A 54,507-nucleotide genomic window follows, 5' to 3' on the forward strand; every position below is an offset into this window, starting at 1 on the left:
CCAGCCACAGGCGCCACAGGGCGATCGAGGCGGTCAGGATGGCCGGCTGGGTCTTGTCGGTCTGGTTGAGTTGTTCTTCCGGGCCTTCCTGGACCAGCTTCCACAGGTCGTAGCCCAGGGCCTCGGACGCTTCCTTGAAGGTCTCGACGATTACCGGTTTTTCGGCGCCCAGCTCTTTGAGCATGCCCAGCGACTGGGAACCTTGACCAGGAAAGACGAATGCGAGGGATGCAGACATTGAACAAGCCCTTATGATCTTGTCGTCGGATAGGGTGCGCCGGGCCGTGGGCCGGGCGCGCAATCTGAAAGCTTGGATGGATACACAGACCAAGCGGTCACATTTAAGCACTTCATCGGCGATATGCCTAAGGTCTTTGTTTGCCTGTGCCGGCCCTTTCGCGGGTAAACCCGCTCCCACAGGATTGCCACAGGCCTGAAGGTTGCAGGGTACCTGTGGGAGCGGATTTATCCGCGAAGAGGTCGGCACAGGCTACGGCAGCAAGTCCTCCAGACGCCCATGCAGGCGCTGCGGCAGGTTCTCCTGGATCTCGATCAGCGCCCGCTGGATCGCGCTCTGCAAGCCCTGCACGCCCGCCGAGCCATGGCTCTTGATGACGATGCCCTGCAACCCCAGGAAGCTTGCGCCATTGTGTCGCGCCGGCGCCAGGTCGGCCTGCAGGCGCTTGAGCAACGGCATGGCCATGGCCCCCGCCGCCCGCGCCAGCAGCCCGCCACGGAACAACGCCTCGATGCGCGCACCGATCATGGTCGCCAGGCCCTCGCTGGACTTGAGCAGGATATTGCCGACGAAACCGTCGCACACCACCACGTCCGCCTCGCCACGGTACAGCCCGTCGCCCTCGACGAAGCCGATGTAGTTCAGGCCCCGAGCGTTCTGCAGCAGACTGGCGGCCAACTTGACCTGCTGGTTGCCCTTGATGTCCTCGGTGCCGATATTGAGCAGCGCCACCCGCGGCCGGTGCACGCCCAGGGCCTGGGCAGCCACCGAGCCCATCACGGCGAACTGGTAGAGGTTTTCCGCGCTGCAATCGACATTGGCGCCGAGGTCGAGTAGCTGACAATAGCCGGCCTGGGTCGGAATCGCCGCCACCATCGCCGGGCGATCGATGCCGGGCAGGGTCTTGAGCACCAGGCGCGACAGGGCCATGAGCGCACCGGTATTGCCGGCGCTCACGCAGGCCTGGGCCTTGCCATCACGCACCAGTTCGAGGGCGACGCGCATCGACGAGTCCGGCTTGCCCCGCAACGCCTGCGATGGCCGCTCGTCCATGCCGATCACTTCGCTGGCCGCGACAATCTGCAGGCGCGCGCGATCCGCAGCCGCAAGGCCGCTGACGAGATCTTCAAGGAGGGAGGGTTGACCGACGAGGGTCAGGTGCAGCGAGGGGGTAGCCGAAAGGCAGGCAATGCTAGCCTGGACAATGTTGCGGGGACCGAAGTCCCCGCCCATTGCGTCGATCGCGATGATCTGAGCGGACAAGGATTACTCGTCGGCGCCCTTGTCGATCACTTTGCGACCACGGTATACGCCTTCTGGCGATACGTGGTGACGCAGGTGTACTTCACCGGTGCTCTTCTCTACCGACAGAGCTTCTGCCGACAGGGCGTCGTGCGAACGGCGCATGTCACGGGCAGAGCGGGATTTTTTGTTCTGCTGAACAGCCATAATTGATTAACTCCTAAACGTTTGGGTCACGCTTTAACTGCGCCAATACACTGAACGGGTTGGACCGCGATACCTCGTCCTTGCTCGGCTCGGGCTCATCGAGTCCCGCCGGCTGCTGGCATTCTTCCGGATGATGAGCAGGCACGATCGGCAGGGCGAGCAACAGCTCTTCCTCGACCAACGCCTGCAGATCCAAAGGATCTTCGCCCAGTTCCAGCACGTCATAGCCTTTCGGCAACGACTGGGTGTTCGCACCCTCCTTCACCACGGCGTATGTGCATTCGCTGTGGATCGGCAGGGTGACCAGCTCAAGACAACGCTGGCAAACCATCTTGACTTCGACGTCCAGCGCGCTGTGGATAACCACCACGTGCTGTTCATCTCGTTCAAAATCGAACTTCGCCTGCACCGTACCGACATTGTCGGAAAGCGGGTCGCAGAGTCTTTCCAAATCAGCGAGTTGCAGCGAACCTTCGAGGGTTACGCCACGATCAGCCAATTTGCGCGGGTCAACGTGAGGTGGAATCGGGTCATTCAACATAGGCGCAGCATTCTAGGGATGCACCCCCTCCCTGTCAAAGGAAATTAGGTGTCATCTCGCATGTTAGAATTCGGGGTAATTGCCCAGGAGTCTACCATGCTTCCCTTGTTACTGGCTTCCAGCTCTGCGTACCGCCGCGAACTGCTCACCCGCCTGCGCCTCCCCTTCACCTGGGCGAGCCCCGACCTTGACGAACGGCGCCTCGATGGCGAGCCCGCCGTCGAGCTGGTCCGTCGCCTGGCCCGACAGAAGGCCGAGGCCCTGGCCGCCAGCCACCCCGACCACCTGATCATCGGCTCCGACCAGGTGGCGGTACTGGGCGAGCAGATCCTCGGCAAGCCCCACACCTTCGAACGCGCCTGCGAGCAATTGCTGGAGGCCAGCGGGCAGCAGGTCACCTTCCTCACCGGACTGGCGCTGCTGAACAGCGCCACCGGCCACTGCCAGGTCGATTGCGTGCCGTTTACCGTGACGATGCGCGAGCTGGACCGGGAGCGCGTGGAGCGCTACGTGACGACCGAGCAGCCGCTGGACTGCGCCGGCAGCTTCAAGGCGGAGGGATTGGGGGTCAGCCTGTTCCAGAGCACCCATGGCTGTGATGCCACGAGCCTGATCGGACTGCCTCTGATTAGACTGGTGGACATGCTGCACAAGGAGGGTGTGCAGGTGCCTTGAACATGCAATCGCGGGGCAAGCCCGCTCCCACGAGACCGATGAGCGCCCCGTGGGAGCGGGCTTGCCCCGCGATGAATGCCACGCCGATTCAGCTCAGCGCAGCGAAGGCCCCTGGAACCCCATGTACAGCGCCAGACGCTCAGCCACGCTGGCACCAATGCGCTTGGAGAAGCGATCGAATGGCGACTCCTGCACGGTGAAGTCCACCAGCTCCTTCTCGCCCACAATGTCGCGGGCGACATAGCTGGCACTGCCCAGCCCATCCACCAGCCCCAGCGCCTTGGCCTGCTCGCCGGACCAGATCAGCCCGCTGAACAGCTCCGGATGCTCCTTGTCCTTCAACCGCTCACCCCGCCCCTGCTTGACCATGGCGATGAACTGGCGATGCGTGGTATCCAGCACGCCCTGCCAGAACGCGGTCTCCTCGGGCTTCTGCGGCGAGAACGGATCAAGGAACGCCTTGTGCTCGCCGGCGGTGTAGGTGCGACGCTCCACCCCCAGTTTGTCCATGGTCCCGACGAAGCCATAGCCGGCCGCGGTGACACCGATGGAGCCGACCAGACTGGCCTTGTCGGCATAGATCTCGTCGGCGGCGCTGGCGATGTAGTAGGCGCCGGACGCGCCCAGGTCACTGATGACCGCATACAGCTTGATGGCCGGATACTCGGCGCGCAGACGACGGATCTCGTCATACACATAGCCCGACTGCACCGGACTGCCGCCCGGGCTGTTGATGCGCATGACCACGGCCTTGGTCTTCGGATCCTTGAACGCCTCGCGCAGGCTCTTGACGATATTGTCGGCGCTGGCCGGCTCCTGGTCGGCGATCACCCCGCGCACCTCGACCAGCGCGGTGTGGTTGCCGCTGCGCGAGGCCGCCTTGTCCACATCCATCAACGGCGTGAACAGGAACAGGATGCCGAACAGGTAAACGAAGGTCAGCAGCTTGAAGAAGATCCCCCAGCGCCGCGCCCGGCGTTGCTCCTGGACGCCGGCCAGCAAGGTCTTCTCCAGCAGCTTCCAGCTCTTGCGCTCCTCGCCGGTTTCGTCCGGCTCGGGCGCCTTCCATTCGTCAGTCATGCTCACCTACCTTGGAAATTGATCTGCGCAGGCTCGGCCAGCCATTCGCGCAACTGGGAAAAATGCTCGATGCACACCTGCGGCCCGTATTCGGCCAGGGCCTGCAGCGGCATGGCGCCGTAGCCCACGGCAACCGAATGCATGCCGGCATTGCTGGCCATCTGCAGGTCGAACGCCGAATCTCCGACCATCAGCGCCCGCCCGGGTTCGACCCGACAATGGGCGAGAATCTCTTCGAGCATCAGCGGATGCGGCTTGCCACGGGTTTCGTCGGCAGCCCGGGTGATGTCGAAATAGCCTTCCCAGCCATTGGCCTTGAGCACGCGATCCAGGCCGCGCCGCGCCTTGCCCGTGGCCACCGCCAGACGATACCCCTCGGCACGGAACGCTTCCAGCGACTCGACCACGCCGCCGAACAACGGCGACGGCTGCTGGTCCAGCGCCATGTACACGTCGGCGTAGTGCTGACGGAATGCCTCGACCTGCGGCACATCGAGGTGCGGGTACAGGGTGGCGATCGCCTCCCCCAGCGCCAGGCCGATGATGCCCTTGACCGCCTCGTCGCTGCTGGCGGCCTCGCCGGCACGCCCGGCGGCCACGTTCATCGCCTCGACGATGCGCCCGATGGAATCGGCCAGGGTGCCGTCCCAATCGAAAATCAGCAGGTCATAACATTTATTCATGGATCAGGACGCCAGCCGCTCGATGGTCTTGGCCCACATCTCGTCCACCGGCGCCTCGAGCTTGAGCTCGCCACCGTCGGGCAGCGGCACGGTCAGCTGGTAGGCATGCAGGAACAGACGCTTGCCGCCCAGCTCGCGGATCTCGCGAGTGAAGTCTTCATCGCCGTACTTGCTGTCGCCGGCGATCATGTGCCCGGCATGCAGGGTATGCACACGGATCTGGTGGGTACGCCCGGTGATCGGCCGCGCCTCGACGATGGTGGCGAACTCGCCGAAACGGCGCAGCACGCGGAACATCGTCAGCGCGTCCTTGCCCTCGTCGTTGACCTCGACCATGCGCTCGCCGGAACGCAGGTTGCTCTTCTGCAGCGGCGCATTGACCTGCTTCTTGGAGGTCGGCCAGTGGCCGCGCACCAGCGCCATGTAGCGTTTGTCGACGCCATCGCCGCGCAGGGCGGCGTGCAGGTGGCGCAGCATGCTGCGCTTCTTGGCGATCATCAGCAGGCCCGAGGTGTCGCGGTCCAGGCGATGCACCAGCTCCAACTCCTTGGCGTCCGGGCGCAGCTGGCGCAGCGCCTCGATCACGCCGAAGCTCAGGCCGCTGCCGCCGTGCACGGCGATGCCGGCCGGCTTGTTCATCACGATCAGCGCCTTGTCCTCATAGACAATCGCGGCCTCCAGGCGCTGCAGCAGCCCCTGGGCCACCGGCGCCGGCTCGTCGCGCTCGGGCAGGCGCACCGGCGGCACGCGCACGATATCGCCGGCCTGCAGCTTGTACTCGGGTTTGATCCGACCCTTGTTGACCCGCACCTCACCCTTGCGCAGGATGCGGTAGACCAGGGTCTTGGGCACGCCCTTGAGGGCCGTGATGAGGAAATTGTCGATGCGCTGGCCGGCAAGCTCCGGCGGGACTTCGATCAGCTGAACGCCGGAAGTCGGGGGGGTATTGGTCGTCATGGCGGGATCATAACAATTTTTTATGGAATTGAAGCACTTAATCATTGCTGCTATAGTCGCGAACGCCGCCAAAAGCGGCAGGCCAGCGGCACCAGGCTCTACGCCGGCCCTGACCATCGCAATTCCCGAGGACGCGAGGCCGTCCTACGGAGCGTTCGCCAGTTTAACTAAATGCCTGGAATCGCCACCAGCGCTGTGTAGAGAAGACCGAAAAAAAACGACAAGTGCGGTGTTTCACCTGCTTACCCGATTCTTTTCGCCGTACCTCTGCCCGCCACCGTCGTTTCCGCGCATTCGGGCGAATGCTTCGGAAATACCTGCCTTGGATATGTTATGGCGCCAGCCCGGAACCGGGCTGGCGAAAAATGCAACCCGTTGCGGATTCAGCGCGCGGCAGCACCGAATTTTCAAGGGATACGTGCAGGGTGGAGACGTACAGCCCTCGGACCGTGTGGCACCGAACCCGCACCAGCGCCCCACTCAACGGGCGATGAGCGGACAAGGTCCTGAACAGACGCCCTCGTGGCGTCCACGGACGACCGGTTGATTCCTCCTCCTGACTGAGTGCACCAGGCCCGCTCGATTGATTCGGATAACCTTCGAAAAGCTCGACAGGTCTTTTGGCACCGCAAAACAGGACGCGTCGTCGCGACAACGGCAGGCTGGGCAACCGGCTGGTGCCGAACGTCGCCAGACACGGGGGTGGCCCGCCACCCTTTGCGCACCTTGGCACCGACCCTGAGAAGTCGTGTGTGCCGCACGCCGTTTCCGGCAGCCCGGAAACCGACGGTACAACATGAAAAGAATGCTGATTAACGCAACTCAGCCCGAAGAGTTGCGTGTAGCCCTGGTGGACGGCCAACGTCTCTACGACCTGGACATCGAGTCCGGCGCCCGCGAGCAGAAAAAGGCCAACATCTACAAAGGCAAGATCACCCGGATCGAGCCCAGCCTCGAAGCCGCCTTCGTCGACTTCGGCTCCGAACGTCACGGCTTCCTGCCGCTGAAGGAAATCTCCCGCGAATACTTCAAGAAAGCCCCTGAAGGCCGGGTCAACATCAAGGAAGTCCTGAGCGAAGGCCAGGAAGTCATCGTCCAGGTCGAGAAGGAAGAGCGCGGCAACAAAGGCGCCGCCCTGACCACCTTCATCAGCCTGGCCGGCCGCTACCTGGTACTGATGCCCAACAACCCGCGCGCCGGTGGCATCTCCCGCCGCATCGAAGGCGAAGAGCGCAACGAATTGCGCGAAGCACTGAACGGCCTGACCGTTCCGGGCGACATGGGCCTGATCGTGCGCACCGCGGGCCTGGGCCGCAGCAGCGAAGAAATGCAGTGGGACCTCGACTACCTGCTGCAGCTGTGGACCGCCATCAAGGAAGCCTCGCAAGACCGCGCCGCGCCGTTCCTGATCTACCAGGAAAGCAACGTCATCATCCGCGCCATCCGCGACTACCTGCGCCAGGACATCGGTGAAGTGCTGATCGACAGCATCGACGCCCAGGAAGAAGCCCTGACCTTCATCCGCCAGGTGATGCCGCAGTACGCCAGCAAGGTCAAGCTGTACGAAGACAGCGTGCCGCTGTTCAACCGCTTCCAGATCGAAAGCCAGATCGAAACCGCCTTCCAGCGCGTGGTCGACCTGCCGTCCGGCGGCTCCATCGTCATCGACCCGACCGAAGCCCTGGTGTCCATCGACATCAACTCGGCGCGCGCCACCAAAGGCAGCGACATCGAAGAGACCGCCCTGCAGACCAACCTGGAAGCGGCCGAAGAGATCGCCCGCCAGCTGCGCCTGCGTGACATCGGCGGCCTGATCGTCATCGACTTCATCGACATGACCCCGGCCAAGAACCAGCGTGCCGTCGAAGAGCGCGTGCGTGAGTGCCTCGAAGCCGACCGTGCCCGCGTGCAGGTAGGCCGTATCTCGCGCTTCGGCCTGCTGGAAATGTCCCGTCAGCGCCTGCGTCCATCGCTGGGCGAAAGCAGCGGCATCGTCTGCCCGCGCTGCTCCGGCACCGGCATCATCCGTGACGTCGAGTCGCTGTCGCTGGCAATCCTGCGCCTGATCGAAGAAGAAGCACTGAAGGACCGCACCGCCGAAGTACGCGCCCAGGTGCCGATCCCGGTCGCCGCCTTCCTGCTCAACGAGAAACGCAACTCGATCACCAAGATCGAACTGCGCACTCGCGCACGCATCATCATCCTGCCGAACGATCACCTGGAAACCCCGCACTTCGAAGTCCAGCGCCTGCGCGACGACAACCCGGACGTGCTGAACAACCAGTCCAGCTACGAGATCGCCTCGGCCGAGACCGAAGAAGCGCCGCAGCCGACCGCCACCCGCACCCTGGTACGCCAGGAAGCCGCGGTCAAGACCGCGCCGGCCCGCGCCAACGCCCCGGTGCCAGCCGCCGCTGAAGAGCAGCCGGCACCTGCCACGCCGGTCGCCGCCCCTGCCGCCGCCGAACCGAGCCTGTTCAAGGGCCTGGTGAAGTCGCTGGTCAGCCTGTTCGCCGGCAAGGAAGAACCTGCCGCCGCACCGGCCGCCGCCACCGAGAAGCCAGCCACCGAACGCTCGCCACGCAATGAAGAGCGTCGCAACGGTCGCCAGCAGAGCCGCAACCGCAACGGCCGCCGCGAAGAAGACCGCAAGCCACGCGAAGAGCGCGGCGAGCGCGCCCCGCGTGAAGAGCGTCAGCCTCGCGAAGAGCGTGCCCCGCGTGAAGAACGCGCGCCACGTGAAGAGCGTCAACCGCGCCAGCCGCGTGAAGACCGCCGCGGCAACCGCGAAGAGCGCGTGCGCGAACTGCGCGAGCCGCTGGACGCCGCACCGGTCGCCCGCGAAGAACGCGCCCCGCGTGAAGAGCGCGCTCCACGCGAAGAGCGTGCACCGCGTGAAGAACGCGCTCCTCGCGAAGAGCGCGCTCCTCGCGAAGAGCGCGCACCGCGTGAAGAACGTGCTCCTCGCGAAGAGCGCGCACCGCGTGAAGAACGTGCTCCTCGCGAAGAGCGCGCACCGCGTGAAGAACGCGCCCCTCGTGAAGAGCGTGCACCGCGTGAAGAACGTGCCCCTCGCGAAGAGCGTGCGCCACGTGAGGAACGCGCCCCACGCGAAGAGCGCCAGCTGCGCCCTGAGGTGCAGGCCGCCGAACAGGCCGTGGAGCTCGCCGAGGAGCAACTGCCGAACGAAGAGCTGCTGCAGGACGAGCAGGAAGGCGCCGATGGCGAGCGTCCACGCCGCCGCTCGCGTGGCCAGCGTCGTCGCAGCAACCGTCGTGAGCGCCAGCGCAACGCCAATGGCGAGCTGATCGAAGGCGGCGACGAAGACGCCGGCGAAGAGCAGCCACAACAGCACCAGGCCACCGAGCTGGGTGCCGAACTGGCCGCCGGCACTGCCGTCATCGCTGCCGTTGCCACCAGCAACATCAGCGCCGACGCCGAGGCCGAAGCCAACCAGCAGGCCGAGCGCGCCAGCGCCGCTGTCGCCGAGACCCAGGTGGAAATCACCGAAGTCGTGGCCGAGCAGGTCGCCATCGCCCCGGTGGTCGAGCAGCCTGTCAGCGAGCCAGTGGTCGCCGCCGAGCCGAGCATCGAGCCTGTCGTCGAAGTGGCGCCGCAGCCTGTGGTCGAAGAAGCCGCCGCCGAGCAGCCGGCCGCCGTTGTCGAGGCAGCTGTCGAGCCTGCAGCGGTCCTGGAAGCCCCTGTGGTGGAAGCGGGCGAGATCGAGAAGGCACCGGTTGCCGAAGTGGTCGAAGCCCAGGCGCCAGTCGCCGAGCAACCTGCTCCGGTGGCCGAAGCCGTCGAAGCCCAGCCTGAAGTGGTCGAAGCCCCGGTGGCCGAGCCTGCGCCAGCCGTGGTTGCCGAAGAAGCGCCGGCCGAGCCGTCCACCATCATGCTGCCGAACGGCCGTGCGCCGAACGACCCGCGTGAAGTGCGTCGCCGCAAGCGTGAAGCCGAAGCAGCCGCTGCTGCCCTGGCCGCCGCCGCCCCGGCCGAAGCCCTGGAAACCGCTGACGAGCACAAGCCTCATCACGGTTGATAGCCTCGGCTGAATGAAAAAGCCCCGCCAGTGCGAACTGGCGGGGCTTTTTCTTTGCCGGGTGGATGGCACCGGCTTCGCCGGTGATCGCGGGGCAAGCCCGCTCCTACAAGGGCAACACCCTACCTGTAGGAGCGGGCTTGCCCCGCGATAGGGCTGGCACAGGCCAACCCATCAGTACAGGTTCGGCTCCATCTCCAGCTCCACCCCGAAGCGCTCGAGGATATCCGCCTGGATCCGCCGAGCCAGCGCATGCAACTGCGCCCCGCTCGCCTGGCCGTAGTTCACCAGCACCAGCGACTGCAAGCGGTGCACCCCGGCATCGCCATCGCGATAGCCTTTCCACCCCGCCTGCTCGATCAGCCAGCCAGCCGCCAACTTCACCTGGCCATCAGCCTGGGGATAGGCCACCACGCCGGGATGCCCGGCACGGATACGCTCGACCAACGCAGCGGACACCACCGGATTCTTGAAGAAGCTCCCGGCGTTGCCCAGCTCAGCCGGATCCGGCAGCTTTTCCCGACGAATACTGCAGATCGCGTCGCTGATTGCCTGCGCGGTCGGCTGCTCGACGCCCTGCTCCGCCAGGCGCTGACGCACCGGGCCGTAGTCCAGGTGTGCCTGCAACGTGCGATTCAAGGCAAAGCGCACCCGCACAATCAGCCAGCGCCCGGGGTTGCGCTTGAACAGGCTGTCGCGATAGCCGAACGCGCACTCTTCCAGCGAGAAGTCCCGCAGCTCGCCGGTCTCGCGGTCGAGCGCGGTCAAGCCGGCGAACACATCCTTGATCTCCACGCCATAGGCACCGACGTTCTGCATCGGCGCGGCGCCCACGGTGCCGGGGATCAGGCTGAGGTTTTCCAACCCGCACAAGCCCTGCCCAAGGCTCCACTGCACGAACGGGTGCCAAGGCTCGCCGGCCTCGGCCTCCACCACCACCCGCTCACCATCGTCGCTGAGCAGGCGTCGGCCACGACTGGCCATATGCAGCACCAGGGCCTCGACATCGCGGGACAGCAGCAGGTTGCTGCCACCGCCGATCACCAGCACCGGTACCTGCCGCTCGGCGGCCTGGGCCAGGGCCTGGCGGACTTCGTCGTCGTCATGCACCTGGGTGAAGTAGCGGGCACTGACATCGATACCGAAGGTGTTGTAGGGCTTGAGCGACACGCGCTCCTGCCAGTGCGCCGTCATAACCGCCCCTTGATTTCCACGACCAGCTCGCGGCAGGCCGCCTCGATCAGGTCCAGGACCTGCTCGAAGCCTTCGGCACCGCCGTAGTAAGGGTCCGGCACTTCGTCCAGGGCCGCGCCATAGCGGCGCAGGAACAGGTCGAGCTCGCCCTTGGCGTTGTGCGGGCGCAGGGCCTGCAGGTTGCCCAGGTTGCTCTTGTCCATGGCCAGGACCAGGTCGTAGTCGGCGAAGTGCGCCGCCTTGACCTGCTGGGCACGCTGGCGCGACAGGTCGTAGCCACGGGCCAGGGCCGCCTTGCAGGTGCGACTGTCGGGCGCCTTGCCGACATGCCAGTCGCCGGTGCCGGCGGAGGCCACCTGCACCACCTCACCCAGGCCTGCGGCCTCGAGCTGGTGGCGCAGCACGCCTTCGGCGGTCGGCGAGCGGCAGATATTGCCGAGGCAGACGAACAGGACGCGCATCAGGCCTCCAGCAAGCGCCTTACGCGCTCCAGGTCTTCAGGGGTGTCCACACCCACCGCCGGCGCCTCGATGGCGTCGGCGACATGGATGCGCACGCCGTGCCACAGGGCGCGCAACTGCTCCAGCGATTCGGTCTGCTCCAGCCAGCACGGGCCCCAGGCGACGAAGTCCTGGAGGAAGCCCACGCGGTAGGCGTACATGCCGATATGGCGGCGATAGGGCACGCCCTCCGGCAACTGCTCACGATCCTTGGCAAAGGCATCCCGCGCCCAGGGCAGCGGCGCGCGGCTGAAGGTCAGGGCCAGGCCATGCTTGTCGCTGACCACCTTGACCGCATTGGGGTTGAAAATGGTTTCCGGGGCGTGGATCGGCTCGGCCAGGGTGGCGATGCCGGCTTCCGGGTGTGCGGCGAGGTTGGCCGCCACCTGGTCGATGATCACCGGCGGAATCAGCGGCTCGTCGCCCTGCACGTTGACCACGATGGCATCGGCGGCCAGGCCCAGCTGGGCGGCCACCTCGGCCAGGCGATCGGTGCCCGACTCATGGTCGGCGCGGGTCAGCAGCACCTCGGCGCCAAACGCCCGGCAGGCCTCGACGATGCTGGCATCGTCGGTGGCGATGACCACGCGGCTGGCGCCGCTCTTGCGCGCCTGCTCCCACACATGCTGGACCATCGGCTTGCCGGCGATCGGCAGCAATGGCTTGCCCGGCAGGCGCGTGGAGCGCAGCCGGGCGGGAATCACCACGGTGAAGTCCAGGCTCATTTGTCCAGGCGCTCTTCGTCGGTCAGGGTGCGCGCCTCGCTTTCCAGCATCACCGGGATGCCGTCGCGGATCGGATAGGCCAGGCCCGCGCCTTTGCTGATCAGCTCGGTCTTGTCGGCGCTGAGCTTGAGCGGGCCCTTGGTGATCGGGCAGGCCAGGATATCGAGCAGTTTGGTGTCCATGGAGGTGTCCTTGCGACGGAAAATGAAAAAAGGCTCAGGGGCGGCCGGGCAGCAGGCGGTCGAGCTGGGCGTCGAACCAGTCGCTGAAGGCGGGTGTCGGCACGGCGTCGACCGCCAGGTACCACCAGTCGTCGGCGGCGAAGGGCCGGCATTTCACCGCATCCTTCTCGGTCATCACCAGTGGCAGCGGTGGGCTGAACGACAGCACTTCACGGCTGTAGGGCGCATGGTCGGCGAAAGGGTGCGGCACCGGCTGCCAGTGTAGCCCCAGCAGGGTGTTGAAGAAACGTTGCGGATTGCCGATGCCGGCCACAGCGTGCAGCGCCTGGCCAGGCGGGAACAGGTCAAGGTCGCGGCGCTCGCCGCTGCGCAGGTTGATCAGCGCCGAAGGTTGCAGGCGGAAGGCGAAGCCGTCGCCGCGGTCGGTCTCAGCGCCGTTGAACAGCACCGCGTCCGCCTCGCCCAGGCGCTCGGCCGGCTCGCGCAACGGGCCGGCCGGCAGGCAGCGACGATTGCCAAGGCCCCGGGCAGCATCGATCAGCACCAGCTCCAGGTCGCGGGCCAGGCGGTAATGCTGCATGCCGTCGTCGCACAGGATCAGGTCCGGCGCGTCGCTGGCCAGCAAGGCCTGTACGGCGCGGGAACGATCGGGGTCGATCACCAGCGGCACACCGGTGCGCTGCACGATCAGCAAGGGCTCGTCACCGGCCTGCTCCGCAGGCTGGTCAGCCTGGACACGCCAAGGATGTTGCGGCGGCTTGGCGCCATAGCCACGGCTGACCACGCCGACCTTGAGCCCCTGCCGGCGGCAGTGCTCGATCAGCCAGAGGATCATCGGTGTCTTGCCGGTACCGCCGACGGTGATGTTGCCCACCACGATCACCGGTACCGGGGCACGGTAGCTGGGGCTTTCGCCACTGAGGAAGCGCGCGCGCTTGCGTATCACCACGCGGCGGTACAGCGCCTCCAGCGGGCGCAACAGGGCAAGCGCCGGGTGCCCGGTGTACCAGGCGGCGAGCAGACGGTCGGCGAAGGCCATCAGGGCTTGCCCTGCGCGGCCTCGACGGTGGTCATGCGCAACTTGCTGAAGCCGAGCTTGCCGGCCGCGTCCATTGCGGTGATCACAGCCTGGTGCGGGGTCTTGCCGTCGGCGCTGATGGCCAGCGGCAGGGTGATGTCACCGCCGGACTCCTTCTCGATCGCCTCGGTCAGGGTGTCCAGGTCGCTCTTGGGCAGCAGGTGGTTGTTCACCGAGTACACGCCGTCGGCGCTGATGGAAATCTCCACCAGCTTGCCCTGATCGGCCGGCGGCTGCTCGGCGCTGCTGGCCTCGGGCAGTTCGACGCGCAGCTGGGTCTCGCGGGTGAAGGTGGTGGTGACCACGAAGAACAGCAGCAGCACGAACACCACGTCGATCAACGACGCCAGGTTGATGTCGACGTTCTCGCGCTGGCGATTGCGCCGGAACTTCACGCCTTGCCTCCGGCCACTTCCACTTCGCGGTCACCCTGCAGCACTTCCACCAACTTGATCGCCTCCTGCTCCATGCCCACCACCAGCTCATCGATGCGGCGCAGCAGGAAGCGGTGGAAGAACACCGCCGGGATACCGACCATCAGGCCGGCCGCGGTGGTGACCAGGGCCTTGGAGATCCCCCCGGCCAGGACGGCGGCGTTGGCGGTCATCTGCGAGCCCATGAAGGCGCTGAAGATGTCGATCATGCCCAGCACGGTGCCCAGCAGGCCCAGCAGCGGGGCCATGGCGGCGATGGTGCCGAGGGTGCTGATGTAGCGTTCCAGCTCGTGGATGACCCGCGAGGCGGCCTCCTCGATGCACTCCTTCATGATCTCGCGGCCGTGGCGCGAGTTGGCCAGGCCCGCGGCGAGGATCTCGCCCAGCGGCGAGTCGGCGCGCAGGGCCTTGAGCTTGTCACTGGTGAGTTGCTTGTCCTTGATCCACATCCACACCTGGCCCAGCAGGTGCGGCGGGGTGACACGGCTGGCGCGCAGGGTCCACAGGCGCTCGACGACGATCGCCATGGCGGCGATGGAGCTCAGGATGATCGGCAGCATCATCCAGCCACCGGACTTGACCAATTCCCACACAGTTAGCATCCCCTCGGAAAAAGGCCGCCACTCTACCATAGGACCGCCTGGGGCTCATCTGCCGGAGGTCAGGGAAACGTTCGGTCCGGGTAATCGCGGGGCAAGCCCGCTCCCACGCCAACGCGAAACCATCGTGTGAGCGGATCTGCGTGGGAGCGGGCTTGCCCCGCGATGGCGTCGGCTCAGCCCTCGTCAACCTCACGCCAGAACCGCCGCTCCCTGCGCACACCCTCCACCCCACCCCGACTCCCCAGCACCAACCGCAACGCCCCCTCCACCGCCGTGTCACGCACCGCCACCCCATGCCGCCGATAGCGCTCGATCACCTGCCCATGGGGATGCCCGAAACCATTGTGCCGCCCTCGGGAAATCAGTACCCCGCGCGGCGCCGTGGCCTGGACGAACGGCTCGCTGGACGACGTGCGGCTGCCATGGTGCGGCGCCTGCAACCAGTCCACCCGAGGATCATCGGTCGCGGCCAGCCACGCACGCTCCGCGCCGGCCTCCATGTCCCCGGCCAGCAGCAGGCGCTCCCCATTGGCCTGCACCCGCAACACACAGGAGCGCTCGTTGCTGGAGGCCCCCTGCGGCCAATGCCAAAGCTCGAAATCGACGCCATCCCACTGCCAGCGCTCGCCACTGCGGCAAAGCGACGCCGCTTCCAGCCCGGCAACCTCGCCGGCCAGCACCCGTCCCACCGGCACCCCTCGCCGCACCGCCGCCGCCCCACCAGCATGGTCGGCATGGCCATGGCTGATCAGCATCACATCCAGCGCCTTCACCCCCAGCTTACGCAAGGTCGGCAGCACCACCGTCTCGCCCAGGTCACGGCCACCCTGAGCCGGACCTGCGTCATACAGCAGCGCGTGATTGCGAGTACGCAGCAGCACCGCCAGGCCCTGCCCCACATCCAGCTGCCAGACCTCCACTTGCCCCGGAGGCACCTGCTCGCGTGGTGCCCACAGCGCCAGCAGCATGACCGCGCCCGGCGCCCGCAACGGCACGCCCCGGGGCAGCAACACCAGCACGGCGCCCAGGCACACCAGCAGCCAGGCCCACAACGGCAACGGCTCGGGTATCCAGGCCGGCTGCAGCGCTGCCAATCGCGTCAGCACGGCAAACAAGCCGTCCAACGACAGGCCCGCCAGCCACAGCATCCCCTCCCCCAGCCCAGGCACCGGCAACAGGGCCGTGCCCAGCAACGCCAGCGGCAGCACGCCCAGGCTGAGCCACGGCACGGCCAGCAGATTGGCCAGCGGCGCACTGAGGCTGACGGGCAGCCCCAAGGCCAGCAGCACCGGCAACAACCCCACGGCAATCACCCACTGGGCGCGGGTCCAGGCCTGCCAGGGCCGCCAGGCGCCCAGCCGGGCGGCGAAGCACAACACCAGCACCGTCACGGCAGCGAACGACAGCCAGAACCCCGGCAACAGGCTGGCCAGCGGCTCGACCAGCAGCACGCCCGACAGCGCCATCAGCAACGGCACCCAGGCGCCCAAGTGGCGAAAGCGCAAGCGCCAGAGCAGCACCACCGCCAGCATCAGGCACGCCCGCTGCACCGGCACGCCGAACCCCGCCAGCCAGCCGTAACCCAGTGCCGCTGTCATCGCCAGGCCGCAGGCCCAGGGCAGCCACGGCAGGCGCCGAGGCCAGGCCCCGAGGCGCGCCAGCCCCGCCACCAGCCCGTAGACCAATCCGGCCAGCAAGCCGATGTGCTGCCCGGAAATCACCAGCAGGTGCACCGTGCCGGTGGCCTGCAGCACCTGCCAGTCCTCCCGCGCCAGGCCTGCGCCATCCCCGAGCACCAAGGCGGCCAACGCCGTCTCCCGGCCATGGGCATCGGTGGTCAGCAAGCGCTGGCGCAGGCCGTCGCGCCAACTGCTGGCCGCCTCGCCCTGGCGCGTACCGGCCTTGACCGTGCCGGTGGCACCGACCCGCCGCGCCAACAGCGTGGCCTCCTGATCGGGGCCATAGGGGTTGAGCAGACCCTGCGGCCGACGCAGGTTGACCGCCAGCCGCCAGTGCTCCCCCGCCCGCAGCGGCGGCCCGTCGAACCAGCTCAGTTGCACGCGTTGGGGCAACCGGGCCCGGCGCGACTGCGGCTGCTCCAGCTCGAAACGCACGCCGCGCTCGGTACGGGTCGGCAGGCCGACCACGCGCCCCTCCAGCCACAGCGTGCGACCGTCCAGCGCGGCCGGCAGGCGGTCGTCCAGGGCCTGTTGCGCCGACCAGCAGGCCCAGCACACACCCAGCATCCACCAACCCAGCGGCCAGGCCCGGGTACGCAGGCTGGCCAGAGCCAGCAACAGCAATGGAATCAGCCATCCGACCGGTGGCAAGGCAGGTAAAAAGCGCAGGCTCAACAGCCCGAGGACCAGCGCCAGCATCCCTGTGCGCATGAGATAGAGCTCCAGAAGCGAAAACGGCCCCTGAGGCTTAGCCGATCGGCGGGAAAAACCTGCTAATCAATTGTCACAAACTCTGAACGAGGCTGCGCTTCAATCAAGGCATACTGACGCCCTTCAACCCCGCCGGGAGCCCACATGCCGCGCCGTCTGTTCAAACGCTACATGCCGGACCCGACCAGCATCCGCGAACACAAGTCGTTACGCTTTTTCGGCAAGCTGCTGCACGACCCCAACCTGTGGCACCTGAATCGCCATTCGGTGGCGCGGGCCATGGGCGTTGGCCTGTTCGCGGCGTTGATCCCGATTCCCATGCAGATGCTGCTGGCCGCCGCGCTGGCGATCCCGGTGCGCGGCAACCTGCCGATCGCGGTGAGCCTGGTGTGGCTGACCAACCCGCTGACCATGCCGCCGGTGTTCTTCGTCACCTACATGACCGGCGCCTGGCTGATGCAGGTGCCGCCGCGCACGCTGCCCGACGAGATCACTGTCGACTGGGTCACCGACCAGCTGGCGACGATCTGGCAACCGTTCCTGCTGGGCTCGGTGGTGTGCGGGGTGGTGCTCGGCGTGCTCGCCTACTTCACCACCATGGGCTACTGGCGCTGGTGGGTGGGCCGGCAGTGGCGCCGGCGCCAGTGCCGCTGTGCCCTCACCCGCAGCTCAGGCACGCATGCCGCGGCCGCTGACCAGCAGGCGCACGCACAGCAGGTAGAGCAGCGCGGTGGCCACCAACATGAAGCTGATCGCCGTGCCGATGCTGATGTCCGACACCCCTAGGATGCCGTAGCGGAACGAGTTGACCATGTGCAGCACGGGGTTGGCCAGCGACACGGTCTGCCAGAACGGCGGCAGCAGGTTGATCGAATAGAACACCCCGCCCAGGTAGGTCAGCGGCGTCAGCACGAAGGTCGGGATGATCGAGATGTCGTCGAAGTTGCGCGCGAACACCGCGTTGACGAAGCCCAGCAGCGAGAAGATGGTCGCGGTCAGCAGCACCACGACGATGGTCACGCCCAGGTGATGCACCTGCAGATGGGTGAAGAACAACGACAGGATGGTCACGATCACCCCCACCGCCAGCCCACGCAGCACGCCGCCCAGCACATAGCCGACGAGGATGGTGTGCGGCGACACCGGCGACACCATCAGTTCCTCGATGGAGCGCTGGAACTTGCTGCCGAAGAAGCTCGACACCACGTTGCCGTAGGAGTTGGTGATCACCGACATCATGATCAGCCCCGGCACGATGTACTCCATGTAGGTGAAGCCGCCCATGTCGCCGATCTGCCGGCCGATCAGGTTGCCGAAGATCACGAAGTACAACACCATCGTGATCGCCGGCGGCAGCAGGGTCTGCGGCCAGATACGCAAAAAGCGCCGCACTTCGCGGTAGACGATGGTGTTCAGGGCGACCCAGTTGGTGCGCAGCTCCACACTCATACGGCCACCTTCGACAGGTTCTTTTCCACCAGGGACACGAACAGCTCCTCGAGTCGGTTGGTCTTGTTGCGCAGGCTCTGCACCTCGATGTTCTTCAGCGCCAGCTGGCCGAACAGCGCGGTGATGCCGATGTCCTTGTCCACCTGCACCTCCAGCGTGTGCGGGGTGATCAGGCGGCACGGGTAGCCCTGCAGCTCAGGCGCGGCGGGCAGGTCGTGCTTGAGGTCGAGGACGAAGGTCTCGACATGCAGCTTGCCCAGCAACTGGCGCATGCTGGTGTTCTCGACGATGGTGCCGTGGTCGATGATGCCGATGTTGCGGCACAGCTGCTCGGCCTCTTCGAGGTAGTGGGTGGTGAGGATGATGGTGATGCCCTTCTGGTTGAGCTCGGTGAGGAAGCTCCACATCGAACGGCGCAGCTCGATGTCCACCCCGGCGGTCGGCTCGTCGAGGATCAACAGGCGCGGCTCGTGGATCAGCGCCCGGGCGATCATCAGCCGGCGCTTCATGCCGCCGGACAGCGAACGCGACGGCACGTCGCGCTTGTCCCACAGCCCGAGCTGCGTCAGGTACTGCTCGGCGCGCTCCTTGGCCACCTTGGGCGGAATGCCGTAGTAGCCGGCCTGGGTGACGACGATGTCGAAGGTCTTCTCGAACTGGTTGAAGTTGAACTCCTGGGGCACCACGCCCAGGCAGCGCTTGAGCGCCGCGGGCTCGCGGTCCAGGTCGTGGCCGAACACGTTGACCGTGCCGCTGGTCTTGTTCACCAGGGTCGAGAGAATGCCGATGGTGGTGGACTTGCCGGCGCCGTTGGGGCCGAGCAAGGCGAAGAAGTCGCCTTCGGAAACGTCCAGGTCGATGCCCTTGAGGGCCTGGAAACCGTTGCCGTAGGTCTTGGTCAGCTGTCGGATGGACAGGGCGGAACTCATAGCGGGTCGGGTACCGAGAAAAGGGTGCGGGACACGCCAGGTGAAGTCACTGGCGCAGTGAGTGCGGCCATGGTGCAAGGGCTGGCCGCACAAGTACAGTCACATCTATTGATAATGACTATCGAAGTGGCGTCACGTCAGGGCGGTCATCACCGCTGCCTGGTAGGCCGGGCGCTGCTTGAGGCGCGCGTACCAGGCTTCGAGGTGGCGCATGGCCGGGCGTTCGATGGGCATTTCGAACCAGGCGTAGATGAAGCTGCCCAAGGGAATGTCGCCCATGCCGATCTGCTCGCCGGAGAGGTACGGCTGTTTGGCCAGGGTCTCGTCGGCGATGGCCAGCAACTGGGCGCATTGCTTGTGCGCGGCGTTGATCGCCACCCAGTCGCGCTGGTCCTCGGCGGTACGCAGCAGGCCCCAGAACAGCGGACGGAAGGGGCCGGCGAAGGACGAGGTGGTCCAGTCCATCCACTTGTCGGCCAGGGCGCGCTGGCGCGGGTCGTCGAGGTACCAGCCTTGTTCTTCGCCGTACTCGGCACACAGGTAGCGCACGATGGTGTTGGACTCCCACAGCACCAGGTCGCCGTCTTCGAGCATGGGCACCAGGCCGTTGGGGTTGAGCGCCCGGTAGTGGGGTTCGTTGACCACGCCGAAGGCGCCGCCGGCATCGATGGACTCGAAGTCCAGGCCCAGCTCGTGGGCGATCCACAACGCCTTGCGCACATTGCTCGAATTCTTGCGGCCCCAGATCTTCAGCATGGCAACGTCCTTAATGAATGCGGGAGGGGGGTCAGTCTACTCCAAGTTCGACGACAGCTTTGTAGCGTGTTCGAGATCGAGCGCCGAGTTCGACGATAGCTTTGTAGAGTGTTCGAGATCGAGCGCCGCCCGCGCGGCGCATCGCGACGCAAGGCCGCTCCTACATTTGTTGCAACGTGCCGAACCTGTCAGGCCATGGTTGCCCGCCTTGGTGCATGTCTTGAGACAGGTGGAGCGGCAGTGGTGCCCACGCTGAAACCACGTCGGGCCAACAAGGCGGACCAGGTAATGGCACAGGATTGACTGGCCCGAAACAGATGTGGGAGCGGGCTTGTCCCGCGATGCGCCGCGCGGGCGGCGCCCGATCTCCCAGGCGCAGAACCTCTCTCGGCGAACACCCCTGAGCCCCCAAATCCTATGTCAGATATTTCCGAACCTGAAACCAAATGCTTCAGCCAGCAAAGCTTGGGAACTATCCTACGCGCTTGCCGGAAGCCGCCGCGTTGTCGGGAAAATACCCCGGGGATAACTTCATCGGGTCGCCCAATTGGGTGACCGGGTGTGAGAAACCCGACTACATATGACAACCAGCGGCTTCGTCATGGTGGCCGTGTGCGGGCAGACTTCGGTCTGACCGGGTTTGTCCTATGTCCCGGTTTTCTCACCTCGTACACGGCCGCCACCCTCACCTCGTGAGAAAAGGCCTGGATGGTGGTTTTCAATGACCGCATAGGACTCTCGACCATGAAAAAAATCGTCCCCGACCCACCCCGTCTCTCCCACTTCCTCACCATCCGCCCCACTCTCCCCCGCGACGACGCCATGGCTGCCGCCGTCGAAGTGGCCACCGCCATCTCCGACGTCCTCGACATCTACTTCAAGACCGAGCCCGGCGAAGTCCAGGACCGCCTGTTCACCGCCAGCGACTACCTCGGCCAGCTGGCCTGCGCCCTGCTCGAGCACAAGCCGCAGGTGCAGCCATGAGCCGCGGGCATACCGCGGGCCGCACCACCTGCCTGGACCTGTTCAAGGTCGAGCCGGGCGTGTCCTTCGAGGACGCCTTCAGCGAGTTGTCGGTGCTGCTCGGCTGTATCCGCCACCTGACCTGCGAGGCGGAGATGGAAGGTGACCTGCTGGCCGGCAGCTCGGCGCGGATCCTCAGCGCGATGGCCAAGGCGCTGATCGATGACATGGAGGTGGGGTTGAACAGAAGTAAATGATCCCCGGGGCCGCTTTGCGGCCCTTTCGCGGCACAAGGCCGCTCCTACATGGGATCGCGGCCGTCTGTAGGAGCGGCCTTGCGCCGCGAAAGGGCTGCAACGCAGCCCCACAATCCCTCAACCACCACCGAACTCCCGCCACCCAACCCGGTCAGTCTTCTAAGCAGGCCATCCACCCCAACACGTCTAAGCTCTGTGGATCGCCCCCGCCCCCCGCTTCCAAGGAGGAAGAATCATGCTGCTGTTGTGGTTGCTGGTCCTGGTGCTAGGCGCCGCGTATCTCCTGCATCGGCGCCTGGCGCCACTGCAAATCCTCGCGGCAATCGCCGCCTACACCCTGCTCATGGGCCTGTTCAGCACGGCGCCGGGCTGGCTGCTGACGCTGATCTGGGTAGTGATCGCCCTCAAGGCCGCCTTCTTCGTCCTGCCCGAGATGCGCCGCAAGCTGTTCACCGCGCCGATGTTCAGCTGGTTCCAGCGCACCCTGCCGCCGATGTCGCAGACCGAGCGCGAAGCCATCGACGCCGGCACCGTGTGGTGGGACGGCCACCTGTTCAGCGGCCGCCCCGACTGGAACACCCTGCTCGACTACGACGCGCCCAGGCTCACCGAGGAAGAGCAGGCCTTCATCGACGGCCCCACCGAGCAGCTGTGCGCCATGGTCAGCGACTGGCAGATCGGCCAGGACCTCGACCTGCCGCCGCAAGCCTGGGATTTCATCAAGCAGCACGGTTTCTTCGCCCTGATCATCCCCAAGGAATACGGCGGCAAGGGCTTCTCGGCCTACGCCCACTCCCAGGTGGCGATGAAGCTGGCCACCCGCAGCGGCGACCTGGCCTCCACGGTGATGGTGCCCAACTCCCTGGGCCCGGCCGAACTGCTGCTGCACTACGGCACTGATGAGCAACGCAGCCACTACCTGCCACGCCTGGCCCGTGGCGACGATATCCCCTGCTTCGCCCTCACCGGCCCCCTGGCCGGCTCCGACGCCGGGGCCATGCCCGATACCGGCGTCATCTGCAAAGGCCAGTGGCAGGGTGAAGAAGTCATCGGCCTGCGCCTGAACTGGGAAAAGCGCTATATCACCCTCGGCCCGGTCGCCACCCTGCTGGGCCTGGCCTTCAAGGCCTACGACCCCGACCACCTGCTGGGCGAGCAGACCGAGCTGGGCATCAGCCTGGCGCTGATCCCCACCGACCTCCCCGGCGTGGAAATCGGCCAGCGGCACCTGCCGCTAGGGGCTGCGTTCATGAACGGCCCCAACAGCGGCAAGGACGTATTCGTGCCGCTGGATTGCCTGATCGGCGGCCAGGCCATGCTCGGCAAGGGCTGGATGATGCTGATGAACTGCCTGTCGGTGGGCCGCTCGATCTCCCTGCCGGCGGTCGGCACGGGCGCGGCCAAGTACACAAGCCTGGTCACCGGCCAGTACGCCCGGGTGCGCGAACAATTCAACGTGCCGCTGGCCGCCTTCGAAGGCATCCAGGAGTCCCTGGCGCGCATCGGCGGCAACGCCTGGCTGATGGACAGCGCCCGCCTGCTCACCGCCAAGGCCGTGGACCTCGGGGAAAAACCCTCGGTGCTGTCGGCGATCCTCAAGTACCACCTCACCGAACGCGGCCGCGAGTGCATCCAGCACGCCATGGACGTGCACGGCGGCAAGGGCATCATCATGGGCCCGAACAACTACCTGGGCCGCAACTGGCAAGGCGCGCCGATCTTCATCACCGTCGAGGGGGCCAACATCCTGTCGCGCAACCTGATGATCTTCGGCCAGGGCGCGATCCGCTGCCACCCGTTCGTGCTCAGGGAAATGGCCCTGGCCGGGCGCGAGGACCACGACCAGGCGCTGAACGAGTTCGACGACCTGCTGCTGCAGCACATCCTGTTCGCCGCCGGCAACGCCGCCAGCACCCTGGTGCTGGGCCTGGGCCTGGGGCATTTCGAGAAGGTTCCGGGCGATGCCCTGAGCCAGGGCTACTTCCGCGCCCTCAACCGCCAGGCGGCGGCGTTCGCCCTGCTGGCCGACCTGTCGATGATGCTGCTGGGCGGCGCGCTCAAGCGCCGCGAACGCCTGAGCGCCCGGCTGGGCGATGTGCTCAGCTACCTGTACCTGTCCAGCGCCGCGCTCAAGCGCTACCACGACCTCGGCTCGCCCGAGTACCTGCGCCCGCTGCTGCGCTGGGCGCTGGAGGAAAGCCTGGGGCAGGCCGAGAAAGCGCTGGACGCGCTGCTCGACAACTTCCCCAACCGCTTCCTGGGCTGCGCCCTGCGGGTGCTGGTGTTCCCGTTCGGCCGCCGGCATACCGGGCCCAGCGATGAGCTGGATGCCGAGGTGGCGGCGCTGATCGGCCGCCGCAAAGGCGACCCGGCGCTGGAAGAGCTGCTGGCGGGTTGCTTCAGGCCCCAGGCCGACGGCGACCCGGTGGCCGCGCTGCAGACGGCCTGCGACCTGCTGGACGATGCCGCCCCGCTGCACAAAGCGCTGCATCAGGCGGTCAGGGAAGGCAAGGTGCAGGTGGCACCGGGGCAGTCGGTGATCGACGCTGCCATCGAAGCCGGCGTGTTGCGGGCGGAGGAAGGCCAGCGCCTGCATCAGGCCGAGCAGGCACGCCGAGTGGTGATCGATGTGGATGCGTTCGACAAGGACGTGCTGTTGCCCGAGGCAGGCAAAGTGCGCTGAGCATTGGTCGACCGCATCGCGGGGCAAGCCCGCTCCCACGCCCACACTAGTCGCATCTGTGGGCGTGGGAGCGGGCTTGCCCCGCGATGCGGCCGGTACAGGCTACTGCGCTGCCAGCCCATGCAAAACCGGCGTATACTCCGCCCCCCGTTTCAACCACCCCGAGGACCGCCGCCATGGCCAACCCCCACCTGGAATACCACCTGCAACTGCTCCACCACCTGCGCACCATCCTGGCCGCGCTGGGTGAAGCCGAACAGGTCCCGGAGGAAAGCCACGCCCTGTTCCTCGAGCGCTTCGACGAACTGCTCACCCTGCTGCCCCAGGACCCGCTGCAAAGCCAGTACCTGGGCCAGGACCTGATCTGCCAGGTGATTCAGCGTTATCCGCAGATCGCCCATCTGGTGCCGCGTGACCTGCTGTGGTTCTTTGCTGGTGATTGCCTGCACTTCATGCCGGATGAAGAGCTGGAGCTTTACCAGACGCTGGAAGAGCGACGGTACGAGGCCGAGCAGAACGGTGAAGCGTTTGATTGGCACCAAGAAAAGCAACTGCTGGCTAAGCCTGCTCAGGGTGATATTCACTGATGTAGATGCATCCCGGCCCCATCTGGGCCGGGAACCCCAATCACCTGAGCGGGACAAGTGAATTCACTCCGCCAAATCACGATCTAGCAAATCAGGGGGAATCCTAGCCTTACCCCCAAAAAAATGATGCGCCGAAGAACATAAGAACTCTGCTTCCAGTCGAAGTCGTTCTACCTGCGAAGGGGACTGCTGCCCTTTACTTTCTTCATAACGCCTCCACGCATCGACCGCCCGTTTACATATCTCCAGCTGGACTTCCAAATCCGTCTTTTCGATCGTCACGGTCATTGCTCCTTCCTTGTTCAAGGCAGAATGGAGTGGGATCAGGCGCGCCCAACATTCTCCCCCGACAGAGTAATAACTGATGGTATGAGTACGAACATCGGGCACGTAACGAGTAGCGCCATACCGTTGTACGCCCTCAGACGACATTCGCCAACTAGCAAAATTGATAGGTGTGCTGAGCCAGCTCGCCCTAAAAACCAACCACGCGAGCAAAAAAAAAACGCCACTTCAAACGAAGTGGCGTTTTCAACATGGAGCGGGAAACGAGACTCGAACTCGCGACCCCGACCTTGGCAAGGTCGTGCTCTACCAACTGAGCTATTCCCGCAGGGTGAAGCTTTACCGCATGTGGCGTGAAGCGCCTTGACGACCTTCACCACCGGCACCGTCGGAACGATGCGTTGAAACTGGAGCGGGAAACGAGACTCGAACTCGCGACCCCGACCTTGGCAAGGTCGTGCTCTACCAACTGAGCTATTCCCGCAAATATGGCGTCCCCTAGGGGACTCGAACCCCTGTTACCGCCGTGAAAGGGCGGTGTCCTAGGCCACTAGACGAAGGGGACTAAGCCGACGCTTTTCAGCGCACCAGAACATGAACCTCACGATTCAGCCTGGATTTTCTTTTCCTGCCCTGCCGAAGCAGTGCCGGAGAAACTGGAGCGGGAAACGAGACTCGAACTCGCGACCCCGACCTTGGCAAGGTCGTGCTCTACCAACTGAGCTATTCCCGCAATATGGCGTCCCCTAGGGGACTCGAACCCCTGTTACCGCCGTGAAAGGGCGGTGTCCTAGGCCACTAGACGAAGGGGACACGCTGCTCGCATTACCTATTAAAGTACTGCTTGCTTTCACTCCCTGCCGCGTTTCGCTGTGTGCTTTACGCTGCAAGTGGCGCGCATTCTATGGATGCCTTGGGAGGTCGTCAACCCCTTTGTAGAAATTTATTTAAATCAATGACTTCCCGTCGTCATGGGCGGTGGTGCAGGATGCGTCCGGGGATTGGCGTTGCTTTTCTGACGTTGTCTCGGCAAGCTCGTAGCGATGTGCCACTATCTGTAGGTTTTGGATTACGGGCCGATACATATAAGCAAGGCTCGAGGGCCTCATCGCGGGGCTAGCCCGCTCCCACGAATGCTTCACGGATTCAAGGGCGCGCAGGACTGTCCGCCAGGCTGCACTGTTCGCTTTCGGGCGGACTCACTACACTCTCGATAGATGCAAAACTTCTTCATGAGGCGTTAACGGTGACACCACTTCTGATCACCCTGCTTATCGTTGCGGGTATCGCGCTGCTGATCGTGATCGGCTACCTCAACAATGTGGTCGAGAACGGCAAGCTCGAGCGTGCACGGCTCAAGGTCGAGCTGGCTGACCGCCTGCGCCGCTGCGGCGAAATCACCGAGACCTTCCCCGGGCAGTTCATGACGCCCGCGCTCAAGCTGCTGCTGACCCGCCTCGAACTGAACCTCAACCAGCGTCAGCTAGCCCTGGACAAGCACAGTGGCGACCTCAAGGCGCGCATCGCCGAGCTTGAAGGGCTGATCGGCCAGGGTGAGAGAATCCCGGTCAGCAACCCGCCCTCGCCCATCCAGACCGAGGTAAAGGCCAAGGACGTGCGCTTTTTGCTGGAACTGCTGCACAACCAGATCGTGCGTGCCACCCAGGAGGGGTTCCTCGCGACCAACGAAGGCAAGTACTGGGTCAAGGAGATCCGCCATATCCTGGTGCTGCTGCATATCGAATTCTTCAACAACCTTGGCCAGCAGGCCCTGCAGCAGAACCAGCCGGGGCAGGCGCGCCTGGCGTTCGAGCGCGGCGTGCAGTACCTGCGCAAGCAGCCTGAGCCGAAGCAGTATGAAGAGCAGCTGACTTACCTTGAGAAACTGCTGAACCGGGCCAATGCCCAGGTGCTGGACCAGATGGAGCCGGCGGAGAATGAACAGAATGCGCTGACTCAGGGGCTCAAGACTGATGAGGATGAGACCTGGAAGAAGAAGGTTATTTACGACTGATCGAGATTCTGGGGGCGCTTTGCGCCCCTTTCGCGGCGCAAGGCCGCTCCTACAGGGGATCGCGGTCGCCTGTAGGAGCGGCCTTGTGCCGCGAAAGGGCTGCAAAGCAGCCCCATAAAGAAAGGGGCCTTCGCAGGCCCCTTCTTCATTTCAACAGTCGGTCAACTCGAGGAACACCTCGACCAACCGCTCCAGCCCCGCCTGGTCGACTTCGCTGAAGCGGGCCAGCTTCGGGCTGTCCAGGTCGAGCACGCCGATCAGCCTGCCGGCCTTGACCAACGGGATCACCAACTCGCTGTTGGACGCGCTGTCACAGGCGATATGCCCGGGAAACGCATGCACATCCTCGACCCGCTGGGTCGTGCGGGTGGCCGCCGCGGCGCCGCACACGCCCCGGCTGAACGGGATGCGCACGCAGGCCACCTGGCCCTGGAACGGGCCGAGCACCAGCTCTTCGTTGCGGTTGATATAGAAGCCCGCCCAGTTCAGGTCCTCTACCTGGTTGTAGAGAAACGCCGAGAACTGCGCGGCGTTGGCGATGAAGTCGCGCTCGTCGGCGAACAGCGCCTGCACTTGCGCGGCCAGCAGGTCGTAGCCGTCGAGGCCTTGGCCACTGGCGTTGAGGTCGATCATTTATTTCTGCTCCAGCAATTGCAGCCCGACCCAGTAGCGGGCGAACTGATAGGCACAACGGCCATTACGGTTGCCGCGGCCGGTGGCCCAGCGCACGGCGAGGATGTCGAGCGCTTCGCTGCGCTGCCACTGCAGCCCGGCCGGGCGCGCCAGCTGGCCGATCCAGTGCTCGACCACATTGAGGAAGTGCTCCTGGCTGAACGGGTAGAACGACAGCCACAGGCCGAAGCGGTCGGACAGGGCGATCTTGTCCTCCACCGCCTCGTTGGGGTGCAGCTCGCCGTCGACCATCCTCCAGTTCTCGTTGTCGCTCTGTTTCTCCGGCACCAGGTGGCGGCGGTTGGAGGTGGCGTACAGCAGCACGTTGTCCGGGGCCTGCTCCAGCGAGCCGTCGAGCACGCTCTTGAGCACCCGGTAGTCGCCCTCCCCGGCTTCGAACGACAGGTCGTCGCAGAACAGGATGAAGCGTTGTTCGAGCTTGTGCAGTTGCTCGACCACCCGCGGCAGGTCGGCCAGGTGGTCGCGTTCGATTTCGATCAGGCGCAGGCCCTGGCCCGCATGCTCGGCCAGCAGGGCGCGCACCAGCGACGACTTGCCGGTGCCGCGCGAACCCCACAGCAAAGCATGGTTGGCCGGCATGCCGTTGATGAACTGGTGGGTATTGCGGCCCAGCTGTTCACGCTGCTGGTCGACGCCGATCAGGTCGGACAGGCGGATGTCGAGGCTGACTTCGAGGGGCATCAGGTAGCCGCTGCGGCCGTCGCGCTGCCAGCGGGCGGCCAGGCTGCGGGTCCAGTCGATGTCCGGGCGTGGGGCCGGCAGCAAGGGTTCGAGGCGGGCGAGGACCGATTCGGCGCGGTCGAGGAAAGCGGTAAGGCGGGTGTCCATGAGGGCTCCTGCAAATCAGGTTTCGGTACCGTGCCGGCCCCTTCGCGGGTAAACCCGCTCCCACAGGATCCACTGCCCGCTGTGGGAGCGGGTTTACCCGCGAAGGGGCCGGCACGGACAAAAGCTGAATGTTCGACAGACCCGCCAGCAGCCAGGGCTGATCGGCTATGCTTGCGCAGCGCACGGAGCAAGTAACCGGCTTGGGACCCATGGATATCAAGTTCACCAATCGCCTGTCATACAAGCAAGCCCGGTTGACAGTCCTGGTCGGCTTCATCCTGGGAACATTGCTCAGTCTCATCCAGATCGGCATCGATTATGCCAGCGAAGACGCGTCCATCAACCGTGAAATTCAGGCACTGCTGAAGATCAGCCACGACACGGCCTCGCGCATCGCCTACAACATCGACACGGAACTGGCCCAGGAGCTGACCGGCGGCCTTTTGAAATCGCCGGCGCTGATCCGCGCGCGGCTGATCGACAACAACGACACGGTGCTGGCCGACGTGCAACGGCCCAGCATGGAAAGCCGCTACCGAGCCTTGTCGGACTTTCTGTTCGGCGAGCAACGTCAGTTCCAGGACCGGCTGTTCCTCGCCCACATGCCCGACGAATACCTCGGCACCCTTTACCTGGATGTCGATACCTACACCTTCGGCGGGCGCTTCCTCGATCGGGCCGGGGTGACCCTGGTCAACGGCTTCGCCCGCAGCCTGGTGCTTACCGGCATCCTCCTGGGTCTGTTCTACCTGATGCTGACCAAGCCGCTGGTGACGGTGATCGGCGCGCTCAGCGGCAACGATGCGCGCACGCCCAGGCAGAACCGCGTGGACTGCCCCAGGGGCCACGAGAACGACGAGATCGGTGTGCTGGTGCGGGTCGCCAACCAGCAGTTCGTCAGCATGGCCACCGAGATCCAGCAGCGGCGCACCGCCGAGAACCGCCTGACCCAGTATCTCAACGAGCTGGAAGACATCGTCTCGGCGCGCACCACCGAGCTCAAGGCCAGCAACAACCGCCTGAGCCTGTCCAACCAGGAGCTGGACGAAGCGCGCCAGCGCGCCCTGGACATGGCCCAGGCCCGCGCTGCCTTCCTGGCCAACATGAGCCACGAGATCCGCACCCCGCTCAACGGCATGCTGGGCATGATCGCCCTGGCCCTGGACAGTGGCCTGGCGCCCGAGCAGCGCCAGCAGCTGTCCATCGCCCACGACTCGGGCAAGGTGCTGGTGGAGCTGCTCAACGATATCCTCGACCTGTCGAAGTTCGACGCTGGCCAGCTGGAGCTCGAGCGCATTGCGTTCGACCTCGGCGCCATGGTCGAGGACACCGCCAACCTGCTGTCGCAAAATGCCGCGCCCAGCGTCGAGCTGACCTGCCTGGTCGCCCCGGACTTCCCCAGCACGGTACTGGGTGACCCGACCCGGGTGCGGCAGATCGTCAGCAACCTGCTGTCCAACGCCCTCAAGTTCACCCGTTTCGGCCGCGTCGACGTGCGCCTGAGCAGCATCGTCGGCGGCATCCGCCTGGAGGTAAGCGACACCGGCATCGGCATCCCCGAGGAAGCCCAGGCGCGGATCTTCCAGCCGTTCACCCAGGCCGGCGCCGGCATCACCCGCCAGTACGGCGGCACCGGCCTGGGCCTGGCCCTGACCCGCAACCTGTGCCAGGCCATGCAGGGGCATCTGCATATCCAGTCCGAAACCGGCTTCGGCAGCCGCTTCAGCGCCGACCTGCCGCTACCGGCGCACACCGAGGCGATCCCGCCGGCGCCATTGAACGGGCGGGTGGTGGCCCTGGGCAACCCCGGCAGTGGCCTGGCCGAGCTGCTGGAGGGGCTGTTGCCGCGCTGGGGGCTGGAATACGCGCGTCATGAGGATGCCAAGGACCTGGCCGGCACGGCCGTCGACCTGCTGATCACCGACGACCTGGACCACGTGCTCGACCTGCGCCCGGCCATCGAGGCGCCGATCCTGCTGGTGACCGCCTACGGCAACTTCCTGCCCACCGAGCAGGCCGAGCAACTGGCGCCCTTGCAGCAACTGGCCCGGCCCCTGGCACGCAATGCCTTGTACCAGACCCTGCGCCGCACCCTGCAGGGCGAGCCCAACGCGCCACTGCCCCACGAGGTGCCGGCCTCGCGCGAGCTCAGGGCGCGCATCCTGCTGGTGGAGGACAACCCGGTGAACCAGCTGGTGGCCAAGGGCATGCTGGGCAAGCTCGGCTGTCAGGTGCAGGTGGCCGCCCACGGCCAGGAAGCCCTGGACTGCCTGGAGCAAGGCAGCTTCGACCTGGTGCTGATGGACTGCAACATGCCGGTGATGGATGGCTACGAGGCCAGCCGGCGCATTCGCCAGAGCAGCCGCTGGCCGGAGTTGCCGATCGTCGCGCTGACCGCCAACGCCATGCCCGAGGAGCGCGAGCGCTGCCGCGCCGCGGGCATGAACGACTACCTGGCCAAGCCGTTCCGCCGCGAGGAACTGCTGGCGCTGATCGAGCACTGGGTGCCGGTCAGCGGTTGAGCAGCGGCTCGATCGCCGATTTCAGCGCCTCGGGCTTGGTGGTCGGGGCAAAGCGGCTGACCTTGCCGGTGCGCGGGTCGACCAGGAACTTGGTGAAGTTCCACTTGATCTTCTGCGTACCCAGCACGCCCGGCGCGCGGCGCTTGAGCTCGGCAAACAGCGGGTGGGCGCCGGGGCCGTTGACCTCGATCTTGCGAAACAGCGGGAAACTCACGCCGAAGTTGAGCTCGCAGAACTGCGCGATCTCGCGGGCATCGCCCGGCTCCTGCTTGCCGAACTGGTTGCAGGGGAAGCCCAGCACCACCAGGCCCTGGTCGCGGTACTCCTGCCACAGGCGTTCGAGGCCCTTGTACTGCGGGGTGAAACCGCACTGGCTGGCGGTGTTGACCACCAGCAGCGCCTTGCCGGCGAAGTCGCCCAGCACTTTCTGTTCGCCACCGAGGGTGACGCAGGGGATGTCCAGCAGCGCATCGGCCATGTTCGCTCTCCGTCAATCGCGTGGCTTGAGGTCCAGGCACACCGAGTTGATGCAGTAGCGTAGCCCGGTCGGCGGCGGGCCGTCGGGAAATACATGGCCCAGGTGGGCGTCGCACTGGGCGCAGGTGACTTCGGTACGGATCATGCCGTGGGAGGTGTCGCGGATCTCGATCATCGCGGCTTCCTCGATCGGCGCGTAGAAGCTCGGCCAGCCGCAACCGGAATCGAACTTGGTCTTGGCGTCGAACAGCGGCAGGTCACAGCAGATGCAGTGGTAGATGCCGTCGCGGCGCTCGCTGTTGTACTTGCCGCTGAACGGCCGCTCGGTGCCCTTGAGCCGGCACACCTGGTACTGGGCCGGATCGAGCATGGCGCGCCATTCGTCCAGGGTTTTGTCGATCTTTTGCATGATGGGACCTCGGCAGGCTGATTTTCACCTCGCACCGGCTTTTCCCTGGCGCGGGTGGCACGTATATTAGTTGGCTTCGTGTGCAAGGCAGCCAGTCTGGCACCCGCTTCCCGCCCTTTCAAACCTTTCGAGCAAGGGCGGCGCGTATTCTCACTCGGGATCTCATCATGCAGTTCAGCAAATCGAACAAGCTCGCCAATGTCTGCTACGACATTCGCGGCCCAGTGCTCAAGCACGCCAAACGCCTGGAAGAGGAAGGCCACCGCATCCTCAAGCTGAACATCGGCAACCCGGCGCCGTTTGGTTTCGAGGCGCCGGACGAGATCCTCCAGGACGTGATCCGCAACCTGCCCACCGCCCAGGGCTACAGCGACTCCAAGGGTCTGTTCAGCGCGCGCAAGGCGGTGATGCAGTACTGCCAGCAGAAGGAAATCGAAGGCGTCACCATCGAGGACATCTACCTCGGCAACGGTGTCTCCGAGCTGATCGTGATGTCGATGCAGGCGCTGCTCAACAACGGCGACGAGGTGCTGATCCCGGCGCCCGACTACCCGCTGTGGACCGCCGCGGTGAGCCTGGCCGGCGGCAAGCCGGTGCATTACCTGTGCGACGAGCAGGCCGACTGGTTCCCGGACCTGGACGACATCAAGGCCAAGATCACCCCGAACACCAAGGCCCTGGTGATCATCAACCCGAACAACCCGACGGGCGCGGTCTACTCGAAAGAGCTGCTGCTGGGCATGCTGGAGCTGGCGCGCCAGCACAACCTGGTGGTGTTCTCCGACGAAATCTACGACAAGATTCTCTACGACGAGGCCGTGCACATCAGCACCGCGTCGCTGGCCCCGGACCTGCTGTGCCTGACCTTCAACGGCCTGTCCAAGTCGTACCGGGTGGCGGGCTTCCGCTCCGGCTGGCTGATCATCTCCGGGCCCAAGCACCACGCCCAGAGCTACATCGAAGGCATCGACATGCTGGCCAACATGCGCCTGTGCGCCAATGTGCCGGCCCAGCACGCGATCCAGACAGCCCTGGGCGGTTACCAGAGCATCAACGACCTGGTACTGCCGCCGGGCCGCCTGCTGGAGCAGCGCAACCGCACCTATGAGCTGCTCAATGCCATCCCAGGGGTGAGCTGCGTCAAGCCGATGGGCGCGCTGTACGCGTTTCCGAAGATCGACCCGAAGGTCTGCCCGATCTTCAACGACGAAAAATTCGTGCTCGACCTGCTGCTGTCGGAAAAGCTGCTGATCGTCCAGGGCACGGCATTCAACTGGCCATGGCCGGACCACTTCCGCGTGGTGACGCTGCCGCGGGTGGATGACCTGGAACAGGCCATTGGCCGGATCGGCAATTTCCTGCGCACTTACTCGCAGTAAGCGATACCGTCATCGCGGGGCAAGTCGCATCGGCGCACCGCCGCTCCCACGCGGCCCAGCGTGGGAGCGGGCTTGCCCCGCGATGTTTTCGCCTTACATCCTGCAACGCTCTATCCCACGGTACGCCCGGCATCCTCTGCCATACTCCTCGCGTACACAGTTTGAAATAGTCGCCCGGTTGAATAGCCGCGCCCTCCCCCTTATATACCCCGCAGTACGCAACGAACTTATCCGTCAGGAGAACGTAACAACCATGATGCGCATTCTGTTGTTTGTAGCCACCAACCTCGCGGTGGTGCTGGTTGCAAGCATTACCCTGAGCCTGTTCGGCTTCAACGGGTTCATGGCGGCCAACGGGGTTGACCTCAACCTCGGCCAGCTGCTGGTCTTCTGCGCCGTGTTCGGTTTCGCTGGCTCGCTCGTCTCGCTGTTCATCTCCAAGTGGATGGCGAAGATGACCACCGGCACCCAGATCATCTCCCAGCCGCGCACCCGCCACGAACAGTGGCTGCTGCAGACCGTCGAGGAGCTGTCCCGCGAGGCCGGCATCAAGATGCCCGAGGTGGGGATCTTCCCGGCCTACGAGGCCAACGCCTTCGCCACCGGCTGGAACCGCAACGACGCGCTGGTCGCCGTCTCCCAGGGCCTGCTGGAGCGCTTCTCGCCCGATGAGGTGCGTGCGGTGCTGGCCCACGAGATCGGCCACGTGGCCAACGGCGACATGGTCACCATGGCGCTGGTGCAGGGCGTGGTGAACACCTTCGTGATGTTCTTCGCCCGCATCATCGGCAACTTCGTCGACCGGGTGATCTTCAAGAACGAAGAAGGCCACGGCATCGCCTATTTCATCGCGACCATCGTCGCCGAGCTGGTACTGGGCATCCTCGCCAGCATCATCGTCATGTGGTATTCGCGTCGCCGCGAGTTCCGCGCCGACGAAGCCGGCGCCCACCTGGCCGGCACCGGCGCGATGATCGGCGCACTGCAGCGCCTGCGCTCGGAACAGGGCCTGCCAGTGCACATGCCCGACACCATGAAGGCCTTCGGCATCAATGGCGGCCTCAAGCATGGCCTGGCCGGCCTGCTGATGAGCCACCCGCCGCTGGAAGACCGCATCGACGCCCTGCGCCGTCGCGGTTGATCCAGGCAGCAACAAGAAAGGGCGACTTCGGTCGCCCTTTTTCATTGCCAGTACCGGCCCCATCGCGGGGCAAGCCCGCTCCCACGCCAGCCCGTTTGGTGCAGGCGTGGGAGCGGGCTTGCCCCGCGATGGCTTCAACGCCGAACGCTGTAGACTCGCTCAACCAAACTTTCGGCACCAGCTTTGAGAAACTTCGGACTCTCGCCCAGAATCTCCCGCGCCTCGACCTCATCGACCCGCCACCCGGCAAACCCTGCCCGCACTTCGGCGTCCGGCACCGAGAACGGCGGTCCGTCGATCAATCCCTGGTCGTAATCCAGGGTCAGCAGCAGCCCCCGACAGGTCGCCGGCAGCTGCTCGCCCAGCAACGCCATGTAGCGCTCGCGCATCGCCAGCGGCAAGGCGATCAGCGCCGCCCGGTCATACACCCCCGCGCAATCCGCCAGATCCTCGGCGCGCAGCGCGAACACATCCCCGCACCACAGCTCCACCTCGTCGCTGCGCCACACCTCGAAGGCACCGTGCCGAGAAATTTGCGCCACCAAACCATGTTCGGTGAAGAAGTCCGCCACTGCCCTGCGCGACAGCTCCACCCCCAGCACCCGATAGCCTTGGGCGGCCAGCCAGAGCAGGTCCAGGCTCTTGCCACACAGCGGCACCAGCACCCGCGCGCCAGGGGCCAGCCCCAACGTCGACCAGTGCGCCTGCAGGTACGGGTTCACCTGGGGTTGGTGAAAGCCGATCTGGTTGTCCGCCCACCGCTTGTGCCAGAACGCTGGCTCCATGATTCCTCCCGGTTTTTCGATCAAAGCCTGTGAAAACTTATATTGGATCTCGATCGAAGGCTGATCGAAGATGGCTGCATCTTACCTGCCAGGACCCCGCCATGCTGCCCAGCCTGTTCATCTCCCATGGATCGCCCATGCTCGCCCTGCAACCCGGCGCCAGCGGCCCGGCCCTGGCCGCGCTGGCCCGCGCCCTGCCCCGGCCGAAGGCGATCGTGGTGGTGTCGGCGCACTGGGAGAGCCGCGAGCTGTTGGTGATGGGCAACCCGCAGCCGCCGACCTGGCATGACTTCCATGGTTTTCCGCCAGCGCTGTATGCGGTGCAGTACCCGGCGCCCGGCGAGCCGGCGCTGGCCAGGCGGCTGTCCGAACTTCTCGGGGCCCGGCTGGATGAGCAGCGGCCCTTCGACCATGGTGCCTGGGTGCCGCTGTCGCTGATGTATCCCGAGGCGGATATTCCGGTGGTTCAGGTGTCGCTGCCCAGCCAGGCCGGTCCCGATCTGCAACTGAAGGTTGGTCGGGCGCTGTCGGCACTGCGCGAGGAAGGCATCCTGCTGGTCGGCTCGGGCAGCATCACCCATAACCTGGGCGAGCTTGACTGGCATGCCGGGCCGGATGCGGTCGAGCCCTGGGCGCTGGCGTTTCGTGATTGGGTGGTGGAGCGGTTGAACGCGGGGGATGAGGCGGCGCTTGTGGATTATCGGCGGCAGGCGCCGTTTGCGGTGCGTAACCATCCCAGTGATGAGCACCTGTTGCCGCTGTTCTTCGCCATGGGGGCTGGTGGGCGGTTTGGCATCGTGCACCAGGGGTTTACGCTGGGGGCGTTGGGAATGGATATTTATCGGTTCGATTGAAGGGCGCCGGGGGCGCGTTGCGCCCCTTTCGCGGCACAAGGCCGCTCCTACAGGGGGCGGGTTCAGTTGAGCGTCAGGCAAAAAAAATCCCCGGCCAAAAGGCCGGGGATTTTTTATTGCAGCGCCAGGATCAGTCTTCGCGGTAGCGACGCAGCTTCAGCTGCTTGCCGGCCACGCGGGTGTCCTTGAGCTTGGTCAGCAGGCGCTCGAGGCCGTCTTCCGGCAGCTCGACCAGGCTGAAGCTGTCACGCACCTGGATACGACCGATGGCGTCACGCGCCAGGCCACCCTCGTTGAGGATCGCGCCCAGCAGGTTCTTGGCGGCGATGCCGTCACGGGCACCAAGGGCGGTACGGCAACGCACGCGGCCTTCGGCCAGCGGCATCGGCGCGCGGCGCTCGCGGTCACCACGGTCCGGACGCTCGCCGCGCTCGGTACGCTCACCACGCTCACGCGGGGTGTAGGTCGGCACCAGCGGCTGCTCGCGCTCCACCGAAGCCAGGTCCAGCGCCTGGCCGTTGGTGGCCTTGCGCAGCAGGGCCGCGGCCAGGGCGCGCGGGGTGCAGCCCAGGTCGGCGGTCAGGCGATCGAACAGCTCGCCGTGGCTGGCCTCGGACTCGGCCACCAGCGGCGCCAGGCTCTTGGTCAGTTTCTTGATGCGCGCATCCAGCACGGCTTGCGGGTTAGGCAGGCGGGCTTCGGCGACTTTCTGACCGGTGACACGCTCGATCACCTGCAGCATGCGGCGCTCACGCGGGGTGACCAGCAGCAGCGCACGGCCATCGCGACCAGCACGGCCGGTACGGCCGATACGGTGCACGTAGGACTCCGGGTCGTACGGCATGTCGACGTTGAACACGTGGGTGATACGCGGCACGTCCAGGCCACGGGCAGCGACGTCGGTGGCGACGACGATGTCCAGGCGGCCGTCCTTGAGCGAGTCGATCACGCGCTCACGCTGGTTCTGGGCGATGTCGCCGTTCAGCGCGGCAGCCTTGTAGCCTTTGGCTTCCAGGGCGGCGGCCAGGTCCAGGGTGGCCTGCTTGGTGCGCACGAAGGCGATCAGCGCGTCGAACTCTTCCACTTCCAGCAGGCGCAGCACGGCCGGGATCTTCTGGTCGGCGTGGACCATCAGGTGGGCCTGCTCGATCGCGGTCACGGTCTGGGTCTTGCTCTGGATCTTGACGTGCTTCGGCTCGCGCAGGTGGCGCTCGGCGATGGCACGGATCGAGGCCGGCAGGGTGGCGGAGAACAGCACGGTCTGGCGGGTGGCAGGGATGGCGTCGAAGATCACTTCGAGGTCATCCATGAAGCCCAGCTTGAGCATCTCGTCGGCTTCGTCGAGTACCAGGTACTGGACGGTGGACAGGACTTTCTCGTCGCGGCGCAGGTGGTCGCACAGGCGGCCCGGGGTGGCGACGACGATCTGTGCGCCATTGCGAATGGCACGCAGCTGTGGGCCCATCGGGGCACCACCGTACACGGCCACCACGTTAACGCCCGGCATCTGCTTGGCGTAGGTTTCGAAAGCGGTGGCTACTTGCAGCGCCAACTCACGGGTTGGCGCCAGGATCAGGGCTTGCGGTTCGCGCTTGCTCACGTCGATCTTGTTGAGGATCGGCAGGGCGAAGGCAGCGGTCTTGCCGGTGCCAGTCTGCGCCTGGCCGATCATGTCGTGACCGGCGAGGATGATCGGGATCGACTGTTGCTGGATGGCCGACGGCTCTTCATAGCCGGTGGCCAGGACGGCAGCAACGATGTTCGGATTGAGTTCGAGAGCGGCGAATCCGCCGGTTTCCTGGGTCATGGGTCTGCCTCTAGGTGCATCCGCAAAGACCCATGCTCCAAAGCTGCACATGCCTTGAAAGACCAAACGGTCACCCAGGCAGCTTTGGCGGCGGGGATTTGCGAAAACGATTGAAATAGGAACGTCTTGGGAAGGTCCGCCTAGCGGACGCGCAGCCGAAGCTGGATTCGGAGGATTTGCACCACCTGATTTTGAGGTCCGCTAAAAGACCGGCGCGTACTATACCCGAAATAGCCGTGAATTGTGAGAAATATTTCGACAGTGACGACCCACATTGGATCCAGGCTGAATCGTTTCCCTGTAGGAGCGGCCTTGTGCCGCGAATGGGCCGCAATGCGGCCCCAGGATGTGTGCCTACCTCAAGATCGCCGGGGCCGCTGTGCGGCCCTTTCGCGGCACAAGGCCGCTCCTACAGGGGGCGCACACTCGGATCAGGTCGCCGGGCGGATTTCCTTGATCAGGTATTCCAGCGAATAGCCCAGACGCGGCGCCAAAGCTTCGGCCCGGGCCCGCACGGCATCAATATCCAGCGCCTGCTCCAGGTCCGCCGGCACCAGCAGGATCACGTTGCCCTCCTTCACCGGCAGCTCCCAGTAATGGCGGTGGTACAAACCACGCAACAAGGCCGCGCCCAGCGGCTTGCCGTCGTCCCCGGCCCACTGGTTGATCACCAGCCAGCCATCGGGATTCAACTGCTTCTGGCAGTTTTCCAGGAAGCCCCAGGCCAGGTGGCCGACACCAGGGCCATAGTCGGTATACAGGTCGACGAACAGCAGGTCGGCCTTCTCCGCGCTGGGCAAAAGCTCGAGGGCGTCGCCCACCCGTACATACAGCCGCGGGTCGTCGTCCAGGCCCATGTACTCCATGGCCAGGCGCGGCACGTCGGGGCGCAGCTCGATGGCCTCGACATCCTCCAGCGGCAGGAACTTCAGGCACGCCTGGGTCAGGGTGCCGGCGCCAAGGCCGAGAAACAGCGCGCTCTCCGGCTGGCCGTGGCACAGCGCGCCAACCAGCATGGCGCGGGTGTAGTCGTACTCCAGCCAGCTCGGATCGGCGGTGAAGGTGCAGCTCTGCTCGATGGCGTCGCCGAACTCGAGGAAGCGATAGTCATCCACCTCGTACACGCTGATGACACCAAAGGCGTCCTCGACCCGTGCCAGCAGCCGCTCTTCCCGCTCCGTCGCCATCCTTACCACCTGCCCGCGCAAAACGCCCATTGTCCGCCAATGCCGGTGGTGCAACAAGCACACCCGGGCGTACCATGGCTGGCAGGCCTTAACGACACTTATGGATAGAGCTTGCAATGACCCGACAATGGACCCCTGACAGCTGGCGCGCCCTGCCGATCCAGCAGCAACCGATCTACCCCGACGCCGCGCACCTGCTGAAGGTGGAGCAGACGTTGGCCAGCTACCCACCGCTGGTGTTCGCCGGCGAAGCCCGCGAGCTGCGCCGGCAGTTCGCCGAAGTGACCCAGGGTCGGGCGTTCCTGCTGCAGGGCGGCGACTGCGCCGAGAGTTTCGCCGAGTTCTCCGCGGCGAAGATTCGCGACACCTTCAAGGTGCTGCTGCAGATGGCCATTGTCATGACCTTCGCCGCCGGCTGCCCGGTGGTCAAGGTCGGGCGCATGGCCGGCCAGTTCGCCAAGCCGCGCTCGGCCAATGACGAGACCATCGGCGACATCACCCTGCCCGCCTACCGGGGCGACATCGTCAACGGCATCGGCTTCGACGAAAAAAGCCGCGTCCCCGACCCCGAGCGCCTGCTGCAGGCCTACCACCAGGCCACCGCCAGCCTCAACCTGCTGCGCGCCTTCGCCCAGGGCGGCTTCGCCGACCTGCACCAGGTGCACAAGTGGAACCTGGACTTCATCGCCAACTCGGCGCTGGCCGACAAGTACCACCAGCTGGCCAACCGCATCGACGAGACCCTGGCCTTTATGCGCGCCTGCGGCCTGGACACCGCGCCGCAACTGCGTGAAACCAGCTTCTTCACCGCCCATGAAGCGTTGCTGCTCAACTACGAGGAAGCCTTCGTGCGCAGTGACAGCCTGACCGGCGACTACTACGACTGCTCGGCGCACATGCTGTGGATCGGCGACCGCACGCGCCAGCTCGACGGCGCCCATGTCGAGTTCCTGCGCGGCGTGCACAACCCGATCGGGGTCAAGGTCGGCCCGAGCATGAACCCCGAGGAGCTGATCCGCCTGATCGACGTGCTCAACCCGGACAACGACCCGGGCCGCCTGAACCTGATCGTGCGCATGGGCGCCGGCAAGGTCGGCGACCACCTGCCGGGGCTGATCCGCACCGTGCAACGCGAGGGCCGCCAGGTGCTGTGGAGCTCCGACCCGATGCACGGCAACACCATCAAGGCCAGCAGCGGCTACAAGACCCGCGATTTCGCGCAGATCCTCGACGAGGTCAAGCAGTTCTTCCAGGTGCACCAGGCCGAGGGCAGCCATGCTGGCGGCATCCATATCGAGATGACCGGGCAGAACGTCACCGAGTGCATCGGCGGCGCCCGGCCGATCACCGAGGACGCCCTGTCCGACCGCTACCACACTCACTGCGACCCGCGGATGAACGCCGACCAGTCGCTGGAGCTGGCGTTCCTGATCGCCGAAACCCTCAAGCAGGTACGCCGCTGAGCAATGCCTGACGCAGCCGGCTGCCCTCGGTGCGGGGGCAGTTGAGCTGCACCCTCTCCAGCCCCAGCCAGGCAGCTAGCCGCTGCAAGTTGGCCGCCAGCGCCAGATACCCTTCCCCGTCCAGCCCTGCCGGTTCCTCGTGCACTGCATGCACCGCCAACCGCCCGTGGGCGCGCTCGGCGCGCAGATCCACCCGCGCGGCAATGCGCTCCCGATGAAGGAACGGCAGCACGTAGTAACCGTACACACGCTTGTGCGCCGGGGTATAGATCTCCAGGCGGTAGCGGAAATCGAACAGGCGCTCAGTACGCTCACGCGCCCAGACCAGCGAATCGAACGGCGAGAGCAAGGCGCTGGCTTCGATGCGCCGGGGTATCCGTGGCACACCCGCGACATAGGCCGGTTGTTTCCAGCCCTGCACCGTGCAGGCCTGCAGACGGCCGTCCTCGACCAACACCGCCAGGGCGGCCTTGCTCTGCTGCGGCGAAAGGCGAAAGTAATCGCGAAGGTCCTGTTCGGTGGCCACGCCCAGGGCAACGGCGGCATGCAGCAGCAAGCCCTGGTGCGCTTCGAGCTCGCTGGGCTGGGCCTGCTCGAGGATGGCCGCCGGCAGCACCCGCTCGGGCAGGTCGTACAGGCGCTCGAAACCGCGACGCCCGGCCACGGTGACCTCGCCGGCGGCGAACAGCCATTCCAGCGCGTGCTTTTCTTCGCTCCAGTCCCACCAGGGACCGGCGCGCTCCTCGCGGGTGGACAGGCTGCCCGCGCCCAACGCACCCTGGTCGCGCACCGCCGCCAGTACCCGCTCGATCACCTCGCGCCGCTCGCGGCCGAACGCGGCCAGTTGCCGGTAAATGCCCTTGCCGTCGGCGGCGTGAGCCATGCGCCAGCGCATCAGCGGGTACAACGCCAGCGGCAGCAGCGACGCTTCATGGCCCCAGTACTCGAACAACCGGCGCTGGCGGCGCTGGCCCCAGGCGAGCTGGTCGAGCAGGTCGTGCGGGTAGTCGCCCAGGCGCGAGAACAGCGGCAGGTAGTGGGAGCGCACCAGGGCATTGACCGAATCGATCTGCACCACGCCCAGGCGCTGGAACATCCGCGTGAGGCTGGCGAGGGTCGGCGGGCCGCCGGGCGACTTGCCGAAGCCCTGGGCGGACAAGGCCAGGCGGCGGGCCTGGGAAATGGACAGGCTGAGGGACATGAGGTGGGCTCCGTCTGATGTTCAGACAGTAAAGACGCAATCGCGGGGCAAGCCCGCTCCCACGCACGGTTGTGGAAGCGGTCTTGTCCCGCGATTGTAGCCCTCTTCATTTACGCAACGGATCCTCCCAGAAATGCCGGTCGGCCTCCTGCTGGATATCGGCCCGCGACAACCCCAGGTCGTGCAGCGTGGCATCGCTCAGGCGCGCCAGTTCGTCGCGCTGGCGGTGCAGTTCGTACCAGCGCAGCAGCCGCCCGCCGGCATCGTGCAACAGGTGGCCGAGGGTAGACCCAGGCTGGTGAGCAACGTTGAAATGACCTTTCATCTTGACGCCCTCCTTGTGGATGGCTCCAGTCTCTTCCCAGGCCTAAGATCAATCCAACGAATGTTTCTGATGCCATGCATCTCGGAGATTGATGCCATGTCCCAGTATCAGAGTCTCGACGCGGACGTGCTGCGCACCTTCGTCGCCATCGCCGAGCAGGGCGGCTTCACCCGCGCCGGCGAAGTGGTCAACCGCACCCAGTCGGCGGTGAGCATGCAGATGAAGCGCCTGGAGGAGGACATCCTGCAGCGCCAGCTGTTCGAGCGTGACGGCCGCCAGGTGCGCCTCACCGCCGAGGGCCAGGTCCTGCTGGGCTATGCCCGGCGCATCCTCAAGCTGCACGGCGAAGTGTTCAACACCCTGCGCATGCCGCACATGGTCGGCGTGGTGCGTATCGGCACTCCGGACGACTACGCCATGCGCTACCTGCCGGGCATCCTCACCCGCTTCGCCCAGGCGTACCCGCTGATTCATGTCGAGGTTCACTGCGACTCGTCCAGGCAACTGATGCTGCGCCAGGACCTGGACCTGACCATCGTCACCCGCGAGCCGGGCAACGAGGTCGGCCAGCTGCTGCGCCAGGAGCGCCTGGTGTGGGCCGCGGCCAAGGGCTTCTGCCCCCACGAGCAGCGGCCAATGCCGCTGGCGCTGTTCAACACCGACTGCTTCTGCCGCGCCTGGACCTGCAACGCCCTGGAGCGCCAGGGCATCGAGTACCGCATTGCCTATACCAGCCCGAGCCTGGCGGCGATCTTCGCCATCGTGCATGCCGGGCTGGCGGTGACCGCGCAGCTGCAGAGCCTGATCGGCGGCGACCTGCGCATACTCGGCGCGGACGACGGCCTGCCGCAGCTGCACATGGCCAATGTGATGCTGTTGCGCAACGACCAGCAGCATTCGCCGATCACCGACTGCATGGCCGAATACATCGTCGAAGGGTTCAAATAAGCATCCCGCCCGCCCCGTGTAGGAGCGGGCTTGTCCCGCGATGGGCCGCAACGCGGCCCCGGCTCGCTAGAGCTCGAACCCAAGCATCACCGCGCACACCACCAAAAACCCGCAGAACAGTGTGCGCAACACCTTCTCCGGCAACGCATGGGCCAGCTTCACCCCCCAGCTGATGCTCAGCAACCCACCCACCGCCAGCGGAACGCCGATGCTCCAGTCGACACTCTGGTGCACCCCGTAGGTCAACAGCGTCACCATGGTGCTCGGCGCCGCCAATGCCAGCGACAGCCCCTGGGCCACCACCTGGGTAGTACCGAACACCGAGGTCAGGATCGGCGTGGCCACCACCGCCCCGCCCACGCCGAACAGCCCGCCCATGGTCCCGGCGAAACTGCCCAGCACGCCAAGCCAGGGCCACGGATAGCGCAGCTGATTACTCGGCGGCCGCACCGGCAGGAACATCCGCGCCACGTTCCAGATCGCCAGCGCCACCAGGAAACCGACGAAGTACAGGCGCATCGACTGGGCATCGATGCCCACCGCCCAGATCGACCCCAGCCAGGCGAACACGAAGCTGCACAGCGACAACGGCACGGCGTGGCGCAGTTCGATGCGGTTGCGCTGGTGATAGCGCCACAGCGCCAGCAGCACGTTGGGCACCACCATCACCAGGGCGGTGCCCTGGGCCAGTTGCTGGTCAAGGCCGAACAGCACGCCCAGCGCCGGAATGGCGATCAATCCGCCGCCGATGCCGAACAGCCCACCCAGGGTGCCGAGCGCGGCCCCCAGCACGATATACATCACCCACTCGATCATCAGCGCCTCATCCGCCTGCTTTCAGAGAATGAGGGCATGCTAGCCAGTCGCGGCTGGCGGGGAAACGCACAGCAGCGCACAATGGCTTTGCGCATTTCGCACAAGCATCGAGCCGCCATGAGCCCCGACATCCTTACCGAACAACTCAGCCTGTTCCTCGACGTGCTGGAAACCGGCAGTTTCTCCGCCGCCGCCCGGCGCCACCCGTTGACGCCCTCCGCCGTGGCGCGGCGCATCGACAACCTGGAAAGCGCGGTGGGCAGCCGCCTGTTCTCGCGCAGCACCCACGCCGTGCGCCCGACACCGGCCGGCAATGCCTTCGCCGAACGGGCCCGGCGTATCATCGAGGAACTGCGCCTGGCACGCGCCGAGGCGGTGTCGCTGAGCAATGCCCCGGAAGGCTTAATCCGCATCGACGCTCCGGCCGCGTTCGGCCGTCGTCACCTGGCCCCGGCCATCGCCGACTTCCTGGTGGCCTACCCCGGGCTCGACGTGCAGCTGCGCCTGATCGACAGCTTCGTCGACCTGCACGGCAGCCACCTGGGCGAAGTGGACCTGGTGCTGCGCGCCGGCCCCCTGGCCGACACCCGCCTGGTGGCCACGCCGCTGGCCTACATGGTGCGCATCGCCTGTGCCAGCCCCGCGTACCTGGCCAGCCGCGGGGTGCCGGCCTGCCCCAGCGAGCTGCCCGGACACGACGGCCTCGACTGGGACGGGCTGGCCCCGCCGTTCGCCTGGCGCTTCGCGGTCGACGGCCAGACCCGCCTGTACCGTCCGGCGCGCATGCGCATGGCCGCCAACAACGCCGAGACCCTGCTGTTCGGCGCCCTGGCCGGCCTGGGCGTCGCCCACCTGCCGACCTGGCTGATCAGCGACTACCTGCTGCGTGGCGAACTGGTCCCGCTGTTCTGCGACAACAGCCTGCCGGAGCCCGAGACCAGCGGCATCTATGCCCTGCGCCTGGAACATGAAACGAACTCTCGCAGCCGCTTGCTGCTCGAATTCCTCAAGAGCCGTTTCAGCCCAGTACCGCCCTGGGACCTGGCGCTGAGAAGCGAGCTGCGCTGGCAATGAGCGCACCAAGCTTTGGCGTGCTAGATTTTAACCCTTACCGATTCCAAGGACCTGCATGAACGCCGACACCCAAGCCCCCTGCGACGCGCTGCTGCTGGACAACCAGGTCTGCTTCGCCCTGCACTCGACCTCGTTGCTGATGACCAAGGTCTACAAGCCCCTGCTGCAGGCGCTGGGCCTGACCTACCCGCAGTACCTGGCCATGCTGGTGTTGTGGGAACAGGACGGCCTGACCGTGGGCGAGATCAGCCAGCGCCTGCTCACCGACCCCGGCTCGCTGACGCCGCTGCTCAAGCGCCTGGAAAGCGAAGGCCTGCTCAAGCGCAGCCGCAGCCGCGAGGACGAACGGGTGGTGCTGGTGCAGTTGACCGACCAGGGCCGCGCCCTGCAGGCCGAGGCCCAGCGCGTGCCGCCGTGCATTCTGCAGGCCAGCGGTCACAGCGCCGAGCAACTGCGCAAGCTGCAGGCCGACCTGCTCGCCCTGCGTGCGCAGCTGCAAGAAAACCTCTGACGTCTAAGCTGTGAGATGGCTGTTCGGATGAATGGTCGAATATTTAACTTGCGCACTAAATAATTGCGCGCTAAGTTAACTCCATACCCACTCAGCGCCGACGGCGCACAGCACCCTAGCGAGGCTCAAGATGCAAAAGGTCACTCCGCTGTACATCGCAGAAGCCACTTCCACCGGTGGTCGTGATGGCAAATCCCGCTCCAGCGACGGCAAGCTGGAAGTCAAGCTGAGCACCCCCAAGGAACTGGGCGGTGCGGGTGGTGACGGCACCAACCCCGAGCAGATGTTCGCCGCCGGCTACTCGGCCTGCTTCATCGGCGCGCTGAAATTCGTCGCCGGCCAGGAGAAAAAGGCCCTGCCGGCGGATGCGTCGATCACCGCCAAGGTCGGCATCGGCCAGATCCCGGGCGGTTTCGGCCTGGACATCGACCTGCACATCAACCTGCCGGGCCTGGCCCAGGCCGATGCCGAAGGGCTGGTGGAAAAGGCGCACAAGGTCTGCCCTTACTCCAACGCCACCCGCGGCAATGTGGATGTGCGGTTGCATGTGACGGTGTGATACGCGATCGATGTGTAGGAGCGGCCTCGTGCCGCGAAAGGACCGCAGAGCGGTCCCGGAATGCACGAGGGCAGCTTCTTCGGTTTGCCTGAATCATGGCTGGGGGCGCTTCGCGCCCCTTTCGCGGCACAAGGCCGCTCCTACAGGGGCCAGACAACCCGCCATAAAAAAACCCGGCCGAGGCCGGGTTTTTTCGTGCTCATCGCAAGAAGGATTACTTCTTGGAACGGCCCTTGAAGCTGTTGTCGCGAGTGTCGATGTCGATCCACTCGTCGATCTGGATGAAGTCGGCAACCGAGATCTCGGTACCGTTCTTCAGCTTGGCAGGCTTCATGACCTTGCCCGAGGTGTCGCCACGTGCGGCGTTCTCGGTGTAGACGACCTGGCGGCTGATGGTGGTCGGCAGTTCTACCGATACCAGGCGGCCTTCGAAGAACACGGCTTCGCAGACGTCTTCCATGCCTTCTTCGATGTACGGCAGAACGGCGTCGATGTCTTCGGCGTTCAGTTCGTACATGGTGTAGTCGGTGGTGTCCATGAAGGTGTACGAGTCACCGCTGATGAACGACAGGGTCGCTTCTTTGCGATCCAGGATCACGTCGTCCAGCTTGTCGTCCGCACCGTATACGGTTTCGGTCTTGTAGCCGGTCAGCAGGTTCTTCAGCTTGGTCTTCATGATCGCGCTGTTACGGCCCGACTTGGTGAACTCAGCTTTCTGAACCAGCCACGGGTCGTTGTCGATCCGCAGTACGGTACCGGGTTTCAGCTCTTTACCAGTTTTCATTACGAAGTATCCGAATCTGGATGGATTTATAAAAATCGAGGCCGCGTATCATAGCGAATTTCGGTAAAACTGTACCAGCCTCGTGGCAAGGTCCGGCCGAGCGGCCTGCGCGGCCTGCCACTGGCGGGCGTGTTCGCGCACTTCGTCCCAGTGCGGCTGCAGCGCCTGCCAGGCCTGGCCCATCGGGCGATCCATGTTCCAGGCGCGCCACAGTTCGGTCAGCGCCTGCCCGGCGGCGGCCGACAGGCCTTGGCGATAAAGGGCGAGGAATGCCTCGAGTTTTTCCCAGTGGGCGTTCTCTTCCTGGATGTAGATGTGCCAGAGCATCGGCACGCCAGCCCATTGCGCGCGCACGAAGGAATCCTCGCCGCGCACGGCGTTGAAATCGCAGCTCCACAGCAGCCGGTCGTAGTCGTCCTGGCTGACGAAAGGCAGCACCTGCACGGTCAAGGCCCCGCGCCGATGCAGCGCGCCCACGGGCAGGTCTGCCTCGCCCAGCCAGTTGCCGAGGTCACCCAGGATGCGCCCCTGCGGTACCAGCAGGTGGGTGGGATGCACATCGGCGGCCAGCACATCGAGCCAGTTGCCCAGCTGCGGGTTCTCGTAGGCGAACAGCGAGATCAACCGCGCCCCATCCTGGGGCTGCACACCCAGCCCCGCCAGGAATTTCGCCCGCTCGTCAGGCGACTGCCGGAAGGCCTGGCAACGCGGCAGCAAGGTGGCTTCACGCAGCAATCCACCAGTGTTCTCGGTGAAACCCGGGAAGAAGAAGAACTTGCGCAGCCCATTGGCCTGGGGCGACGGCAAGCCATGGCAACCCTCCACCCAGTCTTCGGCACTGAGGTAGTCCAGGTTCAGCCACAAGGGCGGCGTGGGCTGACGGGCCATGGCCTCGACGTAGCCGTCTGGCAGTTGGCAGGCAAAGGCACCCACCACCACCTGGGCTGGCTGCGCACCTTGCCACGTGCCAGGCCAGAGGCGTATCTCGACGCCCTGCCGCCACTGCTGCGGAGCCTGACTGTCTGCCTCGGGACACAGGCGCACAAAGGCGTGCAGGTCGTCCACCCACAGGCGCACCGCCAGGTCGTGCTCGGCCACCAGCTGGCGCGCCAGACGCCAGGTGACGCCGATGTCGCCATAGTTGTCGACGACCGTGCAGAAGATGTCCCAGGTGGTTTTCATCGCCACGTTCCGTTACCTGCGAAAAAAGACCGCGGATTTTGCGGATATTTGCCCGCCAGCAAAAGCGCGGCGCTGAAAAAACCTGTCGCGCCATGCGAGAATGACACCCCCGACCCGCCTGCCAGGAGGCCGCCATGCCCCGCCCCCGCGAATTGAAGATCACCCTCAGACCCGTGCAACTGGTGCTGTGCGTCGCCCTGGGTCTGTGGCTCGGCGCCGTTGCCATCGCCTTGAGCCTGTGGCTGGCCCTGCGCCTGTGGCCGGCACAGGTGCAGCCACTGGTCGAGGCCGCCGTCCCCGCCGTGGTCCAGCCTGCGCCTGCCGCCGCGCCGGCGCAACCGGCCGACGCCCAGGCGCAGATGTTCGAGCACTACAAGGAGATCCTGCACAAGCAGGAACTGCAACAGGCCGCCGAGGCCGCCCAGGGCAACCCGCGCAACCTCAACAGCCCCAAGTGCCAGTTCTGGCTGCAGCAGAACCGCACCGCTCCGACCGACAAGAGCCAGGCCAACGTGCTGGAGTTCTGCTACTGACCATGGACAAGGCCAGCCTGCTGCGACGCATCATCGCCACCCTCGAGCATGACATGGAGGTGCTGCGCCGCGCCGCCCAGACCGCCTACGAGGCCGCCACCGCCGAAGAGAACATCGCCGAGAACAAGTACGACACCCTGGGGCTGGAGGCGTCGTACCTGGCCACCGGGCAGGCGCGGCGCACGGCCGAGATCCGCCAGGCGTTGCTGACCTACCAGCAGTTGGCGCTGCGCGATTACGACCCGGCGCGGGGGATCCAGATCGGCTGCCTGGTGACCCTGGAAGATGAAGCGGGCCAGCGGCGCCGGCTGTTCCTCGGGCCGGAAGGGGCTGGGCTGAAGGTTGGCGAGGGGGATGGCCTGGTGACGGTGATCACGCCACGCGCGCCGCTGGGGCAGCAACTGCTCGGCAAGCGGGTGGATGACGAAGTGAGCCTGGTGGTGGCTGGGGTGGCGCAGGTGCAGTTCATCATCGATATCGCCTGAGCAAGCGCCATCGCGGGGCAAGCCCGCTCCCACGCAGCCAACAGGAGCCTGAGTCATCATGCAAGACCGTGACTCCTGAGCTCGATGCAGTGCCGTCGTGGGAGCGGGCTTGCCCCGCGAAAGGCCATCAATGGCGCTGCAACGCATCGAATCGCTGCGCCAGCCCCTGCTCGGCGAACTGCTCCACCACGAAATCGATGAAGGCCCGGGTCTTGCCCGGCAACAGCTTGCGCTCGGCGTAGTACAGGCTGATATGTCCATCGTCCACGTACCAGTCCGGCAACACCCGGCTCAGGCGCCCGGCGGTCAGGTAGGGCAAGGCGAACGGCAGGCTGACCAGGGCGATGCCCAGGCCTTGCTCGGCCACCGCGCAGGCGGCGTCCGAATCACTCATGGTCAGGCGCTGGGGCAATTGCAGCGGCTGTTGCTCCTGCCAGCGACTGGTCAGCGGCCAGCTGCGCACCCGGCCGGTCTGCGGCGAGCGGATAAGGATGCCGGCGCATGCCTGCAACTGCTCAGGGCGGGTCAGTGGCCCGTGCTGTTGCAGGTAGCCCGGCGAAGCGACCAGCACCCTGTGCGCCGGGGTCAGCTTGCGCGCAACCACCCCAGGCGGCAGTTCGAAACCGCCACCGATGGCGGCGTCGAAGCCCTGGCCGATCAGGTCGACCTGGCGGTTGTCGAAATGCCAGTCCGCCGTCACCGCCGGATAACGGGCCAGGAACTCGCCCAGCAGCGGCAGCACATACAGGCGCCCGAACACCGTGCCCATGCTGACCCGCAGCACGCCCGACGGATGCCCTTCGCAATTGGCGAGGTTAGACACGGCGTATTGAATGGTGCGAAAACTCTCGCTCACCTCGGCCAGAAAGCGCTGCCCGGCCTCGGTCAGGGTCAGCTTGCGCGTGCTGCGCAGGAACAGGCGCACACCGAGCCGCGCTTCCAGCTGGGCGACGTTCTTGCCGACCCCCGCCGGGGTGAGCGACAGGCGCCTGGCCGCCTCGGCAAAGCTGCCGACTTCGGCGCTGCGAATGAAGCACTCCAGGCTGCTGAAGGATTCCACCACGGCCATTATCAACTCCTGGTTTATTCTGAGTAACTCGATTGCCATCTTATCAACAGGTAATCGAGCGCGGATACTGCGTCCATCCCAAGGCATCCGGCCTTGCTTCACTGCAGGAGATCAGCATGTCCCAAGCACTTCCTCTCACCGGCAAGGTGGCCCTGGTCCAGGGCGGTTCGCGCGGTATCGGCGCCGCCATCGTCCGCCGCCTGGCCCGCGACGGCGCCAAGGTCGCCTTCACTTATGTCAGTTCCAGCGCCAGCGCCGAGGCCCTGGCCGGTGAAATCAACAACGCCGGCGGCCAGGCCCTGGCCCTGCGCGCCGACAGCGCCGATATCCAGGCCGTGCAACAGGCCGTGGCCGACACCGCCAAGGCCTTCGGCGGCCTCGATATCCTGGTCAACAACGCCGGCGTGCTGGCGGTGGCGCCGGTGGCCGAGTTCGACCTGGCCGACTTCGACCGCCTGCTGGCGATCAACGTGCGCAGCGTGTTCGTGGCCACCCAGGCAGCGATCAAGCACATGGGCAAGGGTGGGCGGATCATCAACATCGGCAGCACCAACGCCGAGCGCATGCCGTTCGCCGGCGGCGCCCCCTATGCCATGAGCAAGTCGGCGCTGGTCGGCCTGACCAAGGGCCTTGCCCGGGACCTGGGGCCGCAGGGGATCACCGTCAACAATGTGCAGCCGGGGCCGGTGGACACCGACATGAACCCGGCCAGCGGCGAGTTCGCCGAGAGCCTGATTCCGTTGATGGCCATCGGGCGCTACGGGCAGGCGGACGAAATCGCCAGTTTCGTGGCTTACCTGGCGGGGCCTGAAGCGGGGTACATCACCGGGGCGAGCCTGTTGGCCGATGGTGGATTTGCGGCCTGAGGTGCCATTCCCCTGTAGGAGCGGCCTTGTGCCGCGAAGGGGCTGCAAGGCAGCCCCAGGTTTTCAGCGTCGACGCATAGATCGTCGGGGCCGCTGCGCGGCCCTTTCGCGGCGCAAGGCCGCTCCTACAGAGGGAGCATCAGGTCGAAGGGAGGCTCTGCTCCATGACGTCGAGAAAAGCCCGCGCCGCGGGCGTGGGGCTCGGCGACCAGACCGCATACAAATGCCGCACCGGCGCATCCACCAGTGGCACCGTGGCCACTCCCTGAAAACCCCGGGCAATGCGCTCGGGCACCAACCCCAGCGCCATCCCGCGCTGGACGAACTTTTCCACCAGGCGAATATGGCCGATCTCGAACTGCACCCGATGCCGCAACCCCGCCGCCTGGAACGCCTCGTCGGTCTGCCGGCGCGCCCCGGTGCCCTCGGGAAAGTCCACCAGCACCTCGTCGGCCAGGTCGGCCAGGGCCAGCTGCGCCCTGCCCGCCAGCCGATGGCCGGGCGGCAGCACCGCCACCAGCTCCTCCCGCGCCAGCAGGCGATGCTGCACGCCGTTCAGCGCCTCGCCCTGCCACAGGCCGATAAACCCCACGTCCAGGCGCCGCTCGCAGACATCCGCCATCAGCAACTCGCTCTTGGCGGTCAACCAGCGCACGTCCACATCCGGATAACGCTCATGAAACACCGCCAGCAGATCGACCAGGTCCAGCGCGGTGAGCGAGCTGATCTCGCCGATCGACAGCCGTCCACGCACCTGCCCGCAAGCGGCGGCGACATCCTCGGCCACCCGCCGCGCCGCCGCCACCGCCGGCCGGGCGCTGAGCACGAAGGCCTCGCCCGCCGGGGTCAGGCGCACCCGCCGCGAACTGCGCTCGAACAGGCTCACCCCCAGCTGTGCCTCCAGCCGCGCCACCTGGTGGCTGAGGGCCGACTGCACCACGTGGCAGCGCTCGGCGGCGCGGGTGAAGCTGCCGGTGTCGGCCACGGCCAGGGCATATTCGAGCTGCTTGAGATTCATCGATCTATCTGCTTTCAAGATGGATAAGTTGAAAACTATACATTGGCGTCATGCTAGACACTTCCTGATACTTGTCACCACACAACCTTGCCTGCAACGAGACTGCCCATGAACACCCCGACTCTCGGCCGCGCCCTGATCCTGCTGATGGCCACCGCCACCGGCCTGGCCGTGGCCAGCAATTACTACGCCCAACCGCTGCTGCACAGCATCGCCCAACAGTTCGGCCTGAGCACCGCCAGCGCCGGCACCATCGTCATCGCCGCCCAGCTCAGCTACGGCGCCGGGCTGCTGTTGCTGGCGCCACTGGGCGACCTGTTCGAGCAGCGCCGGCTGATCGTCACCATGGTGCTGATCGCCACTGCCGGGCTGGTGATCAGCGCCTGCGCGCCGAGCCTGCCGTGGCTGCTGTTCGGCACCGCGCTGACCGGGCTGTTCTCGGTGGTGGCCCAGGTGCTGGTGCCCATGGCCGCCGCCCTCAGTGCCCCAGAGCAGCGCGGCCGCGCCGTGGGCACGCTGATGAGCGGGCTGTTGCTGGGCATCCTGCTGGCGCGCACCGCCGCCGGGTTCATGGCCGAACTGGGCGGCTGGCGCAGCATCTATGTGCTGGCGGCGGTGCTGATGGCGATCAGCGCCCTCGCGCTTTACCGCAGCCTGCCACAACACCACAGCCATGCGGGGCTCAAGTACCCGGCGCTGATCGGCTCGGTGTTCCGCCTGTTCGTCGAGGAACCAGTGCTGCGCCTGCGTTCGCTGCTGGGGTTGCTGGCGTTCAGCCTGTTCGCGTTGTTCTGGACGCCGTTGGCGTTCCTGCTGAGCAATGCGCCCTACCACTATTCCGACGCGGTGATCGGCCTGTTCGGCCTGGCCGGGGCAGTCGGCGCGCTGGCGGCCAACTGGGCCGGGCGCCTGGCTGATCGCGGCAAGGGACCACTGGGGACCACGGTGGGGCTGGTAGCGCTGCTGCTGTCGTGGGTGCCGCTGGGCTTTGCGCAGCAGTCGCTGGCGGCGTTGCTGGTGGGGGTGCTGCTGCTCGACCTGGCGGTGCAACTGGTGCACGTGAGCAACCAGAACGCGGTGATCGTGCTGCGGCCGGAGGCGCGGACGCGGCTCAATGCCGGGTATATCACCTGCTACTTCATCGGCGGGGCGCTGGGGTCGTTGCTGGGGACGCAGCTGTTCGAGGTGCATGGCTGGGACGGGATCGTGGTGGCCGGGCTGGTGATCGGGGCGCTTGCGCTGGTGGTATGGGGGTTGGCCGAGCGCAAGCGCGGGAAACGCCTGAGCGCCGGGATGTCCCCCCTGTAGGAGCGGCCTCGTGCCGCGAAAGGGCCGCGTAGCGGCCCCGGCAGTATCAGCTTGATGCTCGAATCCTGGGGCTGCTTCGCACCCCTTTCGCGGCACAAGGCCGCTCCTACAGGGATTTGTGCATGCCTGGTCAGCCTGACTTGCCCTCGATGAACGCCTCGTCCACCCGCGCCAGCTGTGTCTCGCTCAACACCCCGGCCTGGTAGTGCAGCTTGATCCACGCCAGCAGGTAGTCGTAACGCGCCTGGGCCAGGTCGCGGCGGGTGGTGGCCAGCTGCTGCTCGGCGTTGAGCACGTCCAGGTTGACCCGCTCGCCGCCCTGCACGCTCTTGCGGGTGGACACCACCAGCGCCTCGGCCGCCACCAGCGCCCGTTCGTAGGCGCGCAGGCGGCTGGCACCGGACTCGCAGGCGTTGTACTGCCTGCGCAGCTCGATCAGCGCGCTGCGGGTGTTGCCGTCAAGCTCGTACTCGGCCTGCTCCAGGTGCCGGCTGGCCTGGCGGGTCGAGGCCAGCACGCCGCCCCCGGCGAAGATCGGCACGCTGACTTCGATGCCCACGGTGTTGGTGTCGTAGCGCTGGTTGTAGGTGTTGCCGCTGTCCGACTCCTGGCGCCGCGAGGTAGCGAACGCGGTGACCTTGGGCAGGTGCCCGGCACGGTTGCGCTCGACTTCGTACCGCGCCACTTCCAGCGCCTGGCGTGACGAGGCCAGTTGCGGGTTGTTGGCCAGGGCCCGCTCCTGCCAGGCCTCGTAGCCGCTGGGATCGACCACCGGCAGGGCGAAGCCCAGGCGCAACGGCGCCAGGTCTTCTACCCGCACCGCCGGCTCGCCGATCAGCGCCCCCAGCTCGCGCAGCGCGGCATCCTGCTCGTTGCGTGCCTTGATCTCCTCGGCATCGGCCAGCTCGTAGCGGGCCTGGGCCTCGAGGATGTCCGTTCGCGTGCCTTCGCCGGCGTCGAACAGGCGCTGGTTCTGCTGGAACTGCTGGCGATAGGCCTGCTTGCTGGCCACGCTGATGGCGATCTGGTCCTGGGCGAACAGTGCCTGGGTGTAGCTGGTCATCACCCGCACCAGCAACTGCTGGCTCTGGTCGCGGAAGCTCTCGTCGGCGAACAGCGCCTGGGCCACGCCCTTGCGGTAGCTCGAATAGGCTTCGTAGTCGAACAGCGGCTGCTGGAGGATGAAGGTCGAACCCATGCTGTCGTAGTTGCGGTCCTCCTTCTGCCGGCGCGAATCACCGAGGTAACGCACCTCGGAGTCGTTGCGCCCCTTGTTGTAGCTGTACGACAGGCTGGGCAGCAGGCCGGCACGGCCGATGGCGCGGTATTCCTGGCCGGCCTCGCGGGCCTTGAACGCCGCCAGGTAGGTCGGGTCGCGGCGCAGGGCCTGCTCGTACACCTGGAACGGCCCCATGGCCGCCTGGGCGGCGGTCGGCAGCCAGGCGCAGGCCAGCAGCAGCCCGATCAGTGGGAACTTCTTCACTGGCGGTCCTTATTGTTCGGTCAAGGCGGTGCCTGCACGGTCGAGCAGGGGTTTGAACAGGTAGTTGAGCAGCGAGCGCTCGCCGGTGCGCACGAACAGCTCGGCAGGCA

Annotated in this window: 55 protein-coding genes, 5 tRNA genes and 1 pseudogene (2 of these 61 running past the window's edge); 21 read left to right on the top strand and 40 right to left on the bottom strand. The window is 65.8% G+C overall.

Going from position 1 to position 54,507, the window contains the following annotated elements; genetic code table 11:
• The 4 genes from fabD to VUG52_RS19595 form a co-directional block, all read right to left on the bottom strand.
• A protein-coding gene (fabD, locus tag VUG52_RS19580; protein ID WP_050704702.1) for an ACP S-malonyltransferase crosses the window boundary here: on the bottom strand, positions 1 to 238 show its start. It extends 701 nt beyond the left edge of the window; only the first 238 of its 939 coding nucleotides appear in the window; the start codon lies at positions 236 to 238; its stop codon lies beyond the left edge, outside the window.
• A 252-nt stretch (positions 239 to 490) separates the two neighbouring features.
• Positions 491 to 1,501 (bottom strand): phosphate acyltransferase PlsX, encoded by a 1,011-nt coding sequence (gene plsX / locus VUG52_RS19585; RefSeq protein ID WP_082337679.1) that lies wholly within the window; start codon positions 1,499 to 1,501, stop codon positions 491 to 493.
• 3 nt (positions 1,502 to 1,504) lie between these two features.
• Positions 1,505 to 1,687 (bottom strand): 50S ribosomal protein L32, encoded by a 183-nt coding sequence (gene rpmF, locus VUG52_RS19590; RefSeq protein WP_028690987.1) that lies wholly within the window; start codon positions 1,685 to 1,687, stop codon positions 1,505 to 1,507.
• Positions 1,688 to 1,700: 13 nt separating this feature from the next.
• Complete coding sequence (locus tag VUG52_RS19595) at positions 1,701 to 2,228, bottom strand: YceD family protein (protein ID WP_023630499.1); 528 nt, start codon at positions 2,226 to 2,228, stop codon at positions 1,701 to 1,703.
• 96 nt (positions 2,229 to 2,324) lie between these two features.
• Here VUG52_RS19595 and VUG52_RS19600 point away from each other — a divergent pair, with 96 nt between their 5' ends.
• Positions 2,325 to 2,903 (top strand): Maf family protein, encoded by a 579-nt coding sequence (locus tag VUG52_RS19600; protein ID WP_262974564.1) that lies wholly within the window; start codon positions 2,325 to 2,327, stop codon positions 2,901 to 2,903.
• 93 nt (positions 2,904 to 2,996) lie between these two features.
• Here the strand turns inward: VUG52_RS19600 and VUG52_RS19605 are convergent, their stop codons facing one another.
• From VUG52_RS19605 to rluC, 3 genes are read right to left on the bottom strand one after another with little or no spacing between them, the layout of a single operon-like run.
• Entirely contained in the window at positions 2,997 to 3,983 is a 987-nt protein-coding gene (locus VUG52_RS19605) for a S49 family peptidase (RefSeq protein WP_050704698.1), read from the bottom strand.
• Between the two features lie 2 nt (positions 3,984 to 3,985).
• Positions 3,986 to 4,666, bottom strand: coding sequence for an HAD family hydrolase (locus VUG52_RS19610; protein WP_262974565.1), 681 nt, complete (start codon positions 4,664 to 4,666; stop codon positions 3,986 to 3,988).
• 3 nt (positions 4,667 to 4,669) lie between these two features.
• A complete protein-coding gene (gene rluC, locus VUG52_RS19615; protein WP_050704696.1) occupies positions 4,670 to 5,623 on the bottom strand; it encodes a 23S rRNA pseudouridine(955/2504/2580) synthase RluC in 954 nt (317 codons plus the stop codon).
• A gap of 796 nt (positions 5,624 to 6,419) precedes the next feature.
• On the opposite strand from rluC, the gene rne reads away from it, so the two are divergent.
• Positions 6,420 to 9,662: a ribonuclease E gene (gene rne / locus VUG52_RS19620; protein ID WP_331831944.1), complete on the top strand. Its 3,243-nt coding sequence runs from the start codon at positions 6,420 to 6,422 to the stop codon at positions 9,660 to 9,662.
• Positions 9,663 to 9,836: 174 nt separating this feature from the next.
• Here rne and murB read toward each other — a convergent pair whose 3' ends face one another.
• The 8 genes from murB to VUG52_RS19660 form a co-directional block, all read right to left on the bottom strand.
• On the bottom strand, positions 9,837 to 10,856 hold the full coding sequence (murB, locus tag VUG52_RS19625) for a UDP-N-acetylmuramate dehydrogenase (protein WP_050704694.1): 1,020 nt from the start codon (positions 10,854 to 10,856) through the stop codon (positions 9,837 to 9,839).
• The gene (locus tag VUG52_RS19630) at positions 10,853 to 11,317 is read right to left on the bottom strand and encodes a low molecular weight protein-tyrosine-phosphatase (RefSeq protein WP_050704693.1); all 465 of its coding nucleotides are present in this window, start codon (positions 11,315 to 11,317) and stop codon (positions 10,853 to 10,855) included. The genes murB and VUG52_RS19630 overlap by 4 nt, the downstream gene beginning before the upstream one ends.
• A complete protein-coding gene (gene kdsB, locus VUG52_RS19635; RefSeq protein ID WP_050704692.1) occupies positions 11,317 to 12,081 on the bottom strand; it encodes a 3-deoxy-manno-octulosonate cytidylyltransferase in 765 nt (254 codons plus the stop codon). Before kdsB ends, VUG52_RS19630 begins: the two co-directional genes overlap by 1 nt.
• Positions 12,078 to 12,263: a Trm112 family protein gene (locus VUG52_RS19640; RefSeq protein ID WP_011532874.1), complete on the bottom strand. Its 186-nt coding sequence runs from the start codon at positions 12,261 to 12,263 to the stop codon at positions 12,078 to 12,080. The genes kdsB and VUG52_RS19640 overlap by 4 nt, the downstream gene beginning before the upstream one ends.
• A 34-nt stretch (positions 12,264 to 12,297) precedes the next feature.
• Positions 12,298 to 13,302, bottom strand: a complete 1,005-nt coding sequence (gene lpxK, locus VUG52_RS19645) for a tetraacyldisaccharide 4'-kinase (protein WP_331831958.1) — start codon at positions 13,300 to 13,302, stop codon at positions 12,298 to 12,300.
• A complete protein-coding gene (locus VUG52_RS19650) occupies positions 13,302 to 13,736 on the bottom strand; it encodes an ExbD/TolR family protein (RefSeq protein ID WP_110739307.1) in 435 nt (144 codons plus the stop codon). Before VUG52_RS19650 ends, lpxK begins: the two co-directional genes overlap by 1 nt.
• Positions 13,733 to 14,368 carry a MotA/TolQ/ExbB proton channel family protein gene (locus VUG52_RS19655; RefSeq protein ID WP_028690976.1) on the bottom strand — a complete coding sequence of 212 codons (636 nt, stop codon included), beginning with the start codon at positions 14,366 to 14,368 and terminating at the stop codon, positions 13,733 to 13,735. Before VUG52_RS19655 ends, VUG52_RS19650 begins: the two co-directional genes overlap by 4 nt.
• Positions 14,369 to 14,550: 182 nt before the next feature.
• On the bottom strand, positions 14,551 to 16,767 hold the full coding sequence (locus tag VUG52_RS19660) for a DNA internalization-related competence protein ComEC/Rec2 (protein WP_331831960.1): 2,217 nt from the start codon (positions 16,765 to 16,767) through the stop codon (positions 14,551 to 14,553).
• A gap of 144 nt (positions 16,768 to 16,911) precedes the next feature.
• Between VUG52_RS19660 and VUG52_RS19665 the strand changes: the two genes are divergently transcribed.
• Positions 16,912 to 17,553 (top strand): DUF2062 domain-containing protein, encoded by a 642-nt coding sequence (locus tag VUG52_RS19665; RefSeq protein ID WP_052896362.1) that lies wholly within the window; start codon positions 16,912 to 16,914, stop codon positions 17,551 to 17,553.
• Here the strand turns inward: VUG52_RS19665 and VUG52_RS19670 are convergent.
• The 3 genes from VUG52_RS19670 to VUG52_RS19680 form a co-directional block, all read right to left on the bottom strand.
• Positions 17,437 to 18,216, bottom strand: coding sequence for an ABC transporter permease (locus tag VUG52_RS19670; RefSeq protein WP_028690974.1), 780 nt, complete (start codon positions 18,214 to 18,216; stop codon positions 17,437 to 17,439). The two genes, VUG52_RS19665 and VUG52_RS19670, sit on opposite strands and share 117 nt — an antisense overlap.
• Positions 18,213 to 19,145 (bottom strand): ABC transporter ATP-binding protein, encoded by a 933-nt coding sequence (locus VUG52_RS19675; RefSeq protein WP_028690973.1) that lies wholly within the window; start codon positions 19,143 to 19,145, stop codon positions 18,213 to 18,215. Before VUG52_RS19675 ends, VUG52_RS19670 begins: the two co-directional genes overlap by 4 nt.
• A 132-nt stretch (positions 19,146 to 19,277) precedes the next feature.
• The gene (locus VUG52_RS19680; RefSeq protein ID WP_331831961.1) at positions 19,278 to 19,901 is read right to left on the bottom strand and encodes a glutathione S-transferase; all 624 of its coding nucleotides are present in this window, start codon (positions 19,899 to 19,901) and stop codon (positions 19,278 to 19,280) included.
• Between the two features lie 744 nt (positions 19,902 to 20,645).
• On the opposite strand from VUG52_RS19680, the gene VUG52_RS19685 reads away from it, so the two are divergent.
• The 4 genes from VUG52_RS19685 (at position 20,646) to VUG52_RS19700 (ending at position 24,391) form a co-directional block, all read left to right on the top strand.
• Positions 20,646 to 20,885 (top strand): hypothetical protein, encoded by a 240-nt coding sequence (locus VUG52_RS19685; RefSeq protein WP_186716206.1) that lies wholly within the window; start codon positions 20,646 to 20,648, stop codon positions 20,883 to 20,885.
• Positions 20,882 to 21,121 carry a DUF3077 domain-containing protein gene (locus VUG52_RS19690; protein ID WP_331831967.1) on the top strand — a complete coding sequence of 80 codons (240 nt, stop codon included), beginning with the start codon at positions 20,882 to 20,884 and terminating at the stop codon, positions 21,119 to 21,121. The genes VUG52_RS19685 and VUG52_RS19690 overlap by 4 nt, the downstream gene beginning before the upstream one ends.
• 235 nt (positions 21,122 to 21,356) lie before the next feature.
• Entirely contained in the window at positions 21,357 to 23,804 is a 2,448-nt protein-coding gene (locus VUG52_RS19695; protein WP_331831968.1) for an acyl-CoA dehydrogenase, read from the top strand.
• Between the two features lie 176 nt (positions 23,805 to 23,980).
• Positions 23,981 to 24,391: a PA2817 family protein gene (locus tag VUG52_RS19700; RefSeq protein WP_331831969.1), complete on the top strand. Its 411-nt coding sequence runs from the start codon at positions 23,981 to 23,983 to the stop codon at positions 24,389 to 24,391.
• Between the two features lie 63 nt (positions 24,392 to 24,454).
• Here VUG52_RS19700 and VUG52_RS19705 read toward each other — a convergent pair whose 3' ends face one another.
• The 6 genes from VUG52_RS19705 to VUG52_RS19730 form a co-directional block, all read right to left on the bottom strand.
• The gene (locus VUG52_RS19705; protein ID WP_220689930.1) at positions 24,455 to 24,679 is read right to left on the bottom strand and encodes a hypothetical protein; all 225 of its coding nucleotides are present in this window, start codon (positions 24,677 to 24,679) and stop codon (positions 24,455 to 24,457) included.
• Between the two features lie 249 nt (positions 24,680 to 24,928).
• A tRNA-Gly gene (locus tag VUG52_RS19710) sits at positions 24,929 to 25,004 on the bottom strand.
• Positions 25,005 to 25,084: 80 nt separating this feature from the next.
• A tRNA-Gly gene (locus VUG52_RS19715) sits at positions 25,085 to 25,160 on the bottom strand.
• 5 nt (positions 25,161 to 25,165) lie between these two features.
• Positions 25,166 to 25,241 (bottom strand) — tRNA-Glu (locus tag VUG52_RS19720).
• A gap of 92 nt (positions 25,242 to 25,333) precedes the next feature.
• Positions 25,334 to 25,409 (bottom strand) — tRNA-Gly (locus VUG52_RS19725).
• Positions 25,410 to 25,413: 4 nt separating this feature from the next.
• A tRNA-Glu gene (locus VUG52_RS19730) sits at positions 25,414 to 25,489 on the bottom strand.
• Positions 25,490 to 25,922: 433 nt separating this feature from the next.
• Between VUG52_RS19730 and VUG52_RS19735 the strand changes: the two genes are divergently transcribed.
• Positions 25,923 to 26,690 (top strand): hypothetical protein, encoded by a 768-nt coding sequence (locus tag VUG52_RS19735; RefSeq protein ID WP_050704683.1) that lies wholly within the window; start codon positions 25,923 to 25,925, stop codon positions 26,688 to 26,690.
• Between the two features lie 150 nt (positions 26,691 to 26,840).
• Here the strand turns inward: VUG52_RS19735 and VUG52_RS19740 are convergent, their stop codons facing one another.
• Both VUG52_RS19740 and VUG52_RS19745 read right to left on the bottom strand, forming a co-directional pair.
• A complete protein-coding gene (locus VUG52_RS19740; protein ID WP_050704682.1) occupies positions 26,841 to 27,323 on the bottom strand; it encodes a GAF domain-containing protein in 483 nt (160 codons plus the stop codon).
• Entirely contained in the window at positions 27,324 to 28,211 is an 888-nt protein-coding gene (locus tag VUG52_RS19745; protein WP_331831970.1) for an ATP-binding protein, read from the bottom strand.
• A gap of 167 nt (positions 28,212 to 28,378) precedes the next feature.
• Here VUG52_RS19745 and VUG52_RS19750 point away from each other — a divergent pair, with 167 nt between their 5' ends.
• Positions 28,379 to 30,733, top strand: a complete 2,355-nt coding sequence (locus VUG52_RS19750; protein ID WP_050704680.1) for a response regulator — start codon at positions 28,379 to 28,381, stop codon at positions 30,731 to 30,733.
• On the opposite strand, the gene VUG52_RS19755 is transcribed toward VUG52_RS19750, so the two are convergent.
• Positions 30,723 to 31,211, bottom strand: coding sequence for a glutathione peroxidase (locus VUG52_RS19755; protein ID WP_232856392.1), 489 nt, complete (start codon positions 31,209 to 31,211; stop codon positions 30,723 to 30,725). The genes VUG52_RS19750 and VUG52_RS19755 overlap by 11 nt on opposite strands.
• A 12-nt stretch (positions 31,212 to 31,223) precedes the next feature.
• Positions 31,224 to 31,619: a peptide-methionine (R)-S-oxide reductase MsrB gene (gene msrB, locus VUG52_RS19760; RefSeq protein ID WP_050704678.1), complete on the bottom strand. Its 396-nt coding sequence runs from the start codon at positions 31,617 to 31,619 to the stop codon at positions 31,224 to 31,226.
• A 167-nt stretch (positions 31,620 to 31,786) separates the two neighbouring features.
• On the opposite strand from msrB, the gene VUG52_RS19765 reads away from it, so the two are divergent.
• Both VUG52_RS19765 and htpX read left to right on the top strand, forming a co-directional pair.
• Positions 31,787 to 32,998, top strand: a complete 1,212-nt coding sequence (locus tag VUG52_RS19765; protein WP_050704677.1) for a pyridoxal phosphate-dependent aminotransferase — start codon at positions 31,787 to 31,789, stop codon at positions 32,996 to 32,998.
• Between the two features lie 253 nt (positions 32,999 to 33,251).
• Positions 33,252 to 34,139, top strand: a complete 888-nt coding sequence (htpX, locus tag VUG52_RS19770) for a protease HtpX (RefSeq protein WP_262950942.1) — start codon at positions 33,252 to 33,254, stop codon at positions 34,137 to 34,139.
• Between the two features lie 134 nt (positions 34,140 to 34,273).
• On the opposite strand, the gene VUG52_RS19775 is transcribed toward htpX, so the two are convergent.
• Complete coding sequence (locus VUG52_RS19775) at positions 34,274 to 34,924, bottom strand: thiopurine S-methyltransferase (protein ID WP_331831977.1); 651 nt, start codon at positions 34,922 to 34,924, stop codon at positions 34,274 to 34,276.
• A 101-nt stretch (positions 34,925 to 35,025) separates the two neighbouring features.
• Between VUG52_RS19775 and VUG52_RS19780 the strand changes: the two genes are divergently transcribed.
• Positions 35,026 to 35,778 (top strand): DODA-type extradiol aromatic ring-opening family dioxygenase, encoded by a 753-nt coding sequence (locus tag VUG52_RS19780; protein ID WP_050704675.1) that lies wholly within the window; start codon positions 35,026 to 35,028, stop codon positions 35,776 to 35,778.
• Between the two features lie 130 nt (positions 35,779 to 35,908).
• Here the strand turns inward: VUG52_RS19780 and VUG52_RS19785 are convergent.
• Positions 35,909 to 37,619: pseudogene (locus tag VUG52_RS19785) on the bottom strand (DEAD/DEAH box helicase).
• A gap of 397 nt (positions 37,620 to 38,016) precedes the next feature.
• A complete protein-coding gene (locus tag VUG52_RS19790) occupies positions 38,017 to 38,772 on the bottom strand; it encodes a spermidine synthase (RefSeq protein ID WP_331831978.1) in 756 nt (251 codons plus the stop codon).
• 116 nt (positions 38,773 to 38,888) lie between these two features.
• On the opposite strand from VUG52_RS19790, the gene VUG52_RS19795 reads away from it, so the two are divergent.
• Positions 38,889 to 40,235 carry a class II 3-deoxy-7-phosphoheptulonate synthase gene (locus VUG52_RS19795; protein WP_028691729.1) on the top strand — a complete coding sequence of 449 codons (1,347 nt, stop codon included), beginning with the start codon at positions 38,889 to 38,891 and terminating at the stop codon, positions 40,233 to 40,235.
• Here the strand turns inward: VUG52_RS19795 and VUG52_RS19800 are convergent.
• A complete protein-coding gene (locus tag VUG52_RS19800; RefSeq protein ID WP_331831981.1) occupies positions 40,216 to 41,436 on the bottom strand; it encodes a winged helix-turn-helix domain-containing protein in 1,221 nt (406 codons plus the stop codon). The genes VUG52_RS19795 and VUG52_RS19800 overlap by 20 nt on opposite strands.
• Positions 41,437 to 41,542: 106 nt before the next feature.
• Complete coding sequence (locus VUG52_RS19805) at positions 41,543 to 41,761, bottom strand: DUF1127 domain-containing protein (RefSeq protein ID WP_028691731.1); 219 nt, start codon at positions 41,759 to 41,761, stop codon at positions 41,543 to 41,545.
• A gap of 96 nt (positions 41,762 to 41,857) precedes the next feature.
• On the opposite strand from VUG52_RS19805, the gene VUG52_RS19810 reads away from it, so the two are divergent.
• Positions 41,858 to 42,709, top strand: a complete 852-nt coding sequence (locus VUG52_RS19810) for a LysR substrate-binding domain-containing protein (protein ID WP_050704686.1) — start codon at positions 41,858 to 41,860, stop codon at positions 42,707 to 42,709.
• A 66-nt stretch (positions 42,710 to 42,775) separates the two neighbouring features.
• Here the strand turns inward: VUG52_RS19810 and VUG52_RS19815 are convergent, their stop codons facing one another.
• Positions 42,776 to 43,525 carry a sulfite exporter TauE/SafE family protein gene (locus VUG52_RS19815; protein WP_050704671.1) on the bottom strand — a complete coding sequence of 250 codons (750 nt, stop codon included), beginning with the start codon at positions 43,523 to 43,525 and terminating at the stop codon, positions 42,776 to 42,778.
• A gap of 117 nt (positions 43,526 to 43,642) precedes the next feature.
• Between VUG52_RS19815 and VUG52_RS19820 the strand changes: the two genes are divergently transcribed.
• The 3 genes from VUG52_RS19820 to VUG52_RS19830 all read left to right on the top strand — a co-directional run bounded on the left by VUG52_RS19820 (position 43,643) and on the right by VUG52_RS19830 (position 45,669).
• Positions 43,643 to 44,599 (top strand): LysR family transcriptional regulator, encoded by a 957-nt coding sequence (locus tag VUG52_RS19820; protein WP_331831982.1) that lies wholly within the window; start codon positions 43,643 to 43,645, stop codon positions 44,597 to 44,599.
• A 55-nt stretch (positions 44,600 to 44,654) separates the two neighbouring features.
• On the top strand, positions 44,655 to 45,110 hold the full coding sequence (locus VUG52_RS19825; protein WP_050704669.1) for a MarR family winged helix-turn-helix transcriptional regulator: 456 nt from the start codon (positions 44,655 to 44,657) through the stop codon (positions 45,108 to 45,110).
• Positions 45,111 to 45,240: 130 nt separating this feature from the next.
• Complete coding sequence (locus VUG52_RS19830) at positions 45,241 to 45,669, top strand: organic hydroperoxide resistance protein (protein WP_023632623.1); 429 nt, start codon at positions 45,241 to 45,243, stop codon at positions 45,667 to 45,669.
• Positions 45,670 to 45,883: 214 nt separating this feature from the next.
• Here VUG52_RS19830 and efp read toward each other — a convergent pair whose 3' ends face one another.
• Entirely contained in the window at positions 45,884 to 46,453 is a 570-nt protein-coding gene (efp, locus tag VUG52_RS19835; protein WP_028691737.1) for an elongation factor P, read from the bottom strand.
• Between the two features lie 48 nt (positions 46,454 to 46,501).
• A complete protein-coding gene (gene earP / locus VUG52_RS19840) occupies positions 46,502 to 47,635 on the bottom strand; it encodes an elongation factor P maturation arginine rhamnosyltransferase EarP (RefSeq protein WP_331831983.1) in 1,134 nt (377 codons plus the stop codon).
• Positions 47,636 to 47,769: 134 nt separating this feature from the next.
• Between earP and VUG52_RS19845 the strand changes: the two genes are divergently transcribed.
• Positions 47,770 to 48,168, top strand: coding sequence for a hypothetical protein (locus VUG52_RS19845; RefSeq protein ID WP_234562527.1), 399 nt, complete (start codon positions 47,770 to 47,772; stop codon positions 48,166 to 48,168).
• 2 nt (positions 48,169 to 48,170) lie between these two features.
• Positions 48,171 to 48,653 carry a GreA/GreB family elongation factor gene (locus VUG52_RS19850; RefSeq protein ID WP_331831985.1) on the top strand — a complete coding sequence of 161 codons (483 nt, stop codon included), beginning with the start codon at positions 48,171 to 48,173 and terminating at the stop codon, positions 48,651 to 48,653.
• 127 nt (positions 48,654 to 48,780) lie between these two features.
• On the opposite strand, the gene VUG52_RS19855 is transcribed toward VUG52_RS19850, so the two are convergent.
• Positions 48,781 to 49,722 (bottom strand): LysR family transcriptional regulator, encoded by a 942-nt coding sequence (locus tag VUG52_RS19855; protein WP_050704662.1) that lies wholly within the window; start codon positions 49,720 to 49,722, stop codon positions 48,781 to 48,783.
• A gap of 116 nt (positions 49,723 to 49,838) precedes the next feature.
• On the opposite strand from VUG52_RS19855, the gene VUG52_RS19860 reads away from it, so the two are divergent.
• A complete protein-coding gene (locus VUG52_RS19860; RefSeq protein WP_050704661.1) occupies positions 49,839 to 50,588 on the top strand; it encodes a 3-oxoacyl-ACP reductase family protein in 750 nt (249 codons plus the stop codon).
• 139 nt (positions 50,589 to 50,727) lie between these two features.
• Here the strand turns inward: VUG52_RS19860 and VUG52_RS19865 are convergent, their stop codons facing one another.
• Positions 50,728 to 51,606: a LysR family transcriptional regulator gene (locus VUG52_RS19865; RefSeq protein ID WP_050704660.1), complete on the bottom strand. Its 879-nt coding sequence runs from the start codon at positions 51,604 to 51,606 to the stop codon at positions 50,728 to 50,730.
• Between the two features lie 108 nt (positions 51,607 to 51,714).
• Here VUG52_RS19865 and VUG52_RS19870 point away from each other — a divergent pair, with 108 nt between their 5' ends.
• On the top strand, positions 51,715 to 52,914 hold the full coding sequence (locus tag VUG52_RS19870; protein ID WP_050704659.1) for an MFS transporter: 1,200 nt from the start codon (positions 51,715 to 51,717) through the stop codon (positions 52,912 to 52,914).
• Between the two features lie 130 nt (positions 52,915 to 53,044).
• Here VUG52_RS19870 and VUG52_RS19875 read toward each other — a convergent pair whose 3' ends face one another.
• The gene (locus tag VUG52_RS19875) at positions 53,045 to 54,397 is read right to left on the bottom strand and encodes a TolC family outer membrane protein (RefSeq protein ID WP_442964596.1); all 1,353 of its coding nucleotides are present in this window, start codon (positions 54,395 to 54,397) and stop codon (positions 53,045 to 53,047) included.
• Between the two features lie 9 nt (positions 54,398 to 54,406).
• Positions 54,407 to 54,507: the end of an HlyD family type I secretion periplasmic adaptor subunit gene (locus VUG52_RS19880; RefSeq protein WP_331831986.1), read on the bottom strand. Its footprint extends 1,192 nt past the window's final position; the window shows 101 of its 1,293 coding nt (coding positions 1,193-1,293); its start codon lies off the right edge, out of view; the stop codon is at positions 54,407 to 54,409.

The sequence above is a fragment of the Pseudomonas sp. LH21 genome, from assembly GCF_036549575.1.
In the GTDB taxonomy this organism is placed as follows: domain Bacteria; phylum Pseudomonadota; class Gammaproteobacteria; order Pseudomonadales; family Pseudomonadaceae; genus Aquipseudomonas; species Aquipseudomonas peradeniyensis.

Coding starts and splice junctions, on each gene's coding strand:
- rpmF (WP_028690987.1), bottom strand. CDS start 1,687: ATGGCTGTTCAGCAGAACAAAAAATCCCGCTCTGCCCGTGACATGCGC.
- VUG52_RS19595 (WP_023630499.1), bottom strand. CDS start 2,228: ATGTTGAATGACCCGATTCCACCTCACGTTGACCCGCGCAAATTGGCT.
- VUG52_RS19600 (WP_262974564.1), top strand. CDS start 2,325: ATGCTTCCCTTGTTACTGGCTTCCAGCTCTGCGTACCGCCGCGAACTG.
- VUG52_RS19605 (WP_050704698.1), bottom strand. CDS start 3,983: ATGACTGACGAATGGAAGGCGCCCGAGCCGGACGAAACCGGCGAGGAG.
- VUG52_RS19610 (WP_262974565.1), bottom strand. CDS start 4,666: ATGAATAAATGTTATGACCTGCTGATTTTCGATTGGGACGGCACCCTG.
- rluC (WP_050704696.1), bottom strand. CDS start 5,623: ATGACGACCAATACCCCCCCGACTTCCGGCGTTCAGCTGATCGAAGTC.
- rne (WP_331831944.1), top strand. CDS start 6,420: ATGAAAAGAATGCTGATTAACGCAACTCAGCCCGAAGAGTTGCGTGTA.
- murB (WP_050704694.1), bottom strand. CDS start 10,856: ATGACGGCGCACTGGCAGGAGCGCGTGTCGCTCAAGCCCTACAACACC.
- VUG52_RS19630 (WP_050704693.1), bottom strand. CDS start 11,317: ATGCGCGTCCTGTTCGTCTGCCTCGGCAATATCTGCCGCTCGCCGACC.
- kdsB (WP_050704692.1), bottom strand. CDS start 12,081: ATGAGCCTGGACTTCACCGTGGTGATTCCCGCCCGGCTGCGCTCCACG.
- VUG52_RS19640 (WP_011532874.1), bottom strand. CDS start 12,263: ATGGACACCAAACTGCTCGATATCCTGGCCTGCCCGATCACCAAGGGC.
- lpxK (WP_331831958.1), bottom strand. CDS start 13,302: ATGGCCTTCGCCGACCGTCTGCTCGCCGCCTGGTACACCGGGCACCCG.
- VUG52_RS19660 (WP_331831960.1), bottom strand. CDS start 16,767: ATGCGCACAGGGATGCTGGCGCTGGTCCTCGGGCTGTTGAGCCTGCGC.
- VUG52_RS19665 (WP_052896362.1), top strand. CDS start 16,912: ATGCCGCGCCGTCTGTTCAAACGCTACATGCCGGACCCGACCAGCATC.
- VUG52_RS19670 (WP_028690974.1), bottom strand. CDS start 18,216: ATGAGTGTGGAGCTGCGCACCAACTGGGTCGCCCTGAACACCATCGTC.
- VUG52_RS19675 (WP_028690973.1), bottom strand. CDS start 19,145: ATGAGTTCCGCCCTGTCCATCCGACAGCTGACCAAGACCTACGGCAAC.
- VUG52_RS19680 (WP_331831961.1), bottom strand. CDS start 19,901: ATGCTGAAGATCTGGGGCCGCAAGAATTCGAGCAATGTGCGCAAGGCG.
- VUG52_RS19685 (WP_186716206.1), top strand. CDS start 20,646: ATGAAAAAAATCGTCCCCGACCCACCCCGTCTCTCCCACTTCCTCACC.
- VUG52_RS19690 (WP_331831967.1), top strand. CDS start 20,882: ATGAGCCGCGGGCATACCGCGGGCCGCACCACCTGCCTGGACCTGTTC.
- VUG52_RS19695 (WP_331831968.1), top strand. CDS start 21,357: ATGCTGCTGTTGTGGTTGCTGGTCCTGGTGCTAGGCGCCGCGTATCTC.
- VUG52_RS19700 (WP_331831969.1), top strand. CDS start 23,981: ATGGCCAACCCCCACCTGGAATACCACCTGCAACTGCTCCACCACCTG.
- VUG52_RS19705 (WP_220689930.1), bottom strand. CDS start 24,679: ATGACCGTGACGATCGAAAAGACGGATTTGGAAGTCCAGCTGGAGATA.
- VUG52_RS19740 (WP_050704682.1), bottom strand. CDS start 27,323: ATGATCGACCTCAACGCCAGTGGCCAAGGCCTCGACGGCTACGACCTG.
- VUG52_RS19745 (WP_331831970.1), bottom strand. CDS start 28,211: ATGGACACCCGCCTTACCGCTTTCCTCGACCGCGCCGAATCGGTCCTC.
- VUG52_RS19750 (WP_050704680.1), top strand. CDS start 28,379: ATGCTTGCGCAGCGCACGGAGCAAGTAACCGGCTTGGGACCCATGGAT.
- VUG52_RS19755 (WP_232856392.1), bottom strand. CDS start 31,211: ATGGCCGATGCGCTGCTGGACATCCCCTGCGTCACCCTCGGTGGCGAA.
- msrB (WP_050704678.1), bottom strand. CDS start 31,619: ATGCAAAAGATCGACAAAACCCTGGACGAATGGCGCGCCATGCTCGAT.
- VUG52_RS19765 (WP_050704677.1), top strand. CDS start 31,787: ATGCAGTTCAGCAAATCGAACAAGCTCGCCAATGTCTGCTACGACATT.
- htpX (WP_262950942.1), top strand. CDS start 33,252: ATGATGCGCATTCTGTTGTTTGTAGCCACCAACCTCGCGGTGGTGCTG.
- VUG52_RS19775 (WP_331831977.1), bottom strand. CDS start 34,924: ATGGAGCCAGCGTTCTGGCACAAGCGGTGGGCGGACAACCAGATCGGC.
- VUG52_RS19780 (WP_050704675.1), top strand. CDS start 35,026: ATGCTGCCCAGCCTGTTCATCTCCCATGGATCGCCCATGCTCGCCCTG.
- VUG52_RS19790 (WP_331831978.1), bottom strand. CDS start 38,772: ATGGCGACGGAGCGGGAAGAGCGGCTGCTGGCACGGGTCGAGGACGCC.
- VUG52_RS19795 (WP_028691729.1), top strand. CDS start 38,889: ATGACCCGACAATGGACCCCTGACAGCTGGCGCGCCCTGCCGATCCAG.
- VUG52_RS19800 (WP_331831981.1), bottom strand. CDS start 41,436: ATGTCCCTCAGCCTGTCCATTTCCCAGGCCCGCCGCCTGGCCTTGTCC.
- VUG52_RS19805 (WP_028691731.1), bottom strand. CDS start 41,761: ATGAAAGGTCATTTCAACGTTGCTCACCAGCCTGGGTCTACCCTCGGC.
- VUG52_RS19810 (WP_050704686.1), top strand. CDS start 41,858: ATGTCCCAGTATCAGAGTCTCGACGCGGACGTGCTGCGCACCTTCGTC.
- VUG52_RS19815 (WP_050704671.1), bottom strand. CDS start 43,525: ATGATCGAGTGGGTGATGTATATCGTGCTGGGGGCCGCGCTCGGCACC.
- VUG52_RS19820 (WP_331831982.1), top strand. CDS start 43,643: ATGAGCCCCGACATCCTTACCGAACAACTCAGCCTGTTCCTCGACGTG.
- VUG52_RS19825 (WP_050704669.1), top strand. CDS start 44,655: ATGAACGCCGACACCCAAGCCCCCTGCGACGCGCTGCTGCTGGACAAC.
- VUG52_RS19830 (WP_023632623.1), top strand. CDS start 45,241: ATGCAAAAGGTCACTCCGCTGTACATCGCAGAAGCCACTTCCACCGGT.
- efp (WP_028691737.1), bottom strand. CDS start 46,453: ATGAAAACTGGTAAAGAGCTGAAACCCGGTACCGTACTGCGGATCGAC.
- earP (WP_331831983.1), bottom strand. CDS start 47,635: ATGAAAACCACCTGGGACATCTTCTGCACGGTCGTCGACAACTATGGC.
- VUG52_RS19845 (WP_234562527.1), top strand. CDS start 47,770: ATGCCCCGCCCCCGCGAATTGAAGATCACCCTCAGACCCGTGCAACTG.
- VUG52_RS19850 (WP_331831985.1), top strand. CDS start 48,171: ATGGACAAGGCCAGCCTGCTGCGACGCATCATCGCCACCCTCGAGCAT.
- VUG52_RS19855 (WP_050704662.1), bottom strand. CDS start 49,722: ATGGCCGTGGTGGAATCCTTCAGCAGCCTGGAGTGCTTCATTCGCAGC.
- VUG52_RS19860 (WP_050704661.1), top strand. CDS start 49,839: ATGTCCCAAGCACTTCCTCTCACCGGCAAGGTGGCCCTGGTCCAGGGC.
- VUG52_RS19865 (WP_050704660.1), bottom strand. CDS start 51,606: ATGAATCTCAAGCAGCTCGAATATGCCCTGGCCGTGGCCGACACCGGC.
- VUG52_RS19870 (WP_050704659.1), top strand. CDS start 51,715: ATGAACACCCCGACTCTCGGCCGCGCCCTGATCCTGCTGATGGCCACC.